This window comes from Kordiimonas sp. UBA4487 (genome assembly GCF_002389025.1).
Classification (GTDB): Bacteria; Pseudomonadota; Alphaproteobacteria; order Sphingomonadales; family Kordiimonadaceae; genus Kordiimonas; species Kordiimonas lacus.
Map to the genome: position 1 here is coordinate 341,724 of NZ_DGNR01000013.1, position 55,046 is coordinate 396,769.

General features: G+C 52.5%; 61 protein-coding genes and 1 tRNA gene (2 of these 62 cut by a window edge). 24 read left to right on the top strand and 38 right to left on the bottom strand.

Features of this window, described 5'->3' with window-relative positions; genetic code table 11:
- Nucleotides 1-548, bottom strand: partial view of a hybrid sensor histidine kinase/response regulator gene (locus tag B3Z17_RS13200; RefSeq protein ID WP_286830210.1) — the start only. Its footprint begins 1,636 nt before the window's first position; only the first 548 of its 2,184 coding nucleotides appear in the window; the start codon lies at nucleotides 546-548; its stop codon lies beyond the left edge, outside the window.
- A gap of 325 nt (nucleotides 549-873) precedes the next feature.
- Here B3Z17_RS13200 and B3Z17_RS13205 point away from each other — a divergent pair, with 325 nt between their 5' ends.
- Complete coding sequence (locus B3Z17_RS13205) at nucleotides 874-1,446, top strand: HNH endonuclease (RefSeq protein WP_068301749.1); 573 nt, start codon at nucleotides 874-876, stop codon at nucleotides 1,444-1,446.
- 63 nt (nucleotides 1,447-1,509) lie between these two features.
- Entirely contained in the window at nucleotides 1,510-1,962 is a 453-nt protein-coding gene (locus tag B3Z17_RS13210) for a hypothetical protein (RefSeq protein WP_286830211.1), read from the top strand.
- 55 nt (nucleotides 1,963-2,017) lie between these two features.
- Here the strand turns inward: B3Z17_RS13210 and B3Z17_RS13215 are convergent, their stop codons facing one another.
- From B3Z17_RS13215 to B3Z17_RS13230, 4 genes are read right to left on the bottom strand one after another with little or no spacing between them, the layout of a single operon-like run.
- Entirely contained in the window at nucleotides 2,018-2,380 is a 363-nt protein-coding gene (locus B3Z17_RS13215; protein WP_286830212.1) for a hypothetical protein, read from the bottom strand.
- A 56-nt stretch (nucleotides 2,381-2,436) separates the two neighbouring features.
- Nucleotides 2,437-3,033: a demethoxyubiquinone hydroxylase family protein gene (locus B3Z17_RS13220; RefSeq protein WP_286830213.1), complete on the bottom strand. Its 597-nt coding sequence runs from the start codon at nucleotides 3,031-3,033 to the stop codon at nucleotides 2,437-2,439.
- Nucleotides 3,034-3,043: 10 nt separating this feature from the next.
- Nucleotides 3,044-3,529, bottom strand: coding sequence for a disulfide bond formation protein B (locus B3Z17_RS13225; protein WP_068301759.1), 486 nt, complete (start codon nucleotides 3,527-3,529; stop codon nucleotides 3,044-3,046).
- Nucleotides 3,530-3,538: 9 nt separating this feature from the next.
- Nucleotides 3,539-4,117 carry a YqaA family protein gene (locus B3Z17_RS13230; protein WP_286830214.1) on the bottom strand — a complete coding sequence of 193 codons (579 nt, stop codon included), beginning with the start codon at nucleotides 4,115-4,117 and terminating at the stop codon, nucleotides 3,539-3,541.
- A gap of 278 nt (nucleotides 4,118-4,395) precedes the next feature.
- On the opposite strand from B3Z17_RS13230, the gene B3Z17_RS13235 reads away from it, so the two are divergent.
- Nucleotides 4,396-4,480: transfer RNA gene (locus B3Z17_RS13235), tRNA-Leu, on the top strand.
- Nucleotides 4,481-4,630: 150 nt separating this feature from the next.
- Here the strand turns inward: B3Z17_RS13235 and B3Z17_RS13240 are convergent.
- From B3Z17_RS13240 to B3Z17_RS13260, 5 genes are all read right to left on the bottom strand, one after another.
- Nucleotides 4,631-4,900 carry a hypothetical protein gene (locus B3Z17_RS13240; RefSeq protein WP_286830215.1) on the bottom strand — a complete coding sequence of 90 codons (270 nt, stop codon included), beginning with the start codon at nucleotides 4,898-4,900 and terminating at the stop codon, nucleotides 4,631-4,633.
- On the bottom strand, nucleotides 4,893-5,735 hold the full coding sequence (locus tag B3Z17_RS13245) for a DNA adenine methylase (protein WP_286830217.1): 843 nt from the start codon (nucleotides 5,733-5,735) through the stop codon (nucleotides 4,893-4,895). Before B3Z17_RS13245 ends, B3Z17_RS13240 begins: the two co-directional genes overlap by 8 nt.
- 17 nt (nucleotides 5,736-5,752) lie before the next feature.
- Entirely contained in the window at nucleotides 5,753-5,977 is a 225-nt protein-coding gene (locus B3Z17_RS13250) for a helix-turn-helix domain-containing protein (protein ID WP_286830219.1), read from the bottom strand.
- Between the two features lie 203 nt (nucleotides 5,978-6,180).
- On the bottom strand, nucleotides 6,181-6,822 hold the full coding sequence (locus tag B3Z17_RS13255; protein ID WP_286830221.1) for a recombinase family protein: 642 nt from the start codon (nucleotides 6,820-6,822) through the stop codon (nucleotides 6,181-6,183).
- A 24-nt stretch (nucleotides 6,823-6,846) separates the two neighbouring features.
- Nucleotides 6,847-7,143, bottom strand: coding sequence for a hypothetical protein (locus B3Z17_RS13260; RefSeq protein ID WP_286830222.1), 297 nt, complete (start codon nucleotides 7,141-7,143; stop codon nucleotides 6,847-6,849).
- A gap of 164 nt (nucleotides 7,144-7,307) precedes the next feature.
- Between B3Z17_RS13260 and B3Z17_RS13265 the strand changes: the two genes are divergently transcribed.
- From B3Z17_RS13265 to B3Z17_RS13275, 3 genes are all read left to right on the top strand, one after another.
- Nucleotides 7,308-7,892, top strand: a complete 585-nt coding sequence (locus tag B3Z17_RS13265; RefSeq protein WP_286830223.1) for a tyrosine-type recombinase/integrase — start codon at nucleotides 7,308-7,310, stop codon at nucleotides 7,890-7,892.
- Nucleotides 7,893-7,969: 77 nt separating this feature from the next.
- The gene (locus B3Z17_RS13270; RefSeq protein ID WP_286830224.1) at nucleotides 7,970-8,407 is read left to right on the top strand and encodes a RipA family octameric membrane protein; all 438 of its coding nucleotides are present in this window, start codon (nucleotides 7,970-7,972) and stop codon (nucleotides 8,405-8,407) included.
- A gap of 64 nt (nucleotides 8,408-8,471) precedes the next feature.
- Entirely contained in the window at nucleotides 8,472-9,137 is a 666-nt protein-coding gene (locus B3Z17_RS13275) for a glycosyltransferase (RefSeq protein WP_286830225.1), read from the top strand.
- 8 nt (nucleotides 9,138-9,145) lie between these two features.
- Here the strand turns inward: B3Z17_RS13275 and B3Z17_RS13280 are convergent, their stop codons facing one another.
- From B3Z17_RS13280 to B3Z17_RS13300, 5 genes are read right to left on the bottom strand one after another with little or no spacing between them, the layout of a single operon-like run.
- Complete coding sequence (locus tag B3Z17_RS13280) at nucleotides 9,146-10,294, bottom strand: hypothetical protein (RefSeq protein WP_286830226.1); 1,149 nt, start codon at nucleotides 10,292-10,294, stop codon at nucleotides 9,146-9,148.
- A 2-nt stretch (nucleotides 10,295-10,296) separates the two neighbouring features.
- Nucleotides 10,297-10,905 (bottom strand): acyltransferase, encoded by a 609-nt coding sequence (locus B3Z17_RS13285; protein ID WP_286830228.1) that lies wholly within the window; start codon nucleotides 10,903-10,905, stop codon nucleotides 10,297-10,299.
- Nucleotides 10,899-11,687, bottom strand: coding sequence for an alpha/beta hydrolase (locus tag B3Z17_RS13290; RefSeq protein WP_286830229.1), 789 nt, complete (start codon nucleotides 11,685-11,687; stop codon nucleotides 10,899-10,901). Before B3Z17_RS13290 ends, B3Z17_RS13285 begins: the two co-directional genes overlap by 7 nt.
- 1 nt (nucleotide 11,688) lies before the next feature.
- Nucleotides 11,689-11,973 (bottom strand): acyl carrier protein, encoded by a 285-nt coding sequence (locus tag B3Z17_RS13295; RefSeq protein ID WP_286830230.1) that lies wholly within the window; start codon nucleotides 11,971-11,973, stop codon nucleotides 11,689-11,691.
- Nucleotides 11,970-13,415, bottom strand: a complete 1,446-nt coding sequence (locus B3Z17_RS13300) for an AMP-binding protein (RefSeq protein WP_286830232.1) — start codon at nucleotides 13,413-13,415, stop codon at nucleotides 11,970-11,972. Before B3Z17_RS13300 ends, B3Z17_RS13295 begins: the two co-directional genes overlap by 4 nt.
- A 382-nt stretch (nucleotides 13,416-13,797) precedes the next feature.
- Between B3Z17_RS13300 and B3Z17_RS13305 the strand changes: the two genes are divergently transcribed.
- A complete protein-coding gene (locus tag B3Z17_RS13305) occupies nucleotides 13,798-14,757 on the top strand; it encodes a S41 family peptidase (RefSeq protein WP_286830234.1) in 960 nt (319 codons plus the stop codon).
- Nucleotides 14,758-15,175: 418 nt separating this feature from the next.
- On the opposite strand, the gene B3Z17_RS13310 is transcribed toward B3Z17_RS13305, so the two are convergent.
- A complete protein-coding gene (locus B3Z17_RS13310; RefSeq protein ID WP_286830236.1) occupies nucleotides 15,176-15,685 on the bottom strand; it encodes a hypothetical protein in 510 nt (169 codons plus the stop codon).
- A gap of 304 nt (nucleotides 15,686-15,989) precedes the next feature.
- Between B3Z17_RS13310 and B3Z17_RS13315 the strand changes: the two genes are divergently transcribed.
- The 4 genes from B3Z17_RS13315 to B3Z17_RS13330 all read left to right on the top strand — a co-directional run bounded on the left by B3Z17_RS13315 (nucleotide 15,990) and on the right by B3Z17_RS13330 (nucleotide 21,614).
- Nucleotides 15,990-17,246: a hypothetical protein gene (locus B3Z17_RS13315; RefSeq protein ID WP_286830237.1), complete on the top strand. Its 1,257-nt coding sequence runs from the start codon at nucleotides 15,990-15,992 to the stop codon at nucleotides 17,244-17,246.
- Nucleotides 17,247-17,459: 213 nt separating this feature from the next.
- Nucleotides 17,460-19,166, top strand: a complete 1,707-nt coding sequence (locus B3Z17_RS13320) for a recombinase family protein (RefSeq protein ID WP_286830238.1) — start codon at nucleotides 17,460-17,462, stop codon at nucleotides 19,164-19,166.
- 253 nt (nucleotides 19,167-19,419) lie between these two features.
- A complete protein-coding gene (locus tag B3Z17_RS13325; protein WP_286830239.1) occupies nucleotides 19,420-21,135 on the top strand; it encodes an ATP-binding protein in 1,716 nt (571 codons plus the stop codon).
- Nucleotides 21,132-21,614, top strand: a complete 483-nt coding sequence (locus B3Z17_RS13330; RefSeq protein WP_286830240.1) for a hypothetical protein — start codon at nucleotides 21,132-21,134, stop codon at nucleotides 21,612-21,614. Before B3Z17_RS13325 ends, B3Z17_RS13330 begins: the two co-directional genes overlap by 4 nt.
- On the opposite strand, the gene dndA is transcribed toward B3Z17_RS13330, so the two are convergent.
- Entirely contained in the window at nucleotides 21,573-22,703 is a 1,131-nt protein-coding gene (gene dndA, locus B3Z17_RS13335) for a cysteine desulfurase DndA (protein WP_286830242.1), read from the bottom strand. The genes B3Z17_RS13330 and dndA overlap by 42 nt on opposite strands.
- A 118-nt stretch (nucleotides 22,704-22,821) precedes the next feature.
- On the opposite strand from dndA, the gene dndB reads away from it, so the two are divergent.
- The 7 genes from dndB (at nucleotide 22,822) to B3Z17_RS13370 (ending at nucleotide 32,220) form a co-directional block, all read left to right on the top strand.
- Nucleotides 22,822-23,913, top strand: coding sequence for a DNA sulfur modification protein DndB (gene dndB / locus B3Z17_RS13340; RefSeq protein ID WP_286830243.1), 1,092 nt, complete (start codon nucleotides 22,822-22,824; stop codon nucleotides 23,911-23,913).
- Nucleotides 23,910-25,445 (top strand): DNA phosphorothioation system sulfurtransferase DndC, encoded by a 1,536-nt coding sequence (gene dndC / locus B3Z17_RS13345; protein ID WP_286830244.1) that lies wholly within the window; start codon nucleotides 23,910-23,912, stop codon nucleotides 25,443-25,445. The genes dndB and dndC overlap by 4 nt, the downstream gene beginning before the upstream one ends.
- Nucleotides 25,442-27,424 carry a DNA sulfur modification protein DndD gene (gene dndD, locus B3Z17_RS13350; RefSeq protein WP_286830245.1) on the top strand — a complete coding sequence of 661 codons (1,983 nt, stop codon included), beginning with the start codon at nucleotides 25,442-25,444 and terminating at the stop codon, nucleotides 27,422-27,424. Before dndC ends, dndD begins: the two co-directional genes overlap by 4 nt.
- Nucleotides 27,424-27,813 (top strand): DNA sulfur modification protein DndE, encoded by a 390-nt coding sequence (gene dndE, locus B3Z17_RS13355; RefSeq protein WP_286830246.1) that lies wholly within the window; start codon nucleotides 27,424-27,426, stop codon nucleotides 27,811-27,813. The genes dndD and dndE overlap by 1 nt, the downstream gene beginning before the upstream one ends.
- Before the next feature lie 88 nt (nucleotides 27,814-27,901).
- Complete coding sequence (locus B3Z17_RS13360) at nucleotides 27,902-29,125, top strand: type IV secretory system conjugative DNA transfer family protein (protein ID WP_286830248.1); 1,224 nt, start codon at nucleotides 27,902-27,904, stop codon at nucleotides 29,123-29,125.
- 63 nt (nucleotides 29,126-29,188) lie between these two features.
- Nucleotides 29,189-29,707: a hypothetical protein gene (locus B3Z17_RS13365; RefSeq protein WP_286830249.1), complete on the top strand. Its 519-nt coding sequence runs from the start codon at nucleotides 29,189-29,191 to the stop codon at nucleotides 29,705-29,707.
- Nucleotides 29,707-32,220, top strand: a complete 2,514-nt coding sequence (locus tag B3Z17_RS13370; protein WP_286830250.1) for a type IV secretory system conjugative DNA transfer family protein — start codon at nucleotides 29,707-29,709, stop codon at nucleotides 32,218-32,220. Before B3Z17_RS13365 ends, B3Z17_RS13370 begins: the two co-directional genes overlap by 1 nt.
- A gap of 37 nt (nucleotides 32,221-32,257) precedes the next feature.
- Here the strand turns inward: B3Z17_RS13370 and B3Z17_RS13375 are convergent, their stop codons facing one another.
- Together B3Z17_RS13375 and B3Z17_RS13380 are read right to left on the bottom strand one after the other, a co-directional pair.
- Complete coding sequence (locus B3Z17_RS13375; protein ID WP_286830251.1) at nucleotides 32,258-32,935, bottom strand: hypothetical protein; 678 nt, start codon at nucleotides 32,933-32,935, stop codon at nucleotides 32,258-32,260.
- 77 nt (nucleotides 32,936-33,012) lie between these two features.
- On the bottom strand, nucleotides 33,013-33,987 hold the full coding sequence (locus B3Z17_RS13380) for a tyrosine-type recombinase/integrase (protein ID WP_286830252.1): 975 nt from the start codon (nucleotides 33,985-33,987) through the stop codon (nucleotides 33,013-33,015).
- A gap of 581 nt (nucleotides 33,988-34,568) precedes the next feature.
- On the opposite strand from B3Z17_RS13380, the gene B3Z17_RS13385 reads away from it, so the two are divergent.
- Nucleotides 34,569-35,195 (top strand): hypothetical protein, encoded by a 627-nt coding sequence (locus B3Z17_RS13385; RefSeq protein ID WP_286830253.1) that lies wholly within the window; start codon nucleotides 34,569-34,571, stop codon nucleotides 35,193-35,195.
- A 77-nt stretch (nucleotides 35,196-35,272) separates the two neighbouring features.
- Here the strand turns inward: B3Z17_RS13385 and B3Z17_RS13390 are convergent, their stop codons facing one another.
- From B3Z17_RS13390 to B3Z17_RS13415, 6 genes are all read right to left on the bottom strand, one after another.
- On the bottom strand, nucleotides 35,273-35,977 hold the full coding sequence (locus B3Z17_RS13390; protein WP_286830254.1) for a hypothetical protein: 705 nt from the start codon (nucleotides 35,975-35,977) through the stop codon (nucleotides 35,273-35,275).
- A 66-nt stretch (nucleotides 35,978-36,043) separates the two neighbouring features.
- Nucleotides 36,044-36,586 (bottom strand): hypothetical protein, encoded by a 543-nt coding sequence (locus B3Z17_RS13395; RefSeq protein ID WP_286830255.1) that lies wholly within the window; start codon nucleotides 36,584-36,586, stop codon nucleotides 36,044-36,046.
- The gene (locus B3Z17_RS13400; RefSeq protein ID WP_286830257.1) at nucleotides 36,576-37,199 is read right to left on the bottom strand and encodes a hypothetical protein; all 624 of its coding nucleotides are present in this window, start codon (nucleotides 37,197-37,199) and stop codon (nucleotides 36,576-36,578) included. Before B3Z17_RS13400 ends, B3Z17_RS13395 begins: the two co-directional genes overlap by 11 nt.
- Nucleotides 37,200-37,274: 75 nt before the next feature.
- The gene (locus tag B3Z17_RS13405; protein ID WP_286830258.1) at nucleotides 37,275-37,763 is read right to left on the bottom strand and encodes a YybH family protein; all 489 of its coding nucleotides are present in this window, start codon (nucleotides 37,761-37,763) and stop codon (nucleotides 37,275-37,277) included.
- A 91-nt stretch (nucleotides 37,764-37,854) separates the two neighbouring features.
- Nucleotides 37,855-38,481, bottom strand: a complete 627-nt coding sequence (locus tag B3Z17_RS13410; RefSeq protein ID WP_286830259.1) for a class I SAM-dependent methyltransferase — start codon at nucleotides 38,479-38,481, stop codon at nucleotides 37,855-37,857.
- 85 nt (nucleotides 38,482-38,566) lie between these two features.
- Nucleotides 38,567-38,920, bottom strand: a complete 354-nt coding sequence (locus tag B3Z17_RS13415) for a winged helix-turn-helix transcriptional regulator (protein WP_068301789.1) — start codon at nucleotides 38,918-38,920, stop codon at nucleotides 38,567-38,569.
- A gap of 162 nt (nucleotides 38,921-39,082) precedes the next feature.
- On the opposite strand from B3Z17_RS13415, the gene B3Z17_RS13420 reads away from it, so the two are divergent.
- The 4 genes from B3Z17_RS13420 (at nucleotide 39,083) to B3Z17_RS13435 (ending at nucleotide 42,259) form a co-directional block, all read left to right on the top strand.
- The gene (locus tag B3Z17_RS13420) at nucleotides 39,083-40,144 is read left to right on the top strand and encodes an NAD(P)H-dependent flavin oxidoreductase (protein ID WP_286830261.1); all 1,062 of its coding nucleotides are present in this window, start codon (nucleotides 39,083-39,085) and stop codon (nucleotides 40,142-40,144) included.
- Between the two features lie 29 nt (nucleotides 40,145-40,173).
- Nucleotides 40,174-40,791, top strand: a complete 618-nt coding sequence (locus B3Z17_RS13425) for a glutathione S-transferase family protein (protein WP_286830262.1) — start codon at nucleotides 40,174-40,176, stop codon at nucleotides 40,789-40,791.
- Between the two features lie 110 nt (nucleotides 40,792-40,901).
- Complete coding sequence (locus B3Z17_RS13430; protein ID WP_286830263.1) at nucleotides 40,902-41,261, top strand: GFA family protein; 360 nt, start codon at nucleotides 40,902-40,904, stop codon at nucleotides 41,259-41,261.
- Nucleotides 41,262-41,332: 71 nt separating this feature from the next.
- Nucleotides 41,333-42,259, top strand: a complete 927-nt coding sequence (locus B3Z17_RS13435; RefSeq protein WP_286830264.1) for a sulfotransferase domain-containing protein — start codon at nucleotides 41,333-41,335, stop codon at nucleotides 42,257-42,259.
- Here the strand turns inward: B3Z17_RS13435 and B3Z17_RS13440 are convergent.
- Together B3Z17_RS13440 and B3Z17_RS13445 are read right to left on the bottom strand one after the other, a co-directional pair.
- Nucleotides 42,256-43,983, bottom strand: a complete 1,728-nt coding sequence (locus B3Z17_RS13440) for a sensor histidine kinase (RefSeq protein WP_286830266.1) — start codon at nucleotides 43,981-43,983, stop codon at nucleotides 42,256-42,258. The genes B3Z17_RS13435 and B3Z17_RS13440 overlap by 4 nt on opposite strands.
- Nucleotides 43,980-44,819 (bottom strand): ABC transporter substrate-binding protein, encoded by an 840-nt coding sequence (locus B3Z17_RS13445; protein WP_160328570.1) that lies wholly within the window; start codon nucleotides 44,817-44,819, stop codon nucleotides 43,980-43,982. The genes B3Z17_RS13440 and B3Z17_RS13445 overlap by 4 nt, the downstream gene beginning before the upstream one ends.
- 330 nt (nucleotides 44,820-45,149) lie before the next feature.
- Between B3Z17_RS13445 and B3Z17_RS13450 the strand changes: the two genes are divergently transcribed.
- Complete coding sequence (locus tag B3Z17_RS13450; RefSeq protein ID WP_286830268.1) at nucleotides 45,150-46,454, top strand: serine hydrolase domain-containing protein; 1,305 nt, start codon at nucleotides 45,150-45,152, stop codon at nucleotides 46,452-46,454.
- 8 nt (nucleotides 46,455-46,462) lie between these two features.
- Here the strand turns inward: B3Z17_RS13450 and B3Z17_RS13455 are convergent, their stop codons facing one another.
- The 11 genes from B3Z17_RS13455 to B3Z17_RS13505 form a co-directional block, all read right to left on the bottom strand.
- Nucleotides 46,463-47,680, bottom strand: coding sequence for an energy transducer TonB (locus B3Z17_RS13455; protein ID WP_286830270.1), 1,218 nt, complete (start codon nucleotides 47,678-47,680; stop codon nucleotides 46,463-46,465).
- A 151-nt stretch (nucleotides 47,681-47,831) separates the two neighbouring features.
- Entirely contained in the window at nucleotides 47,832-48,236 is a 405-nt protein-coding gene (locus B3Z17_RS13460; RefSeq protein WP_286830272.1) for an ExbD/TolR family protein, read from the bottom strand.
- 9 nt (nucleotides 48,237-48,245) lie between these two features.
- A complete protein-coding gene (locus B3Z17_RS13465; RefSeq protein ID WP_286830273.1) occupies nucleotides 48,246-48,866 on the bottom strand; it encodes an energy transducer TonB in 621 nt (206 codons plus the stop codon).
- 72 nt (nucleotides 48,867-48,938) lie between these two features.
- Entirely contained in the window at nucleotides 48,939-49,529 is a 591-nt protein-coding gene (locus tag B3Z17_RS13470) for an NAD(P)H-dependent oxidoreductase (protein WP_286830274.1), read from the bottom strand.
- Nucleotides 49,530-49,610: 81 nt separating this feature from the next.
- A complete protein-coding gene (locus B3Z17_RS13475) occupies nucleotides 49,611-50,219 on the bottom strand; it encodes an energy transducer TonB (RefSeq protein ID WP_286830276.1) in 609 nt (202 codons plus the stop codon).
- A gap of 178 nt (nucleotides 50,220-50,397) precedes the next feature.
- Nucleotides 50,398-51,756: a tetratricopeptide repeat protein gene (locus tag B3Z17_RS13480; protein WP_286830277.1), complete on the bottom strand. Its 1,359-nt coding sequence runs from the start codon at nucleotides 51,754-51,756 to the stop codon at nucleotides 50,398-50,400.
- Nucleotides 51,757-51,775: 19 nt separating this feature from the next.
- On the bottom strand, nucleotides 51,776-52,393 hold the full coding sequence (locus tag B3Z17_RS13485) for an energy transducer TonB (RefSeq protein ID WP_286830279.1): 618 nt from the start codon (nucleotides 52,391-52,393) through the stop codon (nucleotides 51,776-51,778).
- Nucleotides 52,390-52,794, bottom strand: a complete 405-nt coding sequence (locus B3Z17_RS13490) for an ExbD/TolR family protein (RefSeq protein ID WP_286830281.1) — start codon at nucleotides 52,792-52,794, stop codon at nucleotides 52,390-52,392. The genes B3Z17_RS13485 and B3Z17_RS13490 overlap by 4 nt, the downstream gene beginning before the upstream one ends.
- Before the next feature lie 62 nt (nucleotides 52,795-52,856).
- Entirely contained in the window at nucleotides 52,857-53,273 is a 417-nt protein-coding gene (locus B3Z17_RS13495; RefSeq protein ID WP_068301837.1) for an ExbD/TolR family protein, read from the bottom strand.
- Between the two features lie 22 nt (nucleotides 53,274-53,295).
- Nucleotides 53,296-53,823: a MotA/TolQ/ExbB proton channel family protein gene (locus B3Z17_RS13500; protein WP_068301849.1), complete on the bottom strand. Its 528-nt coding sequence runs from the start codon at nucleotides 53,821-53,823 to the stop codon at nucleotides 53,296-53,298.
- Nucleotides 53,810-55,046: the 3' portion of a MotA/TolQ/ExbB proton channel family protein gene (locus B3Z17_RS13505; protein WP_286830283.1), read on the bottom strand. The gene runs 128 nt beyond the window's last position; the window shows 1,237 of its 1,365 coding nt (coding positions 129-1,365); its start codon lies beyond the right edge, outside the window — the gene reads right to left on this strand; it ends in the stop codon at nucleotides 53,810-53,812. Before B3Z17_RS13505 ends, B3Z17_RS13500 begins: the two co-directional genes overlap by 14 nt.

Consider the following 55,046-nt stretch of genomic DNA (forward strand, 5'->3'; position numbering starts at 1 on the left):
CGCAGCGCCATGCGGACCACAGGCATATAGGGTATCTGGATTTCGCCATTCTCCATATTCAGGTCGAGCGGCGAGACATAAAGCTGGTCTTTTTGCAGTTGCAGCCCCTGCTGGACATAGGGGCGTCTTGACTTGTCCTGCAGGGCATCTGCTTCTTTGGCTCTGACGACCCCGGGGCGCTTTTGGTCGACACGGACGATTTCCATCCCGTCTTCGCTAATCCAGCGCACCTGGGCATAGTTGGGATTGCGCAGGAGAAGCGTGATGAAGGCGTTTTCGATTTCACTCAAGTTGCCATCACGGCTGTTCAGGGCCTGCAGCATGCGGGGTTCCAGATTCACCACGCTGTAGAGCTGGCTGGCCGGCAGGCGCAGGGCTTCCCTGACGGATTGGCTCGCCAGCTCTACCGCCAGGGTTTCCTTGGCATAGAATTGGTCGTCTACCCGCTTGACGGCAAGATTTCCGGCAAAATACCCCAGCGCAGCAATGGCGGTCAGGCCAGCCAGGAGCCAGACTGTGAACTGTTTGCCGGATAGTTTTCTTGTCACCATCACTTCCCATCGAAAGCACGGATACTTGGAACGCGCGTGCGGGTATCACACTTTTGTACGGAGATTACAGTCTCCCTGGATGACTGATACTACAAATACTTGTTTAACAGGGCAATGTTACTGAAAGGTTAGCCCCAGCCGGTTGTCCCGGACACGATTTCAAGGTCCGCCGTGGTGCAGGCCACAACATAATGCTTTGTCATCCGGGTGTAACACTGTATCTTGTATATATGACCTGTCGGAGTTGAAGCCTTTATGTTTGTGGGGCGGTGCCGATGGTGGGCGTCGGTACCCTTTCCGGCTTGTCGGGGGGATATAGACTATGGGTGTTAACTTTACGCCCCATTTGCCGAACCCGGACACCTGTCCGGCCCTTGTGCTGAACGCCGATTATCGGCCGCTCAGCTACTTTCCTTTAAGTCTGTGGAACTGGCAAACGGCCCTGAAGGCCGTTTTCCTGGATCGCGTGTCGATCCTGTCGAACTATGACCGCGAGGTGCATTCGCCCTCCATGTCCATGCCGCTGCCGAGCGTGATCGCGCTCAAGAAATATGTGCGGCAGCCCAAGTATCCGGCCTTCACGCGCTTCAACCTGTTCCTGCGCGATGAATTCACCTGCCAATATTGCGGCGCCACCGAGGAGCTGACGTTTGATCATGTGATCCCCAGGAGCCAGGGCGGCCGCACCAGTTGGACCAACATTACGGCAGCGTGCGCGCCGTGCAACCTCAGGAAGGGGGGCAGAACACCGGAAGAAGCGCACATGTATCCCATGCGTAGGCCCATACGGCCCACGGCCCATGAGCTTCATGAACACGGTCGCCAGTTCCCGCCAAACTATCTGCACGAAAGTTGGCGGGATTTTCTTTACTGGGACGCGGAACTCGAACGCTAGGCGAAGGGTTCCCCCGCTTCCATTCGTATCAGGCCCTGGGTGCCAGATATGGAAGGAGGCCATATGTCAGATGTATCTGCCATTGGTGGTGGTCAGGGGTTTCGCCCGCCGCCGCCCAAACCGCTCTCGGATGACCAGAAAAGCCTGATCAGCGAGACACTCTCTAACTATGATCCCGACACTTTGTCAGAAGAAGATGCGCAGGCGATCGTCAGTGCCTTCAAGGACGCGGGCATCCGCCCGGGCAAGGAGCTTGCGAGCGCGATGGAGGAGCTCGGCTTCGACGCACGCGCGGTGGGCGAACTTGCAGGCGCTGAGCGCCCGAAGGGGCCGCCACCCCCAAAGCCGGGGGAAGGCCAGGTTCTCAACACCGAAGGCCTGCAAACCATCGAAGATATCCTCGAGGATTATGACCTGACCGAGCTTTCGGAAGAAGACGAGGAAAGCATCCTCAAGGCGTTCGAGGACGCGGGCCTGATCGGCGAACAGGGGTCAGTGTTCAACCTGACTGTATAAGCGAGGTGTGTTCCGAGTAGGAGAGGCGGTCTCGTGCCTGAGGCCGCCTTTCCCTTTACGGAACCCAGCAAAGCAGCCCGAGATAGAAAAGACTGGGCCGCAAAGTTTCGTAGGGCACACGGAAAAGAAGCACTGCCCAAACCAGCGGAACATAAAAGCCGACCGAGAGAAAATGGTCTGACAGGAGCGCAAGGATCAAAAGAATAGCGCCGATGGCATAGTCCCCCTTGGTTGGGCGCATCGCCTGGTCAAGAATTTGCACGATGTAGGCCGTAAGCCAGAAAATGCCAATACCAAAGGGCAGGATAAGAATATTCAACGAATGGTATGTCAGCACATACCCGGCGGCCAGGTCAGGGGCACCGTACCCATAGCTGTATCCCTGCAGGCTGAAATAGGCCGAAAGCCCAAAAAGCATAAACGCGCCCCATAGGTACCAACTGGTATAGTCCCGGGCTTGCGCGGTGCTTGTCATCAGACCCGTTTCGAGATCCAGATGGCGGCGCGGCAGCCGGCCTTGATGGCGGCGGAAAGAACAGGGTAGCCCACAGCTTCCTCCGCGCCATGCTCTTCGGCGATCTTCTTGTGTTCGACCTCTTCGGCCTGGAACTTTTCGATCACCTCTTCAAGCTCAGGGTCCTTGCCCTTGAGCCGGTCACGCTGGTGCTGGTAATGGTCGTCGATCACCTCTTCAACCGCCTGCGTGCAGGCCATGGCGGCCTTTTCGCCCATCAGCGCGGTGGTGGCACCAAGCGCAAAGCCCGCCACATGCCAGAAGGGTGTCATCAGCGTGGGGCGCACGCCGCGCTCGGTGATCATCTTGTTGAAGCGGTCCAGGTGAACCTCTTCCTGCTCATGCATGTGCTTCAAAAGCCCCGCCTTGGGGTGGCTGTCGCCCATCACGGCGCGCTGGCCCGCGTAAATCCGCACCGCGCCATATTCGCCCGCGTGATCCACGCGGATCATGCGCTCGGTCTCTTCCTTGAGGCTCCGGTCGCCCGGCAGCGGGCGCGCAGGTACTTGCTTCTCAAGCGTTGGCTTTGGCAGGGTTTCTTTTGCGGTTTTGGCCATGCGTTTGTCCTCAGGCGTCTTTCGCTTTCAGGGCGCAAAAGGCGGTCATGCCCAGCGCGATCAGGAAATTATAGCCTGCCATGGAAATTCCGAAAAGGGACCATGCTATTTCGTCGCAGCGAATGAGCGGCGCGTCCATGATGGCCTTCAGCGCGTCATCGACGCTGTCGGTCACATCCACATAGCTCGAGCAAGTCGCAAGCCCTTCCCACCAGCGCTGTTCCACGCCGAAGTGGAAGGCGGCGATGCCCGCGTCGGTCGCGAACAGAAGCGCCAGCAGCACCAGCACCCATTTCCGGGGCAGGCTTTTCATACCGGTCGCGATCAGGCTGACTGCCATGACGGCCATATAGGGATAGCGCTGCCACCAGCACAGCTCGCACGGCGGATAGCCCGCCAGCTGGAAGGCGAAGGCCGAGCCCAGAAGCAGCGTCGCCATAATGCCGGCAAACAGCACCGGCTCGCGGTTCGGGAAGGATGTAAGTGTTTCGCTCATACGCATATCCTAAAGATACTTGAGGGCGACAAAGCCCAGAATGCCTAGCACCATGAAGGCGGTGGTGACAAGCCCGAGGCGCTTTTCGATAAAGTCGCGGATCGGGTCCCCGAACTTCCAAAGTAAGGCCGCAACCAGATAGAAGCGCGCCCCCCGTGCCGGGATGGACGCGCCAATGAACACCAAGGGGTTCAGCCCCACAACGCCACTGGCGATGGTGACCACCTTGAAGGGGATGGGCGTGAAGCCCGCCACCAGCACAATCAGGATGCCGTATTCGGTATAATAGCCGCGGAAGGCTTCGAACTGCGCCCCATAACCGTAGAATTCGATGATCGGCTGGCCGATGGTCTCGAACAAAAACATGCCGATCAGATAGCCCGCCACGCCCCCCAGCACACTGGTGACCAGCGTGATGGTGGCCAGCCGCCAGGCCTTCAGCCGGTCGGCGAGGATCATGGGGATCAGCATGATGTCGATGGGGATCGGGAAAAAGCTGGATTCCGCGAACGAGATGGCGCCAAGCCACTTTTCAGACGCCGGGCTTTGGGCCTTTTCAATCGTCCAGTCGTAAAGTTTCCTCAGCACGGTCGCTGCGCTCCCCCTAAATGCTTTTGGCGGCACCGGCCCACACCCCCACCCGACCACCCACGAGATTGTACACTTGGGGTGGTCGGGTGGGGGTGTGGGCTGGACCAGCCAGCTACAAGCATGATCCTTAGCAATGGGGCAGGGGGATGGCAACTGAATGCGCCTGCGTACACGAATTATTTATGGGGGGTGTTAAGGCCGCTCACTGCATGCTTGACGGCAGAAGAAACGCGTATATGATGCACCCGCTTTCTACCGCAGATTCGATGCGCAGTGCCCCTGTGGCGGAACTGGTAGACGCGCGGGATTCAAAATCCCGTTCCTTCGGGAGTGTCGGTTCGATTCCGACCGGGGGCACCATCACCATATAAAAATCAACGAGTTAGTACCCATTGGCGCACGTTTGGCGCAGTGCTTTTGGCATTATGTGGTTGGCGCACTCGATTGCAAGCACAATGAGCAGAAAGGCGCGATGCATACGCACCGCACCCTACGCTGATGAATCGCGCTTCACTTCTTTTGGTGACGTTTAACATAGGCTTTCACTTCGTCCTGATACCAGAGGGGCCCGAGTTTGCCTGCGCTTGTTGGGATGCGGATTGCATCCGGGAAATCTGGTTTGCAGGCCACCCGCTGCTGCACTGTGTTTTTGGAACGATTGAGGTACGCCGCGATGTCGTCGAGTGACCAAAGCCGCTTCGGCATTTTGGACGATTTCAATTCCTCAAGGATGGAAGTGAGAAGCTCCTCCACCCTCGGTTTGGGCCACGGCTTATCCATTGCTTGCCTCCATCGCAGATACACCTCGGAAATCGTCCGCGCAGTTTGAGATGATCAGTTCTCGGGCCAAGGTGGTGACCTTATGCGCGGTGGTGTAATTTACCGGGACTTCCTCAATGGCAAACGCCTTGAAAATGTCTCTCACCTCCGGCGCGGCATTGAGGGACAGGATGAACTTCCCTTTGATGTTCTCAAGCTGCTTCGCCATTTTGGCAAATTCGTCGCGGCTGAAGAGCTCACGCCCGTAATAATCCTCGACACCATAGTAAGGTGGATCAAGGTAGAAGAGCGTGCCTTCACGGTCGTACCGACGAATGAATTCGTCATAAGGCAGCTTCTCAATGGACACACCTGCCAAACGCTCGTGGAGTTCTTCCAGCATTGGACCAAGCTTGGTCACGTTAAACCGGCCAGGACATTTCACGTCTATGCCGAAGGAGCGACTTTTGATGATGCCGCCGAAGCCCGTGCGCTGAAGGTATAGGAAGCGAGCGGCACGTTCGAGGTCGGTGAGCGTGTCCGGATCGGTGGCGCGCAGACGCTCGAATTCCTGTCGCGTCGTGAGTTGGAATTTCAGCATCTCCATAAAGTGCGCATAGTGACGCTGGAGGATACGGAAGAAAGTTGCGACGTCGCCAGACAGGTCATTGATGACCTCAGCTTGGGGCAACTGATCTCGGCGCAAGAAAACGCCGCCCATGCCGACAAATGGTTCAGCGTAGGTGATATGAGGGACGGCATTGATGCGTGCAATGAGCTTCGCTGACAAGAGGCGCTTGCCGCCAACATACGGCGCTACAGGTTTGATAGGCTTGATATTGGTACATTGTGTCATGACGAATTCCTTGGGGCTTAAAGGGCTGGCAAATGGGTGTTTGACGACAGGTAATCGTCGAGGTCGGCGCGACGATAACGAACAGCGCGGCCAAGCTTGAGGAAGCCTGGGCCTGTCCGGTAAACGCGCCATTTGTTGAGGGTGGCAGGAGCAAGCCCAAGATACTGGGCTGCGTCCTGTGTCGTGAGCATATCGCCCACGACAGTATCATTTTCTCCGTTCTGGGGAGGTTTGATAGGCATCAGATTTCTCCTTAGGTTCGTGCCAATGAGGAGAAGTCTGGCAATCAGAGGAAATGTGCTGCGATATCAACTAACAGTCATGTCACTCATTTGTTCCGTATGACGGTGAATGCACCTGTCAGCGCCTGCCTTGCCCTATAGGGCATGTTTGCATCCCCTTTCCGGCGCACAGCGGAAAATATGACGCTCTCTTGTTAGGTTTTTCAGAGAATAAAAAGGAAACACGTTACCTTTTTATCAGCGACTTCAATACGCTGAGTGATGGTTTCCACCAGCTTTCTCTTGTTCTCGAATGAGAAAGAATCCCACTTTTCTGACAGTGCTTGGCCATCTGACTTCAAGTCAGAAGGTAGAGGATATTCCTTGAGCTGGGCGTGGAAGATATCCTCAAGGTCGTTCTTGGCGATTTTCGTCAGGCATTCACCGCAGACGTACTTCGCACTGTTTGTTGGTACATACATTTTCTGCCCGCATCCACAGTGCAGAAAGCCTGAAAAGAGATTGGCCACTTTCCGGGCAGGTGGGCCACCTTTTCCTTGCTGGGTTTCCAGTATTGCCTGACAGCGGTTCCATAGGTCTTCGGGAATGAGCGCTTCCACTTCATCGCCACCGAGGACGATATCGTCTTTGAGCAGTCGTGTCAGTGTGGCCAGCGTGAAAAGCGCATCATTACGAGTGCGGTGCCCTTCTGCGTTTAGAATGTCACAGACGGTCTGACGGCGTTCGTGTTCGACGAAGAGTTCAAAAGCGCGGAGCCTGATGGAAGCCTCGTCTGGGTCCAGTACCAGTCGACTGCTTTCTCTTCTGTATCCAAACGGTGTCGGACCTGTCCGCGTGCTAGCCATTTTATCCCCCTTTACGAGAGCATATTACTTCTTCTGATGTTTTTTGACATAGGCTTTTACCTCGTCTGCATACCAGAGCGGGCCGATTTTTCCTGTTTTTGTAGGAATGCGGACAGCGTCAGGAAAGTCCATTTTGCAGACTACACGCTGCTGAATGGTGATCTTGGAGCGGTTGAGGTACGCTGCGATATCTGAGACCGACCACATTCGGTCAGGTCTCTTATCTGCCTTTAGCTCCACTACGATCTGTTCGAGCAGCTCAATAATCCGCTCATTCTGAACACGAGCAGGGACATAATCATCTTTCATGTGATCCCACATTTCTCCTCTCCTTTATGGTGTGATCTGAGAAGAGAACGTAACTCTCCATTAAGTGTAAGTGGAGAAGTTTATTATGGGTTTTATGTATAATTATGTAAATTGAACAGAATTACGCATTCTGTTCAAAATATATATTAGAAGTCAACTTGTTTGAGTAATTAGTTATGAGTAGTAGAAATTCTCAGTCTCTTTTTGATACCGAAGGAAATCGCAAGTATCTTACGCACAACGAGCTCAGTCGATTTCTCGCTGCAGCCAAAGGCGCTCGTCCTCAAGTTATGACGTTCTGTCTCGTGCTTGCATTTACTGGAGCCCGTCTATCGGAAGTGCTGTCACTGACAGCTCAGAATATTGATCCATTTACGCAGTGTATAGTTTTTAGAAGCCTTAAGAAACGCGGTGAAATCATCTATCGAGCAGTTCCTGTGCCCAAATCACTTCTAAAAACCCTATTTTCTCATCATAATCTTGAAGACGGAAATAATATACCTTTGTGGCCTTGGTGCCGAACAACCGCTTGGTCATACGTGTCTGTCGTTATGAATGACGCCGCTTTATTCGGTGTTTGTGCAACGCCACGAGGATTGCGCCATACATTTGCCGTTACAGCAGTGCAAGCAGGAGTGGCTCTAAATATGGTGCAGAAATGGCTAGGACATGCAGATATAGAAACAACCGCCATTTATGCAAATGCGGTTGGGTCGGAGGAGTTGAAGATTGCAAAAAGGGTATGGAGGTCACTACTATAGGGAAGTAGGGTATATTAAAAAAATCGCATTTCTTATTTATTCGTGTCGCTGCAAAAAAGATCGAGGAAGGGCTGTTTATGTCCAATAACCTAGAAATATATGCACTGTACCTTTCCACAGCGGAAAAAGTTAGTGACCGCAGACAGCAGGCCAATGGAATGATGCTGTCGATCAACGCTGCATTATTAGCTTTTTATGGCGCTATTGGCGGCGGCGGCATCACTATTCCTCTGGAAAATTCTCATTTTTGGGCACTGCCCATTCCAATTGCAGGTTTTTTGGTATGTTTTTATTGGGGCGCACTTTTAAGATCTTATGGCAAGCTTAATGCCGCCAAGTTTTCCCTGTTGTTAGAAATGGAAAAAGACCTCCCAATAGATTTGTTAGCAAGAGAGCGCAAAATATATTCAGAGAAAGGTCACAACTCCTTTTCTAAAATTGAGATGAGTTTGCCATGGATTTTCGGTGCGCTTTATCTTTTGTTTGTTGCCTCACCGTGTCTGCCTGCCTTGTGAAGCCCTATGTAGAGACGGAATGTAATTAACTATTAGTCATTTGACGCTTTGCCGCGAGGTTCCATTGGAAGGTGATATTTCCGCTGTTATCCCAGCCAGAAATGAAGCAGCTACTATTGCTAATGTTGTTCTCACTATTGAGCAGCACCCTGCAATAAAAGAAGTTATTGTGGTTGATAACGCATCAACTGATGAAACAGCAGTAGTCGCAAAAAAAGCGGGTGCTCGCGTAATTCAATGTCCCCAAATTGGGCTCGGAAGGGCCATGAAGGCTGGTGTTAAAGCGGCACAAAGTCGATATATCCTTCGCTCTGATGGTGATATTCAAAACTGGCAGCCAATGTGGATTGATCGACTACTTCCAACTTATCCCCATTGTTTGAGTCGTGGAATTTATAAATCGCCATATAATCAACTACCAATGTCGAATTACGTAGTTAGACCTTTCCTGCACTTGTATAGGCCTGCGTGGGAGGTTGTTCCGATACCAACGACCGGAACCTACCTGCTTGATCGCTATGATCACGATTGGGAAGCTCTCCCTGACAATTGGTCGATCGACATCGCAATCTTGTTTGGTTCAATGTCCAATCATCCTGAGTTAGTCAAAAACGTTGAGATTGGCACATTGTCAGATAAACAGAGGGGAGTAGCACACTACATACCTATGGCTACCGATTTGACAGAGTATCTAGTGTCTTTTTTTGCCGAAGACATTTTGAAGCGCTAAGAAAGGCGTCATTCAATATAGGTTAGTTCTGCATCTATCGTTGGTACTATAATTTTTCTGCTTTCTAATATCTGTACCTCAAATATGCACTCCAATCGTTCCATATCGAATGGGCTTGCCGCACCATTGGCCTTCAGCGTTCGGATGTTATCAATCGCTTGATTATTATCTGCAAAAGTTAAGCAAGATGCCAGTGTGCCAAAGGTATGACACCCATGACACATAACCAGGCGGTTGCTCCGGTTGAAGGGATTTAAAAAGCGACCAAAATATCCTACATCCTTAGTCAGTAGACCTTCTGGGTTTTTGGCCGACTTCAAAACTCGTGATTGGGTGTCTTGCTGGAGCTGAATTGCGTTGTCGTCATTTGCGTAGGAGTATTTAACTTTAAGGGCCGTGGCTAGATCACGCGTGACCGCATTATTGTGTGGCCCCCCTAACACTACCAGGTTCCCGTCAAGAACGTCGGATGACACTTTGCTTGAAGAATGTCTTAAAATTTTTGCTGATGGGTATGCTCTTGAAAGAAATGTGGACACTTCAAACAATGCGTCCCGATCATCCAAATTATCAACATATAGATAATCATCGGAATGATGTGCTGCGAACCTCGTTTGTTCAGGTTCTGGTGCGCACATCACATGAATTTCTGAAACTGAACTATCAAACCAAAAACATCGGTCAAGGTCCGGCTTAGTGGATCGCCTAAAATTCAGTACATGTTTTTGGGCGCATTCGAGAATGCGTTGCTCAAACTTTTCCCATAGATCTTTTAGCCGACTATATCGACCGACTAATAAATCGCGAATATCAGCGGGGATATCTTTGGCTATTCCTTGTACAGCCTCGAAAATAACCAACTCATGACCAAGCGCATGAGCATATCCAAGTTCATAAAATGTGTTTACAGAAGCGCCAGCGATATCCATTACGAAGATATCACAGCGCTTAATTTGGCTGCGAATTTCTGGCGCCAATGGTTTTCCATACTGTACGTCTTCAAAATAGATATCGAATAGAATGGGAGTTTTATATTTATCTTCAAGAGTCGCTGCAACTGTGTCGCAAACGCTTGAGATGGTCTTTCGGAACTTCTCAACATCCTTTATGTGATGCTCGTCATGAAAGCTATGGCTAACAAAAACACCAATTCTCATTGTTATTCTACCCGGCTAGTAATAAAGCCTCTAAAGGCTGAAAGTGGGAGAATTTGTTGTTTGATTGCGATATGATCATCTGGCACGTGACTCTTTAAAATTTCCCCGGCGGCCACGTAAGCACGAGCACCAATCTTAATTCCTCCAATTAGCAGCGCATTTTCTCCAATTACAGATTGATCCCCAATTTGTGGAGAGGGTTGTGGAGATGAATGCCTCCAGTCATCTGAATTGCCAGGCTTCCGATATGTATGTACAATTCTTCCCATAAAAGTTACTTCATTGCCTATGACAGTCCAATTCGAGACCTCCCCGCCAATGAACGAATTTTGACCAATGTGTACGTCTCGAAATACTTTAACGCCGTGAATTTCACTGCCTGCACCAATTGAAGTGTTGGCACCAACAAAGCTCTGAGAGTCGAGCCGCACATTCTCTGCTAGGGTCACGCCAGAAGATACAATAACGCAGTGCCCAAACTTTGTACCTGCACCAATGCAGACAGGGTGGTCAGGAGAAGCTTCTATTACGCAAAAGGCTCCAACTTGTATGTCATGCTCGTGCCAAATACGCGGCTGTGATGTGTATACTGGCTCGTTTAATATCAGCATAGTTGGTTCTCGGCTAAAACTCCTGCAATTACCTGCGCGGCTTGCAATCTATATTTTGGCGAAAGTAAAGCTTGATCAGGAGCTCCTTCCGGTGCAGAAAACGAATGATCCATACCATCAAGCGGATAAATCTGTGCAATTTCGCACCTGTCTTTAACGAATTGCTGACTTTCTGCAAACGGGACATCACTGTCGGCCGTGCCGTGGAAAACGGATGTTTCTTTAATTAATGGGCAGGTTTGGATAAGTATGTCGTATGCATACATGTCTGTGACTATGGAAGCAGGTAATTTTTTACTTGCATAGGGAATAAAACTTGAAGCGGGAATGGCCTCCCAGTCCTCAGCGACTCGACTAAGGTCGGAGATGTATGATGTGACGGGGCAGGTCATGACAACCTTATCCACAGATCGGCACAGTTGTCCAAAGAGATAGGACAATCCTCCACCAAAGCTGTTACCAATAATGACTCGATTTTTGGAACAGTTCGAGCATTCCTTTTCGATCCACTCCCATGCAGCTTTAATGTCTATAAACACGCCAGAAAGACTAAGCTTTTCAATGGGCATTTTAGATTGTCCATGTCCTCGATAATCAATCGAGAGAACCGTGTATCCTTTTTCGTTAAGCTCACGTGCTAAGTAGTCAAAGAAGCCCCATTCATGTCGATCCGCCGTGATTCCATGCACGAGGAGCGCAAAACCTACATTTTGCTCGCATCGATACACAGACCCTTCCACAAAATGCCGATCAGGAGTGCATATAGAAATTTCCTCAACCATATCAGGTCCTTTGTGTTGTGGTGATGTTTTCTTCAACAAATTTGACGATTGCATCGAAGTTAGAAAGACTTACAAATGTTGCTTCATCTTCAATTGTAACATCTAGTTCCTTCTCCAGCATCTGCACTATCTGAAGCTGTCCCAAGCTGTCCCATTCGGAGAAGTCATACATGCATACCGAGCCATTCAGACGATCAACACTTACTTTTAGCGCTTGTGATACCAGACTGCGGGCGATGTTTATGGCAGAAGCATTGATAGCTACGTCAGTAGATTTCGATCTCATTTGCTACCCTCCCTCAGGTTGCTTTGTGCAACAATAAGCCTATCAATTTTACCATTGGTGGTTCTGGGGTGAGATGGTTGAAGAATGAACGTTGAAGGAATTGCATACGTTGGAAGAATGGTGCCCAATTTCTCGCGTAAAACTCTATCATCTGGCTGCTCAACACCTTCGCTACATACAATAATTCGCCCCTGATCAATGAAGGCTATAGGGTTTTGCAGTCCGTTTCTTTGGCATGCAGCTTCAATCTCTCCCAAATCTATTCGGTTGCCACTGACCTTAACCATTCCATCTTGTCTGTGAGAGAAAACCAACTCTCCGTCTTCAAGCCGAAAAAAATCACCTGTATCAAAGCTGCGTAGTATAGTTCCGGAAAAATCTATCTCTTTAAACTTATCGGAGGTTATTCCAACGTAACCCGAAGAAATATTCTTTGAGACCAACACAAGGCGTAATCCTTCTTGTTCCGGAACCAATATAAAATTCCATCCGGGTATAGCCTTGCCTATTGGTATGGTGTCTGTACTGACAGCATGTGGACCTTCATACTCATAGAAAGAACAAAATAGGGTACCTTCTGTTGGTCCGTATGTATTTACAATGCGAGCTCTGGGAAATTTTTTTGCAAGTTCTTCTACATTGGCTGATGCCAGGGGCTCACCACAAAAGGAAAAGAGGGTGCAGTTAGTGGTTTCTGCTGTTTCACTCAAAACGTAAGGGATAATGGACGGAACGGAGTGCCAATGGGTGATACAGGCTTTCTGTATGGTCTTTCCTGGCCTCAATCGATCAATATTGCTAGCAATCGAGATCAGGGTTCCTCCGCCACACAGTACTGTTAGAAAGTCTACGATAGATAAGTCAAAACCTATGCTGGAGAATTGGCTCCAACGGGTGTGACTATCGACTTTGTAGAAAGAAACGGCCCATTTTACGAAGTCACTAGTATTGTCATGCGGCACACTCACGATCTTAGGTTTTCCAGTACTTCCCGACGTTGCAATGAAATATCTGGGGGCTTGGCGTCTCTGATTACTTGGTTTTTTTGACCTCGTATGAATGTCATCTTTTTTTTCTGGGAACTGAATAACTTTTGGATAAAGGGGAGCTATATGCTCAAAACGTTCAGAAGTATCAGTTAGAATTGTTGCATTTTCGAACTGCAATGAGATTTCAAGCAGTTTTGCGACTGGTGTCTGAGGGTCTACAGGACAAAAATCAACTTCAAACAAAAAGCACGCGGCCATACAGGCATAGTATTGAATAGATTTGTCGACATAGAGAATGAGAACCCAATCTGATTGAGGCTCTAAGGAGAAGAACAGGTCGTTAGCCCGAGCTCTAAGCTCAGCATAGGTCAACGCCCAATCTTTGGAGCTATCTTCAACAGCAATTCGTTCAGAGTATTGGTTTATGCTCGCATTAAGATAGTCGCGGATCACCAGCCTTATCCCCCGGATATTTCGCTATGGAAACCTACTGACAAACGTACTAACTCCAGTAGACTGAACAAAAACTATTCAAATAGTTAGTTTTTGAAAGGTACAGAACACTGGAGAATAAATTGACAGCACATTCTATCGTAGTCAATGCGTGTCAAATGTACTGCAACTTTTTGCTGTATACATAGCGGCCTAGAAAAGCTGTTTTGTATAGCGAATGAACAAAAACATTATTGGGCCGGAGACGCGATACTTCTTTCAGAGAGAATCTCTGCAGCCCTATTTTTCACCGGGTGTAGCCCTTGAACAGAATGCGTAATTCTGTTCAAGGGCTAATCGCATTTCCCCTTGGAACAAATTCGTGATCCAAGGGGAGGCAAGCGTGAAACGTATATTCAAGGGTGTATCGGCTACTGCCATAGCGATACTGATGGCACAGGGCTCACATTCTTATGCTGCGCCTAAGCCAGGCGAAGTCGAAAGTCACCTCCTGAGTCTTATCCAGCAATTCTCCCTCACCAAGGTAGATGAAGAAGCCTGCTTGCACGATATCCGCCGAGGACTGAACGGCAAGCGCGGGAAGAAATGTTTCGGCCAATTCGACCGCATCATCGGCGGCTGGCAGGAAGAACGCGCCCACAGGGAATGGCAGGAGGCATCGAAGACAGTCACTGTCGATGTGCCTGGGGACTGGGCATATGTGAAGATCGAGCGCTTCGGCCTCACTACCGCCGACGAATTTTATAGCGCCCTTTCCGGCATCAAACAGCAGCGCATCATCATTGATCTGCGCCAGAACGGTGGTGGTCGTTTGGATCAAGCTATTAAAATGGCGCTCATGGTGGTGGACCCTGGCGGCAATGCTCCGGTCTATACGGAAACAAAACGGGATAGCGAAACCCAAGACTTTCGCCTCATCACCAAGACATTCCATGTGCAAGAACTGGCAGACCGCTTCTTCTCAGAGCAACGGGACCGTGTCGGGAGCCTTAGAGACAAGCATTTCGCCATTCTCATAAATGATCACACCTTCTCAGCCTGCGAGATACTGGCAGAAATCATGCGTCGCCTGAACCCAGACAATGTGTTTCTGGTGGGGCGTCAAACCTTTGGCAAATGGACGGCGCAGGCCTGGTTTCCATTTCAGGATGCCGAGGGCAACAAGCGCCGCCTTGGGTATACGGTGTTGCGATATGCGCCGGGCTCGGACAAGGCCCCACCAGAGCACGTGAAGCCAGATTACAAACGGACATACAATCTCCGGCGTGAAGGCGAATTGGGAGTGGCATCAGACACGGTTTACACGTTCGCCATTCGCCGACTGCTGAGCAGGACCGAATGAGTTTGGCTCTCACCCCCTATGGCGTTTCACCTACGTCATGATGAGGGCCTGCATGCCCAGCCCGTCTCAAAATGCTGGGCATGCCCTAAACGCAGTGACCCCAGGGTTTTAAGTGTTCCCTGAGGTCGAGACTTGGGTGGGGCTTGCGGGCTCCACCCATCTTTTTGTTGGGGAGAGGTTTCAGGTTGTGTATAACGCAACCTAATAGCGCTGATGCCCCGTCTTTGTTTAACCTTATGTGATTGGCGTCACCAAGGGGCTCAGCGCTTTATCCAATCTGTTTGCTTTCACCTTCACGACCAGCAAGTGTGGAAGCTGCATGCCCAGCGGCCCCCATCGTTGGGCATGCTTCGTTTCAAGCATAGAAAAGCCCCGGCAGTACCGGGGCTTGAAAGAACATGTATCAGAGCGGAACCACTTAACTTTTTTCAGCTAATTGAAAATGTGTGACTGTCAAGGATGCGGCAGAGAAATATGCCATTGCCATCGGCTCCGTTTCCCAAAGCTTTCGTTTGGGTGGGATTAGCTTCTTCATTTCCGGCACAATACTCCCGATTGCTTCCGCAATCTCTTGTTTGGTGAATGCATTGTATATCCGAAAGGCATCCCGGATTTGAGGGCGGGAATAGAAGTGAACATTACACCCTTGTGCCATTGAGATCTGCGCAAGTGACACAATGAGATCTGCCACACGTGGCCGTCGATGCTCTTGTTCCTTCGGAATGTCTTCAAGCACAACATCGGTTGGACGATGCTGGTTGAGCAATTGAACAAACTTGCGGACACAAGTCTTATTCTTCTCCCCTATCGACCTCTTCGTACCCCACAGGCATATTGTGTCGGCGTTCCGGCACACCGCGTAGCCAAAGCCACGGTCGTTGGGGTAAATGGCCAGGGTAATGCGATCTTGCTGGGTTGGGTGTTCCATACATATGAATGGTTATCCCGGCATATCATGGGTGGATTCAGAGAACAGAAAGAACAGTCAGGCAGCGGTATCGATTATTGGCGACATCCGAGCGTAGTGATTAATTTTCATACGTCCTGCGCAACCAAGGAAGTATGTGCCCTCAAGGATACCGAAACGACTAAAGCGGTGTAGGCACCCACCCTCACCGGATGGCGGTAGATGCCAAAACGAGATGCCTACATTCGTTGCATGAACAACAATACACTGGATGGCATATCCACTAACTTCACCGCCTATGCCCACCCAAAAGCAATTCGAGCCGATGGATTCCGATCAACTCGCAACGATCCTTGATCTCACCATCAAACATGATCGCACCAACAAGCTCCTGACATTCCTCTGTGCCTTGTCGGCCTTTACGGAAAGCGATCAGTTCAATGTGTCGTTCAACGCCCCGTCATCGACGGGAAAGAGCTATATTCCCATTGAAATCGCCAAACTATTCCCCAAGCCAGACTTGCTGGTGATGGGCTATTGCAGCCCTACCGCCTTTTTCCATGATGTCGGCGAGCCGGACCAGGACAAGAAAGGACGGATCATTGTCGATTTGTCTCGTAAGATTTTGGTCTTCCTTGATCAGCCGCATAACGAGCTTTTGTCCCGGCTTCGTCCACTTCTTTCCCACGACAGCAAAACCATCAATATTAAGATTACAGACAAGAACCAGAAGCAGGGCTTCCGTACCAAGGATGTCGTACTGAAAGGCTTCCCTGCTGTGGTATTCAGTTCGGCGGGTCTTCGAATTGATGAGCAGGAAGCCACACGTTTCTTCCTGCTGTCCCCGGAAGTGCATCAGGACAAAATCCGGCAGAGTGTTAGCGCCAGTATTGACCGGGCAGCAGACAATGCCGGATACACCGCCAAGCTGGATCGAGACCCCGGCCGGTCTTTGCTAAAGGAACGACTGGTCGCCATCAGGAACGCCCACATTGACCACATCCGCATTCCCTCTGACATGCACGCTGAGATTAGGCGGGTATTCCTTGAGGGCGGTACAGCGCTGCGCCCACGCACTCAAAGGGACATCAAGCGCTTCATTGCCCTAATAAAGGCCTTTGCCCTGATGAACCTTTGGCACCGTGACCAGAACGGCAGCACGATTACTGCTCACGCCGACGACTTTGCAGAAGCACTTGCACTCTGGATGGAACTTGCAGAAAGCCAGGAACTCAATTTGCCGCCTTATGTGCTGCAGCTCTTCAGGGAGATCATCGTGCCCGCGTGGGAAAACAAGAATAAGGCCTATGGTGGGCACACAGTTGGACTGACGCGAGGTGAAGCCCTCACGGAGCATTATCGCATTTATGGCCGCATGCTCGATGCTACGCAGTTCAGGCAACAGATACTGCCGATGCTGGAGACAGCAGGCCTTATTGTTGAGGAGCATGATCCGCAAAACAGGCGGCGGAAATACATTTTTCCGGTCGAGCAGGAGGCGGAGCAACACAGTGAAAGCGGCTATGGGGTACCCAACAATATCCCAAGCCAGGTTCGCAATGATAACGACGACGAGGTATGATCGGCTCGGCTCCAGAAGATCGTCAGAAATCTAACCGGCCCAGTATCGACCCTAAAGATTACATCTTTTCCGAAGAGACGATTCAGTCCTTGACTGAGCTCGCCTTGCTCGTGCGCGATATACGCGCACGACAGGCGGCACGTCAGAGCAAATCCAATAATCTAAAAACACATGCCCACAACACCATCAAAAACGAACCAGGTACTACGTGACATGCGTCGCGGAGCGTATCGTGATCAGTATCTTATCTATAACCGCAAGAGCACTGACGAGCCCAACAACCAGAAAAACTCGCTCAAATATCAACGGGAGGAAAACGTCAAGTTTGCGAGCAAGGCTGGACTTTCCATTGCGTCCCTATCGATTGGCGGATTTTGCACAGAGGGGGTGATTGCCGAGCGTCACTCAGGCTTCAAGGAAAACAATGATATCGCCGTCAGCAATTCCGGAATGGTGCAATATCGGATTGCTCGCCCCAAATTCAAACAGCTGATGCAAGTCTTGAGCAGGGGCCACTTCAAAGGCGTCATATGCCTCTGCTGGGACCGTATGAGCCGTAACAAAGCCGATGATACCATTATCACCAAGTTGATGCGAAGTGGGGTCGATGTGCGTTTTGCATATGCACAATATGACGACACCAGTGCTGGTGCGTTGCACATGGATATTGACGGCATGTTTGCCGCCCACCATTCCCGTGTCACCAGTGAAAAAGTGAAGTTGGCGAACCGCAATATGCGGGAACGTGGCATCTGTACTTACCGTGCGCCAATGGGATATCTGAACATAGGCAAGTCCACTGATAAGCCATTCGATCCAGAGCGGGCTCCCTTAATCCGCCAGATGTTCGAGCGATATGCCGAAGGCACCATGAGCCTCTCAGACATTACCCGCTGGGCTAATGAGCAGGGTCTTACGACCCAGCCAATGCGTAAGCGGCGTACTGTTGAGGAAATACTGGCCGAAGATGAAAATGAGCCCAGTTCCCTCCAAGTTTGTCGCCCTGTGACCAGGACTATGGTTCATCGTATCCTCACCAATCCATTCTATATCGGTTATCTAATCGGGAACGATGGCGCGCAGGTGAAAAGCTCTAGCCACAAGCCGTTGGTGAGCAAAAATCTATTCTATACCGTACAGGAACAGCTTGGGGGAAAACGAACCAGCATCCATTATGATCAGAAAATAGACCTGCCGTTTCGAGGCTTGGTTCGTTGTGATGGGTGCGGCCACGTGTACACGCCATACCGACAGAAGGGTCATGTCTATCTCGGTGTACGCTGCGTCGCGGACTGCCCAAATGCTACAAAGAATTGCAGCCTCTCCAGCATTGAAAAACAGATTGCGACCTTGCTCAAAAGTCTCTGTCTTTCGGAAGCTGAACAGGAAGAGCTGGATGCGCGGGCATCAACGGACATTGCCCTCCTTGAAAACAAGCGCCATCTGCAACTTGAACAGATAGAGCGCAAGAAGCGCAAAGTGCGTGAAGACCTGAAATATCTTCGGGAAAACAAACTCACGCTTCTCAAGACAGGTGCATTTGACGCCCAAGGCTTGGTGAGTGAAGAAAACAGATTGAATGCTTCCCTCATCAAATTGCAGGACCAAGAACAAACTTCGGACACCTCAATGGCCGAAATGATGAAAGATGTCGTCAGACTTTCCGAACTCTTGAAAGACGCGTATTCCTGCTATATTTCAGCGATTTCTTCCGAAAAAGAGCTTTTCGTCCGATTAATCTTTTCCGAACTCAGGCTCTCCCAAAATACGTTGAAGTTTAGCTGTAAAAATGGCTTCAGGGCACTAGAAAGCCGCCTTGTCACAATGGGCTGCCCGACAGAGTGGCTTTCCGAACTCGACCGGCTAGACGGGATCAAGGAAAGTATTATGGAATTGGAGAAATTGCTCAGCAAGTGCTGATACCCCATACCTCGTCTCACTGTTTCAACAGCAGTCTGGAAGGGTATTAACAGAGCCCATGATCCACCAAGGCGGAGCCTTACTTGTACGGGCAATGTTTGTTGAGATGTTGGCCTTCTTAGGTTGCGGATTTCTACAATTAGACAATTTGGTTGCTACGGGCTCTCAACTCTAGCGTACTAATAATCAACTGTTGACCTATCAGATGCCTATTCATAGGGTCATTGGCAAACTCAATTTTGGGGAAATCGAAATGGACAACATCACGCCTCGCGGCAGGCACTTTAATCCGGATAGAATTTGTGAAGCTATTTCAAAGATTGGGTATAGTGTCCACTCCGCAATAATGGATATTGTCGACAACTCTGTGGCAGCAAAAGCTACAATCGTTACGCTGGCGTTTTCTTTGCGAGAGGCCGCCACGAAGGGTAGTAAAAATGGTCTTTCATCAATAGCGATTATTGATGATGGTCTAGGCATGACAGACGAAGATATTGATAAGGCGTTAGACTTTGGGTCTGAGGTTGAATATGCCCCGAATAGTCTTTCTAAGTATGGTCTTGGACTGAAGTCCGCAGGTTTTTCCTTAGGGCGGAAAATTGAAGTGCTGAGCAAAAGGAATGGAAAATATTCCAGCCTGCATTGCTTAGATCGAGACTTCATACGGGATGAGGGGATACTTGCCAGCTATTGCTTAGAACCTTCTGAAGAAGACAAAAAGGTTTTGGATACCTTTGAGTCTGGAACGGTTATCCGGATTACACAACTCAATTCCCCCTTTCCTTCATACAATAAGGTGAGAAGCGACCTTATGGACAAGATTGGGTCTGTTTATCATGGTTATATGACTGACAATAGTTGCTCGGTTACCATCTCGATGTCCGTAAATGGAGACCTTGAGGCAGTGCCCCCCAAAGATATTTTGTTCTGGGATATAGCCGAGGAAGAGTTGGATGAGGATGAATACTCTGGAAAGTTGCCAGTTCGTGTTATTGACCAACTCATCGAACACCCTGGAAACCCAGATGCAACACCGATGAGACTACAAGGTACCATCTTTCCTATGGCAAACATGGCAAGTTATCCGGGTTTCTCAAAGGAAGAACAGGACCAAATCAAATCCTACAAAGTGGGGCGAGCTAACGCAGGCTTCTTTATTTTTCGGAATGAGCGGCTAATTCGCTGGGGGGATAAATTTTCTGGACTACACGAAAAGTCATGCTTTGGTCTAAGGCTAAGGTTGAACGTCAGCACGGATCATGATGACCTGTTGCACGTTGATGTTTCTAAGCAACGTATTGAGGTTCCTGAAGACATAGAAGAAACGCTTGAGACCTTGATTAGAATACCAATTGCAAAAGCGCTTACAGCATTTGATCTATGCAGGCGGATGAAACGGGAAGCTAAAGGAGAAGAAGGCGAAACATTTGAAGCAAATAACGAAACTCTTGAAGAGGAAGATGCGCTGGAATCTCCAGATGATAGCCACGAAGAGACGATAAAGCGTACCAAGAAGCTGGGTGAGAAGTCCTCTGCAGCTGAAAAGAAGGAAGAGGACAGCGCTGACAAAGAGCAGGGACAGCAAGATGCTCCAGGCAGTGAGAAAGATTCTGAAGAAGAAGTGCCGGAAAAACCGGCAATTTTTAGAAAGATAAGATACTCCGATAAAGTACATGGCCTAGATGCATGGAAGAACCACTTTGATGATAAAAACGGTACCTATGTGAGGATTAATAAAAATCACATGTACTACCTCAATGTACTATCAAGAATGGCGCCAGGTGCTCCGGAGCGCCAAGCAATTGAGGGGCTTATATGGTCGCAAGCAGTAGCTTACAATAACACCTTTAAGGGACTTACGAGTGTTGAAGATGAGATCATCGAGAAGGTATTTGCTACATTTTTTCAGCAACTGACGGTGCAGCTTAACTCGTGGGCAATGCATAACCAGGGCATCTTTGACGAATGAGTTATGTCGGGGCCGTTTGGGCTGATACTTCAACGCACCTGATCTATTTTGTGGTGGCCAAGGATTTTTTGTATGTCGGAGAAACGGGCACTAATCCTGTCATTCGATGGGCCGCGCACTTGGCCTCTAACGGTACCCTGCGGCAGCGTATAAGGGCAAAAGGCGATGATGATGTTTGTTACTTGGGTCGCCCGATCTTCCTGAGTTTTGACATTTCTAGTTTTGTGGAGACTTTGCCGAAACCACAGGCAAAATCAGCCAGGCAAGCAGTGGAATACAGCGCGCAATGTGTATTGATGGCAAGGCCATCAATTTTGCCGGTGTCGTTGAGAGTGATATCAAATGTCAGGAAATCCTGTCCTGTGAGATTCCCGGGATGGGTGAGGGCACAAGAAGTTGCAGAGGATGTATGCCATTCATTTGCAGAGAGGCTAAAGTCACTTGCCGCCAGTCAACACCTTGATCTTTTTGCCCACTGACAGCCAATCGCTTGGGGGTGTTAAATGACACCATGAGATTCTAACGGCTCCCTCAGTATCCGCTCCCATTGCCTGTAGTACATGGCTTGGTGAATATTCATTTGATGTGCAGGCTGAGCCATTGGATATCGCAGCTATGCCTTTTAGCGCCAACATGACTGCTTCAGAATCCGTATTCGAGATAGAGATGTTCAAGACGTGTGGTAAAGTGCAATCTTCATCTCCATTCACCACATACGGGATGCCATTCAGGCTGTCGATGAACGCGCGACGGATTTGTGCATTAACTCGATTTCGTGAATTGAACTCCTGGGCGCAGATCTCGGATGCCAGACCAAAACCCACAATAAGTGGAACTGGTAAAGTGCCGGGCCTCAGACCTCTCTCTTGCCCGCCTCCATACGTTAGCGGCGTTAGGGGGACTCTTTTATACTTACGCCGTCTAGCGATTAAACTCCCGACTCCTATAGGGCCATATATTTTGTGGGATGTAACACTAATTAAGTCAATTCTAGGGTCTGTCAGATCGTCAATGACTTTACCGAAGCCCTGCGCTGCATCCGTGTGTATATAGACATCTTCATGTCTCAAGAGGTCGCAGATCTCGGCCAATGGTTGACGTACGCCAGTCTCGTTGTTGACATGCATTACGGACACTAAAAGTGTGTCGGAGCGAACGGCGGCTTTAACCTCTACAGGATCGATCAAACAATTTTCATTTGGCTTGATTAAGGTGATCTCAAAGCCACGTTCCGCGAGATGCTCCAACGGCTCCAAAATGGCTTTGTGTTCAATGGCTGTTGAGACAATATGTTTCTTGCCTGTTGCTTCACCATGCGCAGCCAGCCCCAGAATAGCTATATTATTTGCCTCTGTTGCTCCTGAGGTGAAGATAACTTCATCCGGTTTGGCTGATACCACACTGGCAACCTGTTGCCGTGCTGTATCGACAGTATGTTTTGCTCTTAGGCCAAATTCATGAGTGCGACTTCCGGAATTGCCTACTTCTTCACAAAACCAGCGAGTAATGGTTTCCTGTACGCGCGGTTCAAGAGGGGTCGTGGCGTTGCAATCTAGGTAAATCGTCATGGCGAGATCTGCTGCTAAATATGAGTTTGTGACATCTAAAATTGTTTGTTAAAAGTTGACAAACATACTTATAAATGGTCATTAGCGCCAAGCATGGTGGTAGGTCAAGGGGTATAGGGTGTCCAGCGAATTCGAATATGTTTTTCCTGCAATCAGAGGCATTCAGGCCGGACGTGAATATTATGTCTCAATGTGTCCGTTGCGCCTGATTCCAAGACTGTTTTTGTTTGACGATGAAGAACTGCAACCTGAGTTCCGCGCACAACGCCAACTCAACAAGTCGCGCGTGCCGGAGATGGCGCGATATATGGTTGATAATCGTAAAGATTATATATTTTCGGCGCTTACAGCATCCATTGATGCAGAAATCGAATTCGAACCACTTGAAGCATTTGGTGACGGGCGCCGTGTCGGGCAGCTTCGTATCCCGATGTCTGCTCGTTTCGTCATCAATGATGGCCAGCACCGGCGGGCCGCTATCGAGTTGGCTCTTCGTGACCAGCCAGAGCTTGGAGACGAGTCTATCGCGGTCGTCTTTTTCTTGGATGTTGGGCTTAAAAAGAGCCAGCAAATGTTTGCTGACCTCAATCGATATGCTATCCGCCCGTCATCATCACTTGGTGTTTTGTACGATCATAGGGATGACATGGCGAGCGTGGCTCGAACGATTGTTGCAACTTCAGAAATCTTTCGGGATGTCGTGGAGTTGGAAAAAACATCGCTTTCTGCTCGGTCTCGAAGGCTATTCACTCTCAGCGCAATTTATCACGCAACCCGCGAACTGCTGCAGGACCAGATGTTCGAGAGCGCCAACGAGGCAGCGGCGGTAGCCAGAGAATATTGGGAGGCTGTTGCTGCTGTAATTCCAGAATGGTCAGCGGTTAAAGAAGGGCGTATTACAGCTGGCGAAGTGCGACAAGATTTTCTGCATTCGCACGGTGTCGTGCTGCAGGCTTTGGGAAGAGTTGGTGGCGATCTGCTAACATTTGCGAAGAAAGAGCGGAACGCAAAGATCAAGAAAATGAGCGGTATCAATTGGCGCCGTGCGAACACCTCCCTATGGGAAGGGCGTGCCATGGTGGCCGGGCGCGTCTCTAAGTCGCTGCAGAACGTCATTTTGACAGGTAGTGCTATAAAAAAACATATCGGGTTGGAGCTTTCGCCAGAAGAGTTGCGGCTTGAAGAAGCTCACGCGAAGAAAGGGGAATGATGGCAGGGAAAAGATGGTCTGCTTTCGATGAGTTTGGAGTTAACGAAACCATCGATCACCTGAAAACTGAGATACAGGACCTGTATTGCTCGGATGAAATTCCTTGGGTTGTTGGCTATAGCGGCGGCAAAGATTCTACAGCCGTTTTGCAGCTTGTTTGGTTGTCTCTTGCCGACCTGCCCGCATCCAAGCGACATAAAACTGTGCACGTAATTAGTACCGATACTCTTGTAGAGAATCCGGTGGTCGCGTCTTGGGTGTCACATTCTCTGGATAACATTAATAAAGCTTCCGAAGAAGGTGAGCTTCCCTTCATTGCGCACAGGTTGACACCAAAAGTAGAAAATACTTTTTGGGTGAACCTGTTGGGTAAGGGCTATCCTGCACCACGTCCGAAGTTTCGCTGGTGTACTGAGCGAATGAAGATTTCTCCTTCTCATGACTTCATTAGCTCGGTGGTTCAGAAAAGCGGCGAGGCCATCCTTGTGCTAGGCACCCGAAAGGCTGAGAGTTCTTTGCGGGCCAGCAATATGAAACGGCATGAGAAAGAGCGGACACGGGGCCGCCTTAGCCCCAATGCAGGGCTGGCGAACTCATTTATATTCTCGCCCATTGAAGAATGGACAAATGACGACGTTTGGCTCTTCCTCATGCAGGTTAAGAACCCGTGGGGGTATAACAATAAAGATCTTCTCACCATGTACCAAGGCGCAACAGCCGACGGTGAATGTCCCTTGGTGGTTGATACCAATACCCCAAGCTGTGGCGATAGTCGGTTTGGCTGTTGGGTCTGTACGCTTGTAGAAAAAGACAAATCGATGGAAGCCATGATCCTGAACGATCAAGAAAAGGAATGGATGGAGCCGTTGCTTGATCTTCGGAACGAGATTGATTTTCGAGGAGCAGACGGCAAGCCGACCGATCATGATCTGAGGGACTTTCGGCGCATGAACGGAAACGTGCAACTCTACCAAAACAAAGATGGCGAGTTTAAGCATATTCCGGGACCGTATTTGCAACATGTTAGGGAAAAATGGCTGAAGCAACTTATAGAGGCTCAGCAAGCTGCTCGAGAGTTGGGGCCTGATAGTGTAGCCGATCTTGAACTCATTACCCTAGCCGAACTCGAAGAAATTCGTAGAGTTTGGGTGATTGAAAAACACGAGCTGGAGGACAACCTTCCCCGTATTTATGAAGCGGCAACGGGCACTCCGTATCCAGGTCGACCACTTGATGACAATTTTGTCTTCGGGCGTGAAGAGTTGGATGTGTTGCGGGATATCTGTGGAGAGGACGGCCTTCACTTTGAACTGGCCCGAGAACTCTTGGCGGTTGAGAAGCGGTATAGAACAGCATTGCGGCGTGGAGGGATAACAAAATCCATCGAAAAAGCTTTTGAGCGCAATTTCTACGAGGACTCCAACGACGCCATAGACTGGGCTGTAAGAAGAAAAGACTTTCAGGCAAGCATGAACCTGGAAGATCTTGGGACTGAAGAGAGCCCAGAAGGTGAAGAGGCAGCCATCAAATGATTATTGATAAAATTATCCTTCACAATTTTGGAATTTATGCAGGGCTCCAGGAGATCGTATTAACGCCGCATTCTTCCGAGAAGCCGGTTATCCTTTTTGGTGGCTTGAATGGTGGCGGGAAGACTACATTGTTGGATGCTCTTCAGCTTTGTTTGTATGGGGCGCAGGCAAAAACGTCCAATCGCGGGAAGGCTAGCTATCAGGAATATCTTCGACGTTGCATAAACCGTTCTGCAACAAAGAAAGAGGCAGCTATATCACTTCAATTCCGTCATGTGATCGATGGCGAAGAAGTCTCTTATGATGTTCAGCGAAACTGGGCTGCCTCTGGGGCAAGTGTACAGGAATATCTCACGATCAAGCGTAACGGAGAGACAGATAAGGCACTTTCCGAAAACTGGATGGCTGAAGTAGCTGGCATCTTTCCGCCAAATATTGCGCATCTATTTTTGTTCGATGGCGAGAAAGTGGAAAGATATGCGGACAAGAGTACCTCAGCTGAGGTTATCGGAACTGCGATTGAAGGGTTGCTTGGCTTGGATATCGTTGATCAGCTCTCAAGAGACTTGATTGTTTTGGAACGACGAAAGCGGTCCGAAGTGGCAGGTTCCGCGTTTTTGAAGGAGAAAGAGAAGATTGAGGAGGCCCAGGCTGATCTCCGAAAACAGCTCGTTCCAATAAAGGATATGCTGGGGCAGTTGGTGCGTGATCATGGCTATGTAGAGGGTAAACTAGACGACAAAATCCTTCAATATAAGCGCTCCGGTGGTGAACTGTTTGATAACAGGGACCGAATATCTGATGAACTTGCCAAATGTAAAGAGCATCTCAACGAGCATCGGAAGGCACTGAAGAAGTTAGTTTCTGGGGCCTTGCCTTTCCTTCTTATCCAAGATGTATTGGAGGGCGCAGCTTCACGAGCCGAGGCTGAGAGTGAAGCCCAGCTATCAGCGAGATTTGTAGAAATGTTGCGGGATAGAGACCAGCATCTCTTCTCAGCAATTGCGGATCTTCCTGCGGCATCTTTACGGACGATACAAGAGTTTCTGAAGGCTGATATCGCCGAACGAGAAAAATCAGCTTCATCAGAAGCGTTACTAAACATTTCCGACGAAGCACGAGATGAACTTCAGCTTTTGTTAAAGCAGACCTTGCCCCAACAACATGTGTTGGCAGGGGCAGGGATGGAGGTCTTTCGTGAAGCAGAGGGCGAGCTTGCGTTCTGGAAAACAGAATATGAAAACATACCCTCCGAGGCAGAGTTAAAAGTTCTGTTGGATGAAATCGAAGATCTCAAACAAAAAGAAGACGAATTAGCGAACCAAATTGCGGATCAGGAAATTCTAAAGGTATCTTTGGAACACCAGTTGGCTGATTGGACCCGACGACTGGATAAGCTTGTTGAAGAAGAAGGATACAAGTTTGTTGAAGACGAGAAGGTTCGTCGAATTTTGCATCACAGCACAAAGGTTAGAGGTACGATAAAGTCGTTTAGGGAAATTGTGGTAGCCCGCCATATTCATCGAATTGAGACACTTGTTCTAGACAGTTTTCAACAACTGCTTCGGAAAGCGAACCTCATAGACAAAATCAGCATCGCCCCGTCGACATTTGAGCTGTCTCTATATCGTCCATCAGGAGAACTGCTTCCTACTGACCGTCTTTCAGCAGGCGAACGTCAGTTGTTGTCTATTGCGTTGCTATGGGGGCTTGCTCGCGCATCTGGGCGACCTCTCCCGATGGCAATTGACACGCCCTTAGGTCGACTTGATTCCATACACCGTCGATTGCTTGTTGAGCGGTATTTCCCGTTCGCTAGCCACCAAGTGATCTTGTTGTCTACAGATGAAGAAATCACAGGTGACTGTTACGACCTTCTTAAGCCATATATTGGCCGCACCTACAATTTGGATTTTGATGCTGATACTGGTTCAACAAATGTTGGGGAAGGTTACGAATTACATAAGGGGGCGGCGTAATGTCTCTGAATCACATTAGGCTTTCTCAAAAAGAGAAAGACCAGCTTATTACAATCAAGCGCACTACTGGCATCGAAAACTGGAACATCTTATGTAGGTGGGCTTTTTGCCTTTCCTTACGTGAAGACAGTATTCCACCAGATCAAAATTTGCCATCAGACAGCAATGTTGAAATGGATTGGTCGACTTTTGGCGGGCAATATAAAGATATCTATTTTGCGGCGCTCAAAGAGCGCTGCATCCGCGACGGTAAGAATTTGGATGAGGAAACATTGTCGCAACAGTTCAGGCTGCACCTGCGTCGCGGCATAGGATATTTGTTTGGGGACAAAGAGGCCCGTAGTCTCACAGGCATGGTGGATCAGGCCCTGGCGACATTGAGCGAATAGAAGTCCACGTTCTCTAAAGCGGCCGGTGGGGTTGAGGCGTTCTGCATGATGCCTACTATCAAATTAGACACGTGCAAGAATGGCATTCATGTCATTTCATGCGCAAAAATGTTCTTACCTTGCCCAGACAAACTTTCGTAACCAACAGAAGCGCTTTGGCATCAGGCAGACCGACCGCCTGTCGCATATGTATGTCATCGGGAAAACAGGGACGGGTAAAACCACACTACTAGAGAACCTGATCTTGCAGGATATACGCGCAGGTCGAGGGCTGGTTTTACTCGACCCACATGGTGACCTAGCAGAATGCATCGCCGCAAATATCCCGCTATTTCGCTCGGACGATCTCATCTATTTCAACACCACCAACCCACATCAGCCCTATGGCTGTAATCCCGTGCGGCACGTATCGCCAGATGTTAGGCCTCTCGTAGCATCGGGTGTCCTAGAAGTTTTCAAGAAACAATGGACCGGTAACAGTTGGGGCGTGAACATGGAACACATCCTGCGCAATGCCCTATTGGCGCTTTTGGATATACCACAAGCGACGCTGGCGGATATTCCTCGATTGCTTACAGATGATCAATCTCGGCAGGACGTCATTTCCCATATCGTTAATCCGCAGGTGAAGCGGTTCTGGGAACATGACTTTGAGGTGGGTGGTTTCAATCGCGCCAGTTCGCTCGGCCCTGTGCTTAACAAGGTAGGAGCTTTTTTGGCAGACCCGATGCTGTATCGGGTGCTGACTACGCCAGAAAAGCCCCTTTCCTTTCGCCGAGTTATGGACGAACGCAAAATCCTGATCGTCAATCTCGCTAAGGGACGGATTGGCGATGATGCCTCTTCCCTGCTTGGTGGGCTTTTGGTCACCATGCTGACGCTTGCGGCCTTCAGCCGGGCCGACCAGCCGGAGCATGAGCGTGTTCCCTTTTTTCTCTATGCCGATGAGTTCCAGAACTTTGCTACCGAGAGTTTTGCAGGTGCCGTGTCAGAGCTTAGAAAGACCAAGGTCGGCTTGATCCTCGCCCATCAGCACCTGCACCAGATACCAGAGAATATCCGGCTGGCTGTGCTGGGTAATGTGGGAACGTTGATCTCATTTCGTGTTGGCGCGAAAGACGCCCCCTATATGGCGCGTGAATTCTATCCAGATATCGGTCAGGAAGATCTGATCGGACTTCCCAACCATGAGATTTATCTAAAGCTGATGATCGACGGGGCTCCGTCACGCCCCTTCAGTGCAACGACGTTACCTCCCTCTCCCACCTCAAAGAGCATGCGCAACATGCCCAGGCATTATACTGCAAAGTAGAACAAATACTATTTATGCGCTATCTTTGCGCCTTATAGGCAAGGTCAGCATTAGGGGGAATTTATGGAATTGCTGTTCAAGCGCTCGCAGACGGCGAGTTCGGCAGGGCGTGTGGCGTTCAAACTATGGGGCAAAGTCGAGTTTGATGAAGAAGAGCAGGAAATCACAAGCCGATACCGATTTGATGACGCCGTCCTGATCTATGTCTCCCAGCCCGAGCTTTTGAATGCAGCCAAGGCCAGAGGCTTTGGAGCATTCCTGCTCGGTTGCTTGGTTTTCCTTGTCATAACCCAGTCATTCACGGTTGCCCCACTGCTCGCGGCAATAGCCGGGTGTGTGTATGGATATTATTATTACCACCAAAATCGCGAAACCATCTACGTCCGCGACCTAATGCATGGTCGATATTTTGCCTGCGACAGCGTCATTGAACTCGCGCGTAAGGAAGCCTGGCTTGAAACGCTTTGCGCCTTCCTTCGGCAAGTCATGGAAAGTGCAAAGCATTGGGACGGTGAAACGCGCTTCCCAATTGAAGCGCTGCCCAAAGACGAGGCGAAGCAGATCATCATTAAGGGTATCTGATGCCATTACATGCGGGTGCACGGTTCCATGCTTTCGTAAACGGCCTCTTCCAACCGTCGGAAGAGCGAGAGACCTGGCGGCTCTATAGAAAGGCCGAAAGGCTCTTTGAGAAGAATGGTCTTGCCGACCCTCAGGGGCGAACCGATCTTGCCACGCACATGGCCACAGACATCACGGAAAGACTGGGACGTCCCGCAGAACCAGAGCAGGTCATTTCTCTCACCTTACTCATTCTTGACCTTTTCAACTATGAAGGTCTGTTCCTGCTCCCCGACTTTGACTGCACAGATACTCATACCATCGCAGAGCATTTCGATCTTCGGGCGGAGCTGAAGCGGCAGCGCGACCTTATGACAGATTTTGATGGAGCTTGCACTTGCTTCAAGAATGCGCTCAGTCAGTGTCTTCACGCCGCCTATTCGGCCATGCCGTCCAACTCCGAGGATGGCATTACTTTTACCACCAATCTGCTGGACAGCCTTGCGAACGCAAACACTGTCATTGAGGACATGATGCTTGCCTTTTGGGGAGACATAGGCCGAAGACGGGATCTGTTTACCTGCTTACAGGGCACCTTCAGCCAAAACCTAATCCTCGCCTCTGGCAATTCTTCAGGGCGCAGCATGAGGTGGCCAGAAAAATGTAACATCAAAGACCCCACAGCACTCTGTGATACCTATCTGGTCGGCACTCCGCTGCGCCGCATTCTTGACCAGCCTCTGACCATATCTATTCCTCAGGAAACCCGCTTCGAGCACACCCACATCCTCGGTGGCACTGGGCACGGCAAGACGCAGCTTCTACAGTATCTGATCCACCACGACCTAAAGCAGGCTGAAGAGGACGAGCTATCCATTGTTGTGGTGGATAACCAAGGTGATCTGATACGCAAGCTATCCCGTCTGAATATATTCACCGGCTCGCTCGCGGAACATCTTATCATCATCGACCCCACTGACATCGAACACCCGCCAGCACTGAACCTGTTTGACGCTGGGCTGGACAGGCTGGACGAATACACACCGCGTCAGCGAGAACTGGCTTTCAACTCGTTGGTGGACATCTACGGTCGTTTCTTTGGAGCACTCTTGGGCGCTGAATTGACCGCACGGCAAGGCGCTGTGTTCCGCTACATTGCTCGGCTAATGCTCACGATCCCGAAGGCTACCATTCACACTATGATCGAGCTGATGGACGATGTGCAACCGTTTCAGGAATACATCAAGAAGCTGGACCCGACTGCGAAGCGCTTCTTTGAGCAGGAATTCTCGAAGAAGGGTTTCAATGCTACCCGGCAACAGATCAAGCAGCGGCTCTACACTGTGCTATCCATCCCCACCTTCGACCGGCTCTTCTCTGCCCCGAAGTCGAAGATCAACTTCTTTGATGCACTGAATGACGGCTCGATCATCTTGGTGAACACTGCCAAAGACCTTCTGAAAGCCGATGGGGCCGCCATCTTCGGGCGATTTGTTCTGTCTCTCATTGAACATGCCATTATGGAGCGGGCGACACTCGATGCAGACGAACGCATGCCCACCTTCCTTTATGTGGACGAAGCCCAAGATTATTTCGATGAAACCATTGAGACGATGCTAGTGCAGGGCCGGAAGTTTAATTTTGGGCTGACGCTAGCCCATCAGAACTTGGCGCAGCTATCCCCACGCCTGAACGCCGTACTTGCTGGCAATACGACGATCAAGTTTGCGGGCGGGATCAGTGATAAGGATGCCCGGTCACTTGCTTCAGATATGCGCACAACAGGGGCTATGTTGCTCTCAATGCAGAAACGCGGGGAGCGCACAGAATTTGCGCTTTCAGTGCGAAACCAGACGCCCCATGCGCTGAAGGTGAATGTTGAGTTCGGTCACCTCGAAAACTGCGCGGTTATGACAGATGCAGAGTATGTAGAGCTAGTGGCCCGGAACTGTGAGCATGTGTGTTATGTGCCCGAGGCACCCCAGCCCGAACCGAACTGGGAACCACAAGCAGCTACAGCCGCGCCAGAAAGCGCCGTCAGCAGCCAAGACCCCATGCAGGTGGGCCATCGTGCCATTCAGGAGGAAATCGCAGCCAAGGCCAAGAAACACGGCTTTGCGGCAAGTGTCGAGTATGTGCTTCCAAATGACAAACGCGTTGATGTGGCATTGTTTGGGCACGGCCTACGGATTGCAGTGGAGGTGTCGGTCACCAATCGGCAGGAATATGAACTATCCAATATCGAAAAAGCCCTGGAGGCAGGATTTGGCAGCGTATGGATGATTGCGGCGGATGGGGATCACCTTGATCAATTGCGCCAGTATATTCGCAATAAGTTACCACCAGACAAATGGGCATGTGTCTTGTTTGGCACGAGCTGCGATGCAAGTGCATGGATGCAAAGATACTCACCGTGTCCAAATGGATCGCCCAATGTAGCCGGGTTTGATACCCACTTAGTTATCGTAGCGACAGAAAACACAAGTGATCGTAGCTATCGTACAGAGCGCCTGCGAGACCTAATCCGACAGTGACCTAAGCCGACAAAAAGAAATCAGGCACGATAGGCTGTCAGTTGATTTCCCTGTTGTGATATTCATACTTGCAGTTGTAGATTTTTTTGAAAATTGAGGGCTTTTTTCGCATGAATCCTGTTCTGCCAAAATACAATAGCAGAGCAATCACAACGGCCAATCCAATCAAAATAATTACTGGTGACCAAACTTGAGACATTAAGCCCACAACAGTCTGTGTGAACAACTCTTTGAAGAGTATCCCACACCAAATGAGGACAATGAAGAAGCTAATAGCCTGATTGATTCCTGAAACAGAGAATGGATAGCTTGACATAGGGTTCCAGAAACTAATCCTGTTTTTCATCACAGTCTTATACAACTGACCCTCAAGGTCATCCTCCAGGCAATCAATGTGAGCTTCCCAATTTTCCTGCCAAAATTTGCTTCCCTTGTTTACAAGAAACCAAGCCAAAGAGAATACAAGGCCAATGCCTGCGATTATCAAGCTATATCGAGTATCGTGTCCTTTTACATACCCCGCAGCCGCAAGAGCAATGAAACCCCAAAAATACAGAGCCCTCTTCCAGTAAAGCTCTATTTCAAAGCCCCTTGTAGCCCACGCTCTATTTAAAGCTCTACCCTTACGGCTGGTATCAACGGGTTCGGTTTGTTCATTTTCGCCAATAGTCTTTCCAAAGACAATGTCTTCATATGAGTGGTGCTCTTCAGTCATTAAAAACCCCTGCTTAAGTAAGCAAACTATGATTGAAAAATACTAACTATTTCAACCATCCCTTGATGGGTTATACGTCACTCGAGCTTCGCAGCCAATGACGTCGCGCTTTCATTGTAATAGATCATCAGGCTTTTGATATCTCTGTGTCCCACAACGCGGGCCAAGGCCAATACGTCCAGTTTGCGGGAGAGCCGCGTAATTGCTTCATGGCGGGTATCGTGAAAACGGAGGTTCTCAATGCCTGTCTTTGCTATTGCCTTGCGAAACAGTGTTGAGGCGACACGGGATTCTACCCGAAGGTCAGTGCCGAGGAATTGTTTGCACAGTTCTATGGCGCGAGGCGAGAGGGGCACTTGCCTATCATCCCCATTCTTGGTTCTACTCAGTTGCACATATTTCTGCTCCAGAAATATGGATGAACTCTCCATGCCGCACATTTCGCCCAGCCGCATGCCGCTCTCAATGGCGAGAAGGAAGAATAACCCCACCAATTCACTCTTTGTCCGAATGGGTTGATGATCAGTATATCCAAGTGCGAGTACAACGCGGTCGATCTCGCCCTGCGTGATCAAGCGATCACGAGGCCGAGGCTGTCTGGGGCGGTCTAGGTCGTGAATAGGGTTCTTGAGCAGCCACAGCCATTCTTTACGCGCCTTGGTGAAAACCGCAGACATCAGGTTCAGTTCACGGTTAACCGTGCCTGGCGAGACCTCTCTTAGTCGTTTGTCCCGGAAAGTGGCCATATGCTGTGTGTTCAGGAATTTCATAGGTACTTTGGCTAACTCATCTTTCTGGAGGGATGTAAGGCGGATGACCTCCCAGCGCATCCCGCGCTTTGTGGGTGACACCTCTTCGGCATAACGACGGAATGCATCGCCGACGAGAATGTCACCGGCAATCTTGGTAAGCTTGCCTTCCATGATCTCAGCTTCTTTGAGTGTCGCCCATTCCACCGCACGGGCTTTTGTGCTAAAACTTGCGGACAGATAGTGGCCTTGTTTGCGGATCTCTACGCGCCATGTGTCCCCGCGTTTCCTATATGTTGCCATGAGTTTCTCCTATCACCTTTGGCGTAATTGGCGGCGCACTGGCACCAACTAACGCGGTGGGATATAGAAGAATCTCTAACTCTCGATTTTTGTAGTGGACAGCTAAGTTTCTGAAACTAAACGACTTAGTGACATTTTTCGCTATCTGGGAAGAACCCCCAACCTCAGACCGGGGGCACCAAACAAACGGCGACCATTTGGTCGCCTTTTTGTTTTGTGCCTTCCTTGAGGCATAACCGTGTTCGTTCACGCAGCGAATGGAATGAGCGAAGTAGACGTGAGCATAGCATAGCCAGCGCAACGTCATTCCGACCGGGGGCGCCATTTCATCTAGTTTGTTGATTTTATTGAAAAAATACACTGAATGCGGAATTGGGTGTAGGTTCGATATTTTCTAATTATCTGAATTATAAGAATACTATCCCAGAAAATTGTGGAAAGTTCATCCGAGTGCGCCACATACCGCATAGTGCACCAAGGCTAGAACGGCTTATTTGGGCCGCCGCCTTTCAATTTTGCCCAACTTTGCTATACAAGCATACACTTAGCCTCTACTCCTCGATGGATCAAAACCTGCGCCTATGAAGCCTAAACAACTATTCAAACGGCTATTGCTATCGTTGTTATTCATCGTGTTTTGCTGGATCAGTGTTTATACCTATTTCCCTTGGTACTGGGAATTTATGTATCGAGGCGATGGTGACTATGAAGTCACATACGACGGATGGGTTTTTCAAAACTACAACCTAACATTTTCGGACATTAGTTTGTCGGAGCCGGGAACATACACCTATAAAGCCGCGGGGTTGCAGACGAACAGTAATCCCAGCGTTGCCTTGTTCATGGAAAACCCAAGTGACTTCGATAAAGGAAATCTGGACGCAGAAGTAAGCGTAAAGATAAGAGACGGAAATGGGGAATTGTTCTTTGAAGTGAGCGGCCCACTGATAGCCAACAGAAGCTTATGCGGTTTGAGTCGCGATGAAGTTATAGAATTTAGAAACTTACATCCCACCTACTGGTATGCAATGCAGTGTCGCGAAGATAGCAAGTTGGCTCGTGACCATCATGTGTTTGCGATAGGAGGCTACGGCAAACTGGAATGGTCATGGTGGGAGAATTACACCATTGAAGTCACAGTAGAGAAGCCCTCTGAGCAATATCCAGACCTCAGGGGGAGGTTGAAAATTCAAAGCGGCTGGAAATAGTGCGCCGAATTTGCACCGAGGGCATAGTAAGTCATTGTTTTGTAAGGGGCTATGTTTCCGGCTGGGGGCACCATTTCTCAGGCTTCAGTCTTTTCCAGATAGTCTTTGACGGTCTTCAACAGCTCATCGCTGGCGGCTTGTATGTCCTGCAGCACGTCGGCCTGGATGCGCTGCATCACCATCTTGTTGCGGAAGGCGGACTGCAGGGCATGGTTGCCCGCCAGCTCTTCCCTGGTGGAAACCACCTCGCGGAAGCGGTAGCGAAGATGGTTGCTGAGGTCCAGCGTGATGTCCTTGGAATAGGCGTAGGACGTGTTCGTCTGCTGGATGGCTTCCATATAGGCGCTTTCATATTTCAGGATCGCGGCCTGCATGTCCTTTGACGTGATCAGGTCCAGCTTGCCGCCTTCGATCAGGCGGCGCAGGGCCGCGGGCCGGTGGCGCACGCCCCAAAAGCGGTAAACGGCCACATGGGTTCGCTGGAAAGTGGCCAGGTCTTCGTCGGTCCAGCTTTCCTTATACAGCAGGCCCGTTGCCGTGGTCGTCAGAGCGGCGACCTCGCGCGATTCTGCCATCTCCTTGGCGCGGTCCTGGGTTTCGGCCTCAAGCTGGCTGGCCAGGAATTCAAGGAAATAGCGGCCTTCAGCGGCGTCCTTGCGCGCCTGGTTCCAATCTGTCACCTGCAGGCCGATGAAAATACCGGTAATCACCACCAGAACGTCCAGCCCCACGGCCACCCAGTTCTGGTCTGTCACATGTTTCATAAACCGCCGAAGGATCATGGCGTTGCTCCCCTCAGCCCCCGCGTGAAGCCTAGCCGCATTTGGCGCGGCTGTCTAATGCGGGTGTCAGTCGCGGGCGCGGATGGTGACACGCGGGCTGGTGTAGTTCCAGTCGCACACCAGATCGCTTGAATATTTCTGGCAGATATTCAGCGCCACCACTGCCAGGCAGCGGCCGCCAAAATCACCCTTGATCATCAGGTCCTTTGGGGCGTCGCTGATGTCCAGCAGGGTGCGGCCTTCACTCTGCTGCTTCTCCTTCACCCTCGCGAGGCTAACAGGCGCGCTGCTGATGTCGAACGCGATGTGCCGCGTGTTGTCGAGCAGGACACTGTACCATTGGCCGCTAAAGTGCCAGGTGGCGCCGATGATCAGCAGGCCTATGAGCGGGTTCAGCTTCACCTGCGACAGCTTCAGTTCCTTGATCTTGATGAAATACAGGTTGATACCGCTTTGCAGTGTCATGTCGGCCCGGTCGCGCATCAGCACCACGACGCCGGTCAGCACCAGCAGCCCGAACACCGCCGCCGCCAGCGGCACCAGAATAGAGGCCACCAGCACCCAGAAGCCCTGTTCGTGGGCCACGCACAGCGCGCAATCAGGAAGCATGGTCTTCAAGCTCCCACGGGATAAAGATGGTGGTGATGCTGGTGCCTTCAAATGTTACGGTCACCACCCCGGGGTCAACCGTGAAGCCGGCATCGGAAACGCTGGCCTCGAAGGCGGGGGCCAGGCCCAGGAACACGTCGCTGACGCGGTGGGCATGTTCTTCAAAGAAGGCGGCGATGGCGCCATCAAGTGCCTTCAACGACCCGGCGGACAGGCTGTGTTCGTGCTTTCGCAGATAGGCGCCGCGCATGAACACCGGAATGGCTGCCTGCAGGAAATTAGGGTCGCTGAGGCCTTTGCGGTTCCGGTTTGTGAACTGGTGGTAGTAATAGCTGAAAATTTCGAACCGACGGTTTTCATAGGCTTTCCAGTCCAGCTCCAGAAGGTCAGCCAGCATCTGCCGGTCGGCGCTGAAGCCGCCAAATTCGACTTCGCAGACGGTCTTGTCCTTGTACATCCAGACGCTGCAGGCTGCCGCTGTGCCGTAGCCCTGCCAGGACTGGTCCTTGAAGTTGCATTCACAGCGCTTGTCGGCCGCCCTGACGTCCGACGCCGCCCCCGCGATGCACGCCAGCGCGACGCCAACGAACCCATGTAACAGCCTGTGGTCCATCCCATGCCTCCCCCAGATGAAAGATCAAATCTGGGTTGCATCGTAGCATATTGTCGGTTGCTTTGCTATCTGGCGTCAGTCCTGCGGCGCGGCCACTGTCGGCGGGCAGTAGCGCTGGCCCTTGTCGAAGATGATTTTCCAGTCGCCGTCGGCGTTCTTGCGCCAGGTGGAATGATAGTATGCCACCACCGTGCCGTCCGGCGCTTTCACCGGGCCGGTTGAATGGGCGAGCGTGCCGCTATTGAGCACCAGCACGGTCTCGGGCGCCCAGGAAAAGGGCGCGGCCTCGCCGTCATAATAGGGGCGCCAGCGCATCATCACGGCATCACGCCCGCGGTCCGGCACATTGGGGCCCCAGAAGACGGTTTCCTCATCCAGGAAGCTGGCGAAGGCGTCAAAATCGCGGTCGGCCATGGTTTTGGCGAAGGCGGCCTCAACGGCTGCTACTTCTTGCTCAAGCGCGGTGGCTTCATAGCCGGACAGCAGGTCGGCCGCCTGCAATGCGGGCGTGCCCAGGCCGATGGCCGCCGCCAATATAACGGATGTCAGGTGATAACGGGTCATGCTGTGTCCTCCCCAGCCCAATGTCTGGTGGCAGTCTACCTTGAGGGCCGGGGAGTTGTCTATTGCACGTCGGTTGAGGGGCCTCAGGGGCCTATTCCGGTTTCCTGAGCACCATGAAAATGGCCTTCTTGGGCCCCGGGCGCCACTTGTAGGCCACATCGAAGCCGGCGTCGGTGAAATCGGCTTCCAGCTGATTGGCGGTGATGAAGGCAACCACCCGCGGCGCATAGCCCACCAGCCGCATCAGCGGCAGGATGGGCTTCAGCCAGCCCATGCCGTCCTTCAGGCACACGGTACTGGTGACAAACAGACCGCCGGGCTTGAGCATGCGGTAAACCTGTTTGATTACCTCGCGCCGGTTTGGCACCAGATGCAGGATGGAATGGGCCATCACCATATCGAGGCTGGCGTCCTCGACCTTGAGGTCATCGATGGCAGACACCTCGAAGCTGACATTCCTGATGCCTTCTGCGTCGGCTTTTGCCTGCGCGATGGCGATCATTTCCTGAGAGATGTCGGTGGCGCGGATATGCTTCACATGCGGGGCGTGCCTGAGCGCCGTGGTGCCCGTGCCGCAGCCGATTTCAAGTACTTCCATGTCGGGTGTGAAATAGCCGCGCGTGACCTCAAGCTTGCGCTCGTAGGACGGCATGTCCGAGATTTTTGATTTCGCATAGCCCTTGGCCATGCGGTTCCAGAATTTTGCGTCTTGCTGCATGATGTTCCCCCATCGTTGCTGTCGTGGCCATAAGCCGATTGCACAGTGTATGTGGGAATGGGGACAGCGGTGTTAAAGGGTGACCTCAGGATTTTGCATCGCGCCGCAGTTTCAGGCGGTGGCCCACATCGACGATGGCTTCAATCGCAGGCTTCAGTTCCGCCCCCAGGTCCGTCAGCGAATATTCCACGGTGGGGGGTGAGCTGGGCACCACTTCCCGGTGCACGATGCCTTCGGCCTCCAGCTTCTTCAGCCGGGTGGTCAGCATCTTCGCAGACACGCCCACCACATCGTCCTTGAGTTCGCTGAAGCGGCGCGGCCCGGCCGACAGATGCCAGATGATATTGGGCGTCCACTGCCCGCCGATGATGGCGAGGCACTCGCTCAAGGGGCACATGGGGGGCGTGGATTCGACCTTGCTTTTGCGGCGTGTGAGCATGGGCTTCTTTCAATTACATAAATATTACAGTGGGTTACCAATTGGTTCCCTACTTACCAGATGGTAACCTCAAAGTCATGGTTACCTATTGAAACTAACTATGCAGTAGTTATTTGATTTCGTAAAGAACGTGCATCCAAACGCTCAACGGAGGACGAAATCATGTGGCACAGTAGGCGCGCAACCGAGGCGCTCAACATCCGGTATCCGGTCATTCAGGGTCCTTTCGGGGGCGGCTTTTCCAGCACCAACCTGGTGGCGGCGGTGTCGAACGCCGGGGGGCTAGGCTCCTTTGGCGCGCATAATCTGACGGGCGACCAGATCCGGTCGGTGGCCACTGAAATCCGGGAAAAGACGGACAAGCCCTTCGCGCTGAACCTCTGGGTGTCGGTGGTGGATGAGGGCGGTCATGGCCTGACCGACGATCAATATGCCCGCGCTTTAGAGGCCTTTTCGCCCTTCTATGAAGAACTGGGCATCAGCGCGCCGCCGCCGCCCGAAGATCACATTGAAAACTATGAGGAACAGGTCGAGGCCCTGATCGAGGCGCGCCCTGACGTGTTCAGCTTTGTGTTCGGTATCCCCTCAGTGGATGTGCTGGCGCGCTGCCGCACCGCCGGCATCAAGACAATGGGCGCCGCAACCACGGTGGCCGAGGCCAAAGCACTTGAGGCTGCCGGTGTGGATATCATCCTGGCCACCGGGCTGGAAGCGGGCGGGCACCGCCCGTCCTTCCTGAAGGCGGCGGAAGAAAGTCTGGTGGGCACGCTGCCACTGGTGCCGCAGGTGCGGGACGCGGTCTCTGTGCCCGTTGTGGCCGCCGGCGGCATTGGCGACGCGCGCGGTATCAAGGCCGCTTTTGCGCTGGGGGCGGACGCCGTGCAGCTGGGCACGGCCTTCCTGGCATGCGCAGAATCGAACGCCACCGACGCCCACAGGGACTGGCTGTTCGACAATGCGTCCGACGACACGGTCCTTAGCCGCGTGTTCACCGGGCGGCTGGCGCGGGTGAAGCGCAACCGCTTCACGGAAAGCGCGCCCGCGCCGCTGCCGTTCCCGCTGCAGGCCTGGTTCACCGGCGTCATGAAAAACACAGCCGCGAAGGTCGGGCAGCATGATCTCGCGTCGCTCTATGCCGGGCAGGGCTCGCCGCTCCTTAAACACCGGTCGGTCGAGGCGCTGATGACCGCGCTGCTGGCTGAGCTTGACCCTCAATTTTCCTGAATTTCAAAACCAAACCATGGAGACTGACAATGTATGACCTTTATTTTTCCCCGGGCGCCTGTTCACTGGCTTTCCACACCATGCTGCGCGAGGTGGGCGCACCGTTTCAGTTGATCAACAAGGCCGATGTGCCTGAGGCCGATTACGCCGCGATCAACCCCACAGGCACTGTGCCTGTCCTCAAGGACGGCGATCATTATGTCCGGGAAGGCGCGGCCATCGCGCTCGCGATCGCGGAAGCCTTCCCGACCGACCTACTGCCGGTTGGAGCCGCGGGCACCAACGCGCGCGAAGCCATGCTGTTCGCCAACGCCAGTGTACACCCGGCCTACAGCAAGCTGTTTTTCCTGGCCTTCAACCTGGAGGACGGCCCAGTGAAAACCCAGGCTCTTGAATTGGCCGCTGCCCGGGTCGCCAAATTGTGGGCCATTCTGGACCAGACGCTGGAGACCAGTGCTTATGTGGCAGGCGACGCGCTGACAATTGCCGACATCATGCTGACGGTTTACGCCAACTGGGGCCAGTTCTTCCCGGTCGACATTCCGCTTGGCAAGAATGTCCAGCGTGTGATCGCTGACGTCACCAAACGTCCGGCCTTCCAGGAAGCGCTGGCCGCTGAGGGCGTGACCTACAAAGCCGCTGCATAAGCCTGCCACCGGGGCGCCCATTGGGTGTCCCGGCTGCTTTATCATGGTTCTTGTTTTGTTCCGTTGGTTTGGTGCATACTGCGATCCAGCAACCGAAGGGGGAGAGATAGATGATCAAGGGAAGCTGCCACTGTGGCGCGGTTCATTTTGAAGTGCGCAAGCCGCTTGAATGGATCACCGAGTGCAATTGTTCTGCCTGCCGCAAACTGGGCACCATCTGGGCCCATGCGGATGAGAGCGAGATTGACCTGACGCACGCTGAGGGCGCCACCCTCAGTTATGTCTGGGGCGACAAGACGCTGGCATTCCACAGCTGCAAGACATGCGGCTGCACGACCCATTGGCTGACGCTTGATAAGGCAGACGGTACGCGGATGGCTGTTAACATGCGCCTGGCGGAGCCTGCCGATGTGGCCAACATTCCGGTGCGGCACTTCGACGGCGCCGACACCTGGCGGTATCTGGATTGATCTTTTCTTTACTTGGGGCGGTTTGAGGCGCACATTTCCCTTTCGCGATGGGGTCGCGGGAGAGACAAAGTATGGCAGGCAACGGCCCCCAGAAGACGCGCGTTTACGACAAACACCCCATCATCGATAGCGAAAGATGGTCGGTCTACAATCACCGGCCAGGCGATATCGTCATCACCACGTCCTATAAGGCCGGCACTACCTGGATGCAGACCATCGTTGCCAACCTCCTGTATCAGGACGGCAACTTCCCTGCGCCCGTCAGCGTGATGGCGCCGTGGCTTGATATGGCCCTGCCGCCGCTTGATGAAGTGGCCGCCGGGCTTGAAGCCCAGGAAGGGCGACGGTTTATCAAGACTCACCTGCCGCTTGACGGCATCCCCTTCTATGACACGATGAAATATATCTATGTTGGCCGGGACGGGCGCGATGTGTTCATGTCCATGTGGAATCACCATAGCAATTACAATGACGACCTGAATGCCATGGCGCGCGCGACCGCAGCTGCCCATGGCAGGGAATGGCCCGCAGAATATGCAGACATCCATGCCATGTGGCGTGACTGGGTCGGCAGCAGTTGGTTCGACTGGGAGGAAAGCGGTTTCCCTTACTGGTCGCACCTGCATCATGTGCAAAGCTGGTGGGACCACCGCGACCTGCCCAACATTCATTTTGTTCATTTCGCCGACCTGTTGGCCGACCCGGAAGGGGCGATCCGCCGCCTGGCTGCCTATCTGGATATCGAGATTGATGAAGCCATGCTGCCTGGCATCCTGGAAAGGATATCCTTTGGCGCTATGAAAAAGGGGTTCCAGAACATCATGCCAGAAGCCGACGATATCTGGCGCGGTGGCGGCAGTACCTTCATGAACAAAGGCACCAACGGCCGGTGGCGCGGTGTGCTGACGGATGAGGAGCTAGGGCAATATGACGCCGTGGTCGCGAAAGCGCTGGCGCCGGATTGTGCCAGATGGCTGGAGCACGGCGGGCCGGTCTAGATATAATCGAAGTCTTCCTCCGGGTGATGTACGTCCGGCTGCACCGGATGGATCGGGACAGTCAGGGTGACAGTTGTGCCCTTGCCTTTCTCGGATTCGATCCGCATGCCGCCTTTCATCAACAACATGAAATGTTCCACCAGCGGCAGGCCAAGGCCCGTTCCTTCGCCTTCCGTCTGGACATACATCTGCTCGCTCACCTGGGCAAACGGCTGCATCGCCAGCTCGATTTCCTGATCACTCATGCCGATGCCGGTGTCAGCAACCTTCAGTTCAAACTGATCACCCAACTCAGTGGCCTCGATGGAAATACTGCCTTCTGCAGGTGTGAATTTCACCGCATTTGATACCAGATTGATAATCACTTGCTTGAGGATGCGGGGGTCGGTTGTGATCTCCAGTGGCGGCACATTGATCTGCAGCTTCTGGTTCTTGCGGTCCATCAGCGGCTGGCTGAAGGAAACGGCTTCCTGCACGATCTTGTCCAGATAGGCATCATTGAATTGCAGTTCGAACCGGCCCGCTTCCAGCTTCGACAGGTCGAGGATGTCATTGATGATGTCCAGCAGATGTTTGCCGCTGTCGCAAATGTACCCCAGATATTCTTTGGTCTGTTCGGGCGTAACCGTCATATCCCTCTGCAGCATCTCGGAAAAGCCGATTACCGCGTTCAGGGGCGTCCGCAGCTCGTGGCTCATGGATGCAAGGAAGCGTGATTTGGCAATGCTGGCGGCTTCGGCTTCCTCTTTCGCGTGGGTCAGTTCCATGGTGCGTTCCACCACCATTTGTTCCAGCCGCTCTTTCTGTTCTTCCTGCAGTTTATAGTGCAGGCGAAGCTCATGGATCATATCTGCGAAGGCGCTCTGGAGGATGCGGAGCTCGTCATGGCTGTTGCGTTCACTGTTTTTGAGAAGCGCTCGGGTGATTTCGTCATCCAGCTCTTTCTGCAGGCCGCCAAAGCGGGCGCGCCGGGCAAGGCTGGTGACCATCTGCAGCGGCTTCAGCCAGCGCTTCAACAGCCAGGCGGCGACCACAAGACCCAGCAGCGCCAGCACGCCGGCATATAAGCTGGCCTGCTTGATCAGGTCGTTGATGCTGCCGTGCACCCGTTCGGTGGTTACCCCCAGATGTACAACCCCTATGAGTTCCTGCTGCGTCGTACCGGCTGTTTCCGTTGGCTCGGCGTCAACCATCAGGTCTTCGTCGAACAGGTCGTCGCTGTCATTGGCCAGCAGGTCGCGCCAGATCGGGGCGCCGATATGCATGCCGGCGCCAAGAATGTCCGTGGCCTCTGCGCTATTTTCTGCGTGCTGCAGCACAACAGACCCCCGTGCCTGCTGCACAGTGCTGGCGACAATGGCGTCAATTTCCTGTTCCTTGACCGTCTCCGGCAGAGAAGCGATCACCTGGCCCGATGGGTCAAGGATGCTGATGTAACTGACGTCCGGGTCCTGCAAATAGGGCCTTAGGGTTTGTTCGAGCAACAGCCTGTCGCGTACCAGAACACCCAGTTTTACGTTTTTGGCGATCCCCGTTGCCGTGGCTTGGCCGCGCTGTTCGAGGTCGTCCGTGAACACCCGCGATGAAGTCACCACAAATGCGGCAGCCAACAGCCCGCCGACAGACAGAACCAGAAGCACGAGGAACCCGATGGCCCTTTGTGTCAGGCTGAGGTTGTCTGCAAGCCAGCGCCCTGGCGCCCATGTCTGGTCCCGCCTCTTCATCGCAGCACCATCTTGATACCTGCAGGGGCATCGCCGGTGGCTCTCGGGGTCTGACTGCGCGTGTCTTGATTGACGAGCAACTGGAACAGGGTGGGGTCGTCAGACAGATCCGGTGCAACACCGGTCTGAAGAAATTGCTCAATGGCACGGCCAAGCTTTTCGCCCAGCCGGGCTGGGTCCACTGTCAGGGCGGCCAACATGCCGCGCTCCACCAGTCTATCGCTGTCTACCAGGGTGGGTATCTGGTTCTCAAGTGTCAGCTGCAGGATATATTCGACGGTGTCGCCATTGATGGCCACCCGGTCCTGAATGAAGATGAGAGCATCCATTTCCTGGATTGCCGTTCGCAGGCCCTCAGGCACATCATAGGGTCGCTGGACATAATAGAATTTGATCTGTAGGCCGAGGTCTCGCGCTGCCTCGACTGTCGGGTCCCGGATTTCATCCAGGCTCTGTTTGGTTGCCAGGAAACCAACTTTCTGGATATTGGGTGCCAGTGCCTTCAGCGCCTGAAGCTTCAGTTTGGGCGAAGGCGGAATAACAAGGTTGACGACACTATCTTCATACTTGTCTGTTTTTATATCCGGCGTGCCAAGGCTGTAGAAGATGGGGACATCTTTCAGCTCGCGGGCGATCATGCGGGTGGCGGGTTTGCCAAGCGTGATCACCAGATCCAGGGCTCCGTCCTCTTTCAGTTTTGCCAGTTCGTAGGAAATCTGTCTGCCAATGCGGACGCTGCCTCTCATGTCCATGTATTTGACAGGGCGGCAAAGAGCGCAATGCTGGTTGAGAGCTTCTGCAAGCGTGATGCTTTGGTCGCGCTTGACGGTATCCACAATATAGACTTCCGCAGCCCAAGTGGGTGCGACCGGGAGGAGGCAGGCCAACAGGCCCCAGAGGCCGTGGAAACTCCTTCTCCACCTGCTTGCGCGAGAGCGCCTGTTTTTATAGCAGTCGTCCGCCGTCATATGCGATCGGTTTGTCCCTTTCCCGACAAAAGGGTCAGCTTGCCCTTTCAGGCCTTGCCCACCATGCATAAGCATATCAGGCAATAGGTTAGTAGCCGGTTAAGGATGATGTCGGTGATTTTCGGCGACAATCAGCCCAATAGTGTTGCTTACCGCTGAGGGCGCTCTATTCTTCTGATGGACACGGGAGGAATTCACATGAAAAAACTGAGCCTGATTGCCCTTATCTTTGTGGTTTGGACGGTGGTGCCGGCGCGTGGCAGCGATATACCAACAGCATCGCCCGAAGACGTAGGCCTGTCGGCGTCAACACTTGATGCCATGACGCGCCATTTCGACGCCTATATCAAGGAAGGCAAGCTCAGTGGCCTGACCACCCTGGTGGCCCGGCACGGCAAGGTGGTGCATTTCGAAACCTATGGCGACCGCACGCTGGCGGGGAATGAGGTGCTTAAGGATGATGATATTTTCCGCATCTATTCCATGACCAAGCCGGTGACCGGTGTGGCCCTGATGATGCTCTATGAGGAAGGCCGGTTTCAGCTGGATGATCCGGTCTCAGTCTATCTACCTGAATTTGCAAACGCCCAGGTCTTCGAGGCCATGGCGGAAGACGGCACGGTTGAAACCGTGCCAGCGAAGCGCCCGATCACCATTCGGGACCTGATGCGCCACACGGCCGGCCTGACCTATGGCTTGTTCGGCGAAACCCCGGTGGACAAGCTGTATCAGAAAAACGGCGTACTGCAGTATGGCCTGTCGGCAGAGGAATGGATTTCCCGCCTGGCCAGCCAGCCGCTGCTGTATCAGCCCGGCGACCAGTGGGTCTACAGCTTTGCTGTCGATGTGCAGGGGCGTCTGATCGAGGTGCTGTCGGGCAAACCGCTGGACCAGTTTTTTGAAGACCGGATTTTCAAACCCCTCGGCATGACCGATACGGGTTTCTATATTTCAGCAGAAAAGGCCTCGCGCCTTGTCGATATGGTCAAGCCCGTTCAGGATCCAGCGGAAGGCGAAGGCCTGGCCGTCACGACCGACCCTTATTTCCCGGACTATACCAAGAAACCGGCCAGCTTTTCTGGCGGTGGCGGGCTGGTGTCCACCACGCTTGATTATTGGCGCTTTGCCCAGATGCTGGCGAACGGCGGCGAGCTGGACGGTGTGCGCCTCCTGAAGCCGGAGACAATCCGCCTGATGGCGTCAGACCAACTGCCCCCGCAAGCGGCGGGCCTTTGGGGCGCTGACCGCGGGCTCGGTTTCGGGCTGGATTTCGCCGTGGTCAAGGACGTGCAGAAATATGGCGGGTACGGCAGTGAAGGCATTTTCTACTGGAGCGGCATGGCCAACACCCATTTCTGGGTCGACCCCAAGGAAGATATGGTGGTGATCCTGATGACAAACCTGCTGCCGTACGGTGCTGTGCCCCTTCGGGAAGACCTGACCAAATATGTCTATGAGGCCTTGGGGCAGTCGGGCAGTGCGGACACTGCCCAGGCGCGATGATCAGGTGCTTAATTGCTGTCCAGGATGGTCTCGCCGAGCTCGAAGTTGAACCGGTATTTTACGCCGGTGACCGTTTGCGGTTTCCCGCGCACCATCTTCGGCTTATATTTGAATTTCGATGCAGCGCTTCGGACCGCTTCTTCAAAATATCCAGCTGGCTCGGCTTCAAGAATCTTGATTGACGTCGGGTCCACCCAGCCGTTTTCCATGACCGTCAGCTCAATCACCACATAGCCTGTGACATTGTCTTCAATCGCTTTGCGGGGGTACTGTGGCTGCACGCGTACAAGGGGCAGATAGTCGCCCGTGTCCGTGCGGCTGGCGCCCATGAACTGGTTGGTAGCGAACAGAAATTTCTGATCCCCTGCTGTGGATACCAGCGTGGGTGCTTTGGTGTCCTCAATGGTGTTGCACCGATCCGCCATGGGCCTCACTGCCGCTATCGCGTCCCTTTTTGCCATGCCTTGGGCCTCATAGGCGCCGGCCAGCATGCGGCAATAGTCGGCGTGGGGCCATTCGGCAACCAGGCTCTTGAGGGCGGCGACCGCTTTGTCCTGTCTCCCAAGTTCCCACGCGGCAGGCACCATCAGTTCATAGAGCGCGAATGTGGGTTGCCGTTTCTGCATGGCGTTGGCTTTATCGAGTGCCTGGTCAAGGAAGGCGAGTGTGGCGTCATATTTCTTCAGGTCATAATTCAGTCTGGCAAGGTACTGTAGGCCGCTTGCGTCAATCTCCCGCTCGGCGTTCAGGGTCAGCCATTCGTCCGCGCGGGCGCTGGCTTGCGCGAGGTTGTTGTTGGCATACTGCAGCATCGACAGTGTCTTGAGGATGCCAAGCTCAAGCCCAAAAGGGATCATGGTTCGGTTTTCAAGGATGTGCTGATAGGCACTGATGGTGCCCTCCGTATCATCCAGTTCGTAGGCCAGCATGGCAGCAAGCTGCCAGGCGACTGCGCGTTCATAGCCGTTCAGCCTTTCGTCGCTTGTCAGAGCGTCCCTGAGGGTGGTTGCGAGGGCATAGTCCCTGCTGTCGATTGCCTCCTGCAGTTTCTGCGCGCGCTTGTGGACATCAAGGCCCATTGCCGGGATTTTGCGGACCTGACCTGGGGTTGCCGTGTCGCGGTTGACGCCAGGTTGCACCGAATAGTGACTGCCGCCGCAGGCTGTGAGCGGCAAAAGCAGGAGCGCAAGCGCGGATGCGCGCAGCAAGTTCAGCGAATGTATCATGTTTCCCCCATATCGAGTGCTCGAGAGCGGTCATCTGCACTGTCGGGCCAACACTAACGGATATGGAGAGGTTTGTTAAACGCAAAAGAATGCGGCGGGGCATGTGCCCCGCCGCGCGCCTGGCTGTTTGCTCACAACGGATGACCCCCATCTACTCAGAGCGAACAACGATGGCGACTTTGTCCCGCGGCATGCCGGCTTTCACCGCTTCGTCGTGGATGCGGATATACCGGCCCATGGCCGCGTTCGGGTCTGTCTCCACCACCACGGGCGCTTCGGGGCGGGCCGTGTGTTCCTGCTTGATGATCGCCTCGATGGACCAATGGTCGATCAACCGTCCGGCATGGAAGATGCGGCTCTGGGCATCGACGGAGAAACCGATCGGCTCTGTCGGGGATTTCGGGCCCGGCTGCGGCTTCTGGAAGTTTACCGAAAGGCCATCCTCGCGGATGAAGCTGGCGGTCACGATGAAGAAGATCAGCATGATGAAGACGATATCCAGCATCGGGGTCATGTCTGCCCTCGCGGCGGTACGCGTGCGGGTTTGTGTGCGCATGAAAGCCTCCTACTGGTTTTCAGTCAGTTCAAAGGTCATGCGGTATTGGCCTTTCGATTCCCGTGCCTGGCCGTCCACTACTGTGGGCTTGTATTTATATTTCTGTATGGCGGCCAGCGCGGATCGCTCGAAATAGCCTTTCGGCTCGGCATCGATCACCACGGCATTTTCAACGGTACCCTGCTTGGTCACGGTGAATTCAAGGACCACCCACCCTTCAACGCCATGCTCCAGCGCCCTGCGTGGATAGATGGGCTGGACGCGTACGATCGGGATACGTTCGCCGTCTGACAGGCCGTCAAGCTTGAGCAGAGAGTCAGCGCCAATGTCAGTTGGTACCGGAATTTCGCCGGGCGTGATATTGATGCCATCCGGCAAGGCCGATTTTTCAAACTTCATCTCGGGTTCTGGTTGCACCTCTGGCGGCGGTGGGATGCGATCAACCTCACGGGCCTCAATCTTCTTGATCTTCTCGATAACGAAGTCGGGCCGGAAGACAGTGGTGGGGGTCTGAAACTCAAGGTCGTCTGACGCCACCAGGCTCTGCATCAGATAGAACAAGCCGAAGGTTGCGGCCATGGCGGCACCGGAAATGGGAACCAGTTTGGTTTGATTGGTTGTTGCGAACATAACGCCCTCCATCAATGTTATGATGTAACATTATCAGAGGATTTCGATTTTGAAAAGTTATAATGTAACTTTTTATCGAGCAGCAGTCCCGAGGCGCCGAAGTTTGGCGAACCAGCCCTGCTTTTTTGCGGCGCTGGCTTTGTCGGTCATGCCGAAATAGCTGGTGCGGATAGGTCCGCAGCCTGAGAAGGCCAGCACATTGCGGATGAAGAACTTGACACCGTGGGCCCGGAAAAACAGCCGGTAGGCGAAAGCCGGCATGCCCATGGTGACAACCAGGCGGACGGAACACCCCTTCATCAGCTTGCGCCAGGCCACCGGGTCATTGCTTTCAGGCATCAGGTTGGGGCGGAATATCTGCTCGAAGAAGGCCTTGAGGAGCGCCGGCAGGCTGCCAAGCCACAAGGGAAAGATGATCACCAGATGATCGGCCGCGAGGATTTGCTGCTGAACCTGCGTCAGCCCGTCTGGGGTTGGGCCCTTGGTCCAGTCGGCAGGCGACCGCAGGACCGGAAAGTCGAGATCAGCGACGGTGACCCGCGTTACAGAATGGCCGGCGTCTTGCGCGCCGTCACTATAGGCATCTGCAAGGGCGTGGCACAGGTGGGCGGTGGTGGTGTCTGGGTGGCCCTGCAGGACCAGGATATTCTTCGGCTTTGACATATGGATGCGCTCCCATCGGGTTGGCTGCATCCTGCCAGCGGAGAAGTCGCTGTTCCTTGACTGTGATCAACCGGCCCGCGGTCAGGCAGCGGCAGGCAGGCGGAACTTGATCAGGAAACGGCGGGTCATGGGGCGCACCTGCTGGCCGTCGCGGATGGGCGCGTCAAAGCGGGCTTCCATCACGGCCTTTATTGCCGCCAGGTCCAGCTGGCGGTTGACGCCGGAACGGATAATGGCGACATCGGCCACTGTGCCATCAGGAGAAAGACGCACTTGCACGAGGACATCGCCTTCATGTCCCTGCGTCATCGCGAGCCTGGGGTAAGTGATATCAATTACCGTCGGCTCAATATGGGATGCGAGTAGGTCATTCAGTACGATATCGATTGGTTTCGCTTTGTCCGGCCGGGTGCCAACAGACATAACTGTGGCGCGTGCGTTCCTGAAGTCGGCGTCGTTGAAAGATCTGCCCAGGATATTGGGCTCAGGCCAGAAACAGCAGCAAACAGTTCGGTCTTCTCGAACATATCCGCCATCCCAGCCGTCATCGGTGATCATTACATAGTTGAGGTGTGGGAAAGGGGAGGGGCTGGGTATGGTGAAAGGCTTCATGTAGGCAAGGTACGTCACGATACCCAAGATGACGACGGTGACGCCCAACGCAATGAGGCTTGTTCCAATCAGTTTCATGTCAGTCCCTCAAAAAAAGATATAGTATAACATAATATATTAAGAAGGAAGCTGCAACAGGATACTTTAGAGCATGCACTGACTTTAGCCTTGGTTGGAGGAAGCCTGAATAGAGTGGCCCCTCACAGAAAAACGGCGCCCCGAGGGACGCCGTTCTGATGGTTTCTGTGAAACGCGATTAGCCTTTCAGCATCTCTTCGCGGGCTTCTTCAGCGGCGAGATAGCTCTCCCACTGAGTAACCATGCGCTTGTCCTTGCGGTCGGTTGCCATACGCTTGGCAGCCTTGAAGGCCTCGCGGGCTTCCTTGAACTGCTTCAGCTCGGTAAAGGCCTGACCCCGCTGCATGGTAGCAGACAGAATCTTGTCTTTGGCCTTGTCCGACTTGTCGCCCTTGAATGCTTTGATCACATTGTCGAACGAACCAACGGCATCCTGATAGTGTCCAAGCTGCATCTGCACCTGAGCGATCTGGAACCAGAGGTCGCCATCTTCATCGCCTTTTGCGGCTACGGAAAGCGGCTTGAGCGCTTTCTCGTATTCGTAGGCCATCATATAGCACTGACCGAGGATCTTCTCGTTCTTGGGGGATTGCTCGACACGCTTTTCCTTGAAAGCTTTCTCGAGAATCCAGGCACATTTGATTGGAGCACCGCGCGCCAACTGGATCTGGGCAACGTTCACGAGCTGAGTCTCGTTATCGTCGAGGAAGCCTTGCTTGTAGGCTGCTTCCGTCAGCGAGTAGGAGGTCTGCTCCTGGCCCAGTTCCTGGTAGATCCCTGCCAGCTGGGTCCAATAGCGAGGCTTTGGCCAGTTGATCAGGAGAATCTCCAGCACGTCACGGACTTTTTCATACTGACCAAGTTCCCAGTGAGAAGAGAGAGCGATGCTGTACCAGCTTTCTTTCACTTCCACTGTGTCGATGGTCTTGCCCACTTCGATTGCCTGATAGATATAGTTCAGGCACTCTTCGAACTCGTTCCGTACATAGTGCAGGTTGGCAATGAACTGCAGGTTGCTGACGCTGATCAGCGTCGGGTCAACACGGTTCTGCCAGCGCTGGATATATTCCAGCGATTTGTCGAAATCTTCCTCACTATAATAGAGCTGCCCCAGATTATAGATGATGCCGATTTCAAGAGCTTCCGGGATGGAATCCGCGAACCTGAGGATCTCTTCGTAAGCACGGATCGTGCCTTGAACGTCATCTTGCTCGTAGAATACCTGTGCCTTCAACTGCCAGGCCACGGCTTTTTCATAGTCGTTGGCCTTGCGCTCGAGGGCGTCATTCAGGATTTCCATACCTTCCGCATAGTTCTTCAGGTCGATGGCTTCCTGGGCCTTTTGCAGCTTCTTGTGGAAGTCTGCGCTCAGTGCCTGAACCTTGCGGGTTTTTTGCTCACGTCCAGCATCCGCCCGTTGAGCGAACGCTGCTTTTTCACCAAAGATTGGCGTACCTTCCGGCATTGGCAGCGCAGCAAGAACTGCAGCTGCCGCGACGGCCATTGGAAGGGACTTGATGGTCTTGATCATGTTCATGACTTTCTCCTCCCCCCTATTAATCGGCCAAATCGAAGCTGAAGCGGTATTTCACACCGGTCACCTTCTGCGGTTGGCCATTGACGACCTTGGGCTTGTATTTGAACTTCTCTGCAGCTTTCGTTGCAGCGCGCTCAAAATAGCCTTTCGGGTCAGCATCGATGATGATGATGCTCTCAGGCGGTACAGTACCGTCTTCGTTCACCGTCAATTCTACAATCACATAGCCTTCGATGCCGCGCTCTTGCGCCCGACGAGGATATTGTGGTTGCACGCGTACCAGCGGCAGATAGTCACCGTCCTGGCTAGGACCGAGGTCGATGGAACCCAGATCAACACCTGCGCCAGAGTTGGCACGGCCGATCGCCAGGTTCATCTTGTTCGGGCCCTGTAGGTCCACCTGAGGTGTTTCCATCTCCGGCGGTGGGGCTTCCACTTCCGGCGGCTTCTCTACTTTACGCTCCATGCGTTGAGGCGGCTGTTCGTCAATATCCTCCACGACGCTGACAAAGCGCAGGCGCTTTGAGTCGTCGATGTTCACGTCCTGGTCAAAGTTGACCAGGGCCTGCATGAGGAAGAACAAGCCAAAGGTTACGCCAGAAGCGGCAAAGAATGCAGTAGCTAATCTTGCAATCATGATCCTTGCTCCGCTGCTATGGCAATTGTTGGGACGCCAGCATCGCGCACGGCGTCGTACACTTTCATTACCAAACCGGCCTTCGCTTCTTCGTCTGCCTGGATTGCAACAGTCCCTTTCGGGTTCTCACTGTGCAGTTTCTCAACCGCTGTCCGCAGAGCCTCAAGCTCGACAGAGTCACGGTTGATCCAGATTTCGTCGTCAGGCGTGACAGCGATCAAAATACTGACTTGCGTCTGTGGTGTCGCTGTTTCCGCCGACGGCTTTACAACCTGGATCCCGGCTTCCTTTACGAAGACCGCAGTAACGATGAAGAAGATCAGCATGATGAACACGATGTCGAGCATCGGGGTCATGTTGATGTCTGCCTCTTCTTCTTCTCTTTGTGCGTGGTCTCGCATTGTTTTCTCCACTATGCCCCCTGAGGGACTGCCCTTGAGGCGGGGGCTGTGCCCCCACCGGCTTACTTCTTGGGCGTCATTACGACTTTGTCAGTGCCGATCCCGATAGCCATCGCCGCATCATAGATACGGAGCGAGAGGCCAAAATGGGACCCTTCGGCAGCCTGAATAACAACCGGTGCCTCCGGACGCTCCACGCTTTCTTTCTTGATAATCGATGACACGGACGAGATGTCTACATAACGGAAGTCATGCATAATCCGGCCACTGTTATCGATAATGAAAGCGATAGCGCGCTTGTCATCGTCCGGCGGCGGAGGATTTTCAGTATTGTTATCCTCCGGTTTGTTGATCTCCAGACCAGCTTCTTTGACAAAGGTTGCGGTAACGATGAAGAAGATCAGCATGATGAACACGATGTCGAGCATCGGCGTCATGTTAACTTCGGCTTCGTCGCCCCCTTTTGCAAATTTACGCATTGGTCAAACTCCAAATCTGGTCTTAGTGATCCGTTGTCAGGCTATCTTCGAGCCGCTCGGATTCGCGTTTCGCACGACGTTCGATATAGGTGCTGAGGAAGATGCCAGAAAGTGCGGCAACCATACCCGCCATAGTCGGGATTGTTGCTTTGGATACACCTGCTGCCATGGCGCGAGCGTTCGAAGAACCCTGTGTTGCCATAACCTCAAACACTTCAATCATCCCCGTAACCGTACCCAGAAGCCCGATAAGCGGACAAAGGGCAACGAGCGTTTTGATCATGCCAACACCCTGATTCAGGTTGTTGTTGACCTCGGAAATCATGGCAGTGCGGATTTTGTGCGCATACCATGACCGACGCTCGGCACGGGATTCCCATGCATCGACAACGCGATTCTTCTGCTTGTTGTACTCCAGTGCGAAGTACCAAAGACGCTCGACGATTAGCACCCACATAATGAACGTGACGCCAAGCACCAGGAACAGGACGCTACCGCCCCGCTCCATGAAGGCTTGGATCGCGCCGAATGCTTCGTTAAGCGCTAGCATTCGCGTGCTCCTTCTCTGCGTGAACAGCGATGATACCAGCGGATTGTTCTTCCAGTACGTGGATCACGGACTTGGAAGCACCGGCAACGAAGCTGTGCAAGAGCAGAGTAGGGATAGCAACCACGAGACCTTCCACCGTCGTCATCAGTGCGGCGGAGATACCTGCGGCCATCATGCTTGGGTCACCAGTACCGAACAGGGTAATCGCCTGGAAGGTCTGGATCATACCAGTCACTGTACCGAGCAGACCAAACAGTGGTGCTACCGCGGAGATCAGCTTGATCAGCGTCAGGAAGCGCTCAAGGGCAGGCGTTTCCTTCAGGATTGCTTCGTCAAGCTTCAGTTCAAGCGTCTCAACATCAACGTTTTTGTTGCTGTCGTATACGGAGAGAACACGGCCCAGTGGGTTGTTGGTGTCAGCTACGTCAGAACGGATCTGCTTTTTCACCTTGCCGGAAACCAGCATCAGGTAAAGCCACTGAACAACCGCCATCAGAACGCCGATCGCACCCAGTGTCAGGGTCAGGTAACCAATGAAACCACCTTGAGCGAGATACTCAGGGAGTGTTGGCTTCTCAACTTCGAGGTTCAGGATCTGACCACGTGATGGGTCGATCGCGATTTCTGCGAAGCCGCTGGAGGTGTTCTGGAACGGCTCAATCGTGCCGGTCAGACGACCGGAAGGCTGACGCTGCAGCTCTTCAACCGTACCGTCGTTCTTCAGGATGAAGAACTTGCCTTCGCCCACGAGGCCGAAGTCACCGATACGAGTGATTTCTGCAGTATAGGTGTTGCCGTCAACGCCGCGAACGGTGTGGTTGAAGGATTTCACCTGACCGGAACCGATCATCTCCAGAACCATCTGGGATGGCCAAGCGCGGATTTCGTCGATGGATGGCAGCTCAGACGTGGAGGACGCTTTTTCAACAAGTGTGTTGATCGGCGCCATACGGCCAGAGTTGTCGATGGTTACGTGTGAAGACGCGATAACGGATTTGGCGTCACCAGCAGCTTGCTGAAGAACACCGAACAGCTCCTGGAGCTGACCGAGACGCTCGCGCTGGAGTTCCAGCTGACGGGCAATTTCAGTTTCGTTATTGCGGCGAGTCTCTTCGAGACGCGCACTTTCACGCTCCAGGCGCTGCTGTGTCTGGCGCTCTTCGGCCAGAAGCTGAGCCTGTTGCTCTTTGCGGGCCATAAATTCGGCTTCGCGCTCTTTGTGC

Excerpts from the sequence above, each read along its gene's own strand:
- B3Z17_RS13205 (WP_068301749.1), top strand. The coding sequence starts at position 874 with ATGGGTGTTAACTTTACGCCCCATTTGCCGAACCCGGACACCTGTCCG.
- B3Z17_RS13210 (WP_286830211.1), top strand. The coding sequence starts at position 1,510 with ATGTCAGATGTATCTGCCATTGGTGGTGGTCAGGGGTTTCGCCCGCCG.
- B3Z17_RS13215 (WP_286830212.1), bottom strand. The coding sequence starts at position 2,380 with ATGCTTTTTGGGCTTTCGGCCTATTTCAGCCTGCAGGGATACAGCTAT.
- B3Z17_RS13220 (WP_286830213.1), bottom strand. The coding sequence starts at position 3,033 with ATGGCCAAAACCGCAAAAGAAACCCTGCCAAAGCCAACGCTTGAGAAG.
- B3Z17_RS13225 (WP_068301759.1), bottom strand. The coding sequence starts at position 3,529 with ATGAGCGAAACACTTACATCCTTCCCGAACCGCGAGCCGGTGCTGTTT.
- B3Z17_RS13240 (WP_286830215.1), bottom strand. The coding sequence starts at position 4,900 with ATGGATAAGCCGTGGCCCAAACCGAGGGTGGAGGAGCTTCTCACTTCC.
- B3Z17_RS13245 (WP_286830217.1), bottom strand. The coding sequence starts at position 5,735 with ATGACACAATGTACCAATATCAAGCCTATCAAACCTGTAGCGCCGTAT.
- B3Z17_RS13250 (WP_286830219.1), bottom strand. The coding sequence starts at position 5,977 with ATGCCTATCAAACCTCCCCAGAACGGAGAAAATGATACTGTCGTGGGC.
- B3Z17_RS13255 (WP_286830221.1), bottom strand. The coding sequence starts at position 6,822 with ATGGCTAGCACGCGGACAGGTCCGACACCGTTTGGATACAGAAGAGAA.
- B3Z17_RS13260 (WP_286830222.1), bottom strand. The coding sequence starts at position 7,143 with ATGTGGGATCACATGAAAGATGATTATGTCCCTGCTCGTGTTCAGAAT.
- B3Z17_RS13265 (WP_286830223.1), top strand. The coding sequence starts at position 7,308 with ATGAGTAGTAGAAATTCTCAGTCTCTTTTTGATACCGAAGGAAATCGC.
- B3Z17_RS13270 (WP_286830224.1), top strand. The coding sequence starts at position 7,970 with ATGTCCAATAACCTAGAAATATATGCACTGTACCTTTCCACAGCGGAA.
- B3Z17_RS13280 (WP_286830226.1), bottom strand. The coding sequence starts at position 10,294 with ATGAGAATTGGTGTTTTTGTTAGCCATAGCTTTCATGACGAGCATCAC.
- B3Z17_RS13285 (WP_286830228.1), bottom strand. The coding sequence starts at position 10,905 with ATGCTGATATTAAACGAGCCAGTATACACATCACAGCCGCGTATTTGG.
- B3Z17_RS13290 (WP_286830229.1), bottom strand. The coding sequence starts at position 11,687 with ATGGTTGAGGAAATTTCTATATGCACTCCTGATCGGCATTTTGTGGAA.
- B3Z17_RS13295 (WP_286830230.1), bottom strand. The coding sequence starts at position 11,973 with ATGAGATCGAAATCTACTGACGTAGCTATCAATGCTTCTGCCATAAAC.
- B3Z17_RS13310 (WP_286830236.1), bottom strand. The coding sequence starts at position 15,685 with ATGGAACACCCAACCCAGCAAGATCGCATTACCCTGGCCATTTACCCC.
- B3Z17_RS13315 (WP_286830237.1), top strand. The coding sequence starts at position 15,990 with ATGGATTCCGATCAACTCGCAACGATCCTTGATCTCACCATCAAACAT.
- B3Z17_RS13320 (WP_286830238.1), top strand. The coding sequence starts at position 17,460 with ATGCGTCGCGGAGCGTATCGTGATCAGTATCTTATCTATAACCGCAAG.
- B3Z17_RS13325 (WP_286830239.1), top strand. The coding sequence starts at position 19,420 with ATGGACAACATCACGCCTCGCGGCAGGCACTTTAATCCGGATAGAATT.
- B3Z17_RS13330 (WP_286830240.1), top strand. The coding sequence starts at position 21,132 with ATGAGTTATGTCGGGGCCGTTTGGGCTGATACTTCAACGCACCTGATC.
- dndA (WP_286830242.1), bottom strand. The coding sequence starts at position 22,703 with ATGACGATTTACCTAGATTGCAACGCCACGACCCCTCTTGAACCGCGC.
- dndC (WP_286830244.1), top strand. The coding sequence starts at position 23,910 with ATGATGGCAGGGAAAAGATGGTCTGCTTTCGATGAGTTTGGAGTTAAC.
- dndD (WP_286830245.1), top strand. The coding sequence starts at position 25,442 with ATGATTATTGATAAAATTATCCTTCACAATTTTGGAATTTATGCAGGG.
- dndE (WP_286830246.1), top strand. The coding sequence starts at position 27,424 with ATGTCTCTGAATCACATTAGGCTTTCTCAAAAAGAGAAAGACCAGCTT.
- B3Z17_RS13360 (WP_286830248.1), top strand. The coding sequence starts at position 27,902 with ATGTCATTTCATGCGCAAAAATGTTCTTACCTTGCCCAGACAAACTTT.
- B3Z17_RS13365 (WP_286830249.1), top strand. The coding sequence starts at position 29,189 with ATGGAATTGCTGTTCAAGCGCTCGCAGACGGCGAGTTCGGCAGGGCGT.
- B3Z17_RS13370 (WP_286830250.1), top strand. The coding sequence starts at position 29,707 with ATGCCATTACATGCGGGTGCACGGTTCCATGCTTTCGTAAACGGCCTC.
- B3Z17_RS13375 (WP_286830251.1), bottom strand. The coding sequence starts at position 32,935 with ATGACTGAAGAGCACCACTCATATGAAGACATTGTCTTTGGAAAGACT.
- B3Z17_RS13380 (WP_286830252.1), bottom strand. The coding sequence starts at position 33,987 with ATGGCAACATATAGGAAACGCGGGGACACATGGCGCGTAGAGATCCGC.
- B3Z17_RS13385 (WP_286830253.1), top strand. The coding sequence starts at position 34,569 with ATGAAGCCTAAACAACTATTCAAACGGCTATTGCTATCGTTGTTATTC.
- B3Z17_RS13390 (WP_286830254.1), bottom strand. The coding sequence starts at position 35,977 with ATGATCCTTCGGCGGTTTATGAAACATGTGACAGACCAGAACTGGGTG.
- B3Z17_RS13395 (WP_286830255.1), bottom strand. The coding sequence starts at position 36,586 with ATGCTTCCTGATTGCGCGCTGTGCGTGGCCCACGAACAGGGCTTCTGG.
- B3Z17_RS13400 (WP_286830257.1), bottom strand. The coding sequence starts at position 37,199 with ATGGACCACAGGCTGTTACATGGGTTCGTTGGCGTCGCGCTGGCGTGC.
- B3Z17_RS13405 (WP_286830258.1), bottom strand. The coding sequence starts at position 37,763 with ATGACCCGTTATCACCTGACATCCGTTATATTGGCGGCGGCCATCGGC.
- B3Z17_RS13410 (WP_286830259.1), bottom strand. The coding sequence starts at position 38,481 with ATGCAGCAAGACGCAAAATTCTGGAACCGCATGGCCAAGGGCTATGCG.
- B3Z17_RS13415 (WP_068301789.1), bottom strand. The coding sequence starts at position 38,920 with ATGCTCACACGCCGCAAAAGCAAGGTCGAATCCACGCCCCCCATGTGC.
- B3Z17_RS13420 (WP_286830261.1), top strand. The coding sequence starts at position 39,083 with ATGTGGCACAGTAGGCGCGCAACCGAGGCGCTCAACATCCGGTATCCG.
- B3Z17_RS13425 (WP_286830262.1), top strand. The coding sequence starts at position 40,174 with ATGTATGACCTTTATTTTTCCCCGGGCGCCTGTTCACTGGCTTTCCAC.
- B3Z17_RS13430 (WP_286830263.1), top strand. The coding sequence starts at position 40,902 with ATGATCAAGGGAAGCTGCCACTGTGGCGCGGTTCATTTTGAAGTGCGC.
- B3Z17_RS13435 (WP_286830264.1), top strand. The coding sequence starts at position 41,333 with ATGGCAGGCAACGGCCCCCAGAAGACGCGCGTTTACGACAAACACCCC.
- B3Z17_RS13440 (WP_286830266.1), bottom strand. The coding sequence starts at position 43,983 with ATGAAGAGGCGGGACCAGACATGGGCGCCAGGGCGCTGGCTTGCAGAC.
- B3Z17_RS13450 (WP_286830268.1), top strand. The coding sequence starts at position 45,150 with ATGAAAAAACTGAGCCTGATTGCCCTTATCTTTGTGGTTTGGACGGTG.
- B3Z17_RS13455 (WP_286830270.1), bottom strand. The coding sequence starts at position 47,680 with ATGATACATTCGCTGAACTTGCTGCGCGCATCCGCGCTTGCGCTCCTG.
- B3Z17_RS13460 (WP_286830272.1), bottom strand. The coding sequence starts at position 48,236 with ATGCGCACACAAACCCGCACGCGTACCGCCGCGAGGGCAGACATGACC.
- B3Z17_RS13465 (WP_286830273.1), bottom strand. The coding sequence starts at position 48,866 with ATGTTCGCAACAACCAATCAAACCAAACTGGTTCCCATTTCCGGTGCC.
- B3Z17_RS13470 (WP_286830274.1), bottom strand. The coding sequence starts at position 49,529 with ATGTCAAAGCCGAAGAATATCCTGGTCCTGCAGGGCCACCCAGACACC.
- B3Z17_RS13475 (WP_286830276.1), bottom strand. The coding sequence starts at position 50,219 with ATGAAACTGATTGGAACAAGCCTCATTGCGTTGGGCGTCACCGTCGTC.
- B3Z17_RS13480 (WP_286830277.1), bottom strand. The coding sequence starts at position 51,756 with ATGAACATGATCAAGACCATCAAGTCCCTTCCAATGGCCGTCGCGGCA.
- B3Z17_RS13485 (WP_286830279.1), bottom strand. The coding sequence starts at position 52,393 with ATGATTGCAAGATTAGCTACTGCATTCTTTGCCGCTTCTGGCGTAACC.
- B3Z17_RS13490 (WP_286830281.1), bottom strand. The coding sequence starts at position 52,794 with ATGCGAGACCACGCACAAAGAGAAGAAGAAGAGGCAGACATCAACATG.
- B3Z17_RS13495 (WP_068301837.1), bottom strand. The coding sequence starts at position 53,273 with ATGCGTAAATTTGCAAAAGGGGGCGACGAAGCCGAAGTTAACATGACG.
- B3Z17_RS13500 (WP_068301849.1), bottom strand. The coding sequence starts at position 53,823 with ATGCTAGCGCTTAACGAAGCATTCGGCGCGATCCAAGCCTTCATGGAG.